This window comes from Brevibacterium daeguense, from assembly GCF_021729135.1.
GTDB classification, from domain to species: Bacteria; Actinomycetota; Actinomycetes; order Actinomycetales; family Brevibacteriaceae; genus Brevibacterium; species Brevibacterium daeguense.
Window position 1 is genome coordinate 114,082 of record NZ_JAJTWW010000007.1, and the last position, 56,994, is coordinate 171,075.

The window sequence follows — 56,994 nt, forward strand, 5'->3', positions numbered from 1 at the left end:
TCTCCGGCGAGACGATCGACTACGGACCGTGTGCCTTCATGGAGGCCTTCGACCCCGCGACCGTCTACAGCTCCATCGACCAGACCGGACGGTACTCCTACGGCAATCAGCCGCTGGTGGCCGAGTGGAACCTCGCCCGGTTCGCAGAGACCCTGCTGCCGCTGATCGACGACGATCAGCAGCGGGCGGTCGACGCCGCCGGTGAGGCGCTGCGCTCCTTCAGCCGGGAGTACAGCGCCGCCTGGTCAGCCGGCATGAGGCTCAAGCTCGGCCTGCGCAGCGGGCAACCCGAGGACTCGGCGCCGCTCGTCGCCGACCTGTTCCCGCTGCTGCAGGACAGCGCGGTCGACTACACCTCGTTCTTCCGCCGCCTCGGCGCGGCCGCGCGCGGCGACCTCGGCCCGGTCCGCAGCCTGTTCGCCGACGGTGCGAGCCTCGATCAGTGGCTGCGCCGGTGGCTGGACCGAGGGCCTGACCCGGAGGTGCTCGACGATGCGAATCCGGTCTACATCCCCCGCAACCACCTGGTCGAGGAAGCACTGGACGCCGCCGTCGGCGGAGATCTCGCCCCGCTGCATCGGCTGCTGGCGGCAGTGACGTCCCCCTATCGGGAACGCCCCGGCCTGGAACGCTGGGCGGATGCCGCCCCCGACGACTTCGGCCCCTACCGGACCTTCTGCGGCACCTGAACAGCAGCGGCAGGGGCCGCAGTGTTCATCGGCGACCGGCCTCGTACAGGAGGAGATTCCGCCACGGAGCCTGCCCCAGCACCCGCCAGCCGGACGGGCAGCTGCCGCGGAGCTCGCCCGGTGTGTAGCTGCGTCGGATGGAGATCAACCCGTCGGCGCGGATGAAGGAGCGGTGGAAGAACGGCAGGGTGCCGGCCGAGAACAGGAGATAGGCGATCGGGCTGCGGCGGATGTCGCTGTGCACGGCCCGGATCCGGGCGAGCTGCTCCGAATCGGACAGCAGCGCGCTCAGCCCGCTCGCGTCGAGGTGGTGGAGCAGGTGGTTGGAGATCACGAGGTCGAAGCCGCGTCCCTCGGCGACGAGCTCGGCGCTCAGCGCCTGCCGGTACTCGACGCCCGGAACCGGTGGCCGGCCGGTCGCCCATGCGTGGGCGCGCTCGTCCGGGTCGACCGCGGTGATGTGCACGCGGAACCCGTCCCGGCGAGCCCAGCCGGCGAGGGCCCGTGCGAGGTCTCCCCCTCCGGACCCGATATCGAGGACCGTGGTGAGCTCGCCTCGGCGGAGGGCCGGGCGCAGGTGCGAGCGGTAGGTCTGCCGCCAGCCCGCGACGAGTCGGTTGACGATGCGGAACTGGGAGTAGGTGCGGTCGAGGGTCGAGCGATCGCACTCGGGGCCGTCCATCCACTCGAGGACGGACGTGCTGCGCTCCCGCAGGTCGGGCAGGATCACTGATGTGAGCCGACGGTGGTGAACAGAGCGCTCTCCACCGTCAGCCCGGGCCCGAAGGCCATTCCGCAGACCCGCTCCCCGGCTTCGGACTCCGGCCGGTCGAAGATCTCCTTGAGCACGAACAGCACCGTCGCGCTGCTCATGTTCCCGTAGTCGCGCAGCACCCCGCGCGAGGGCTCCAGCTGTTCGGCATCGAGGTCCAGCCTGCGTTCGACCTTGTCGAGGATGCTGCGACCGCCGGGATGGATCGCCCAGTGATCGATGTCCCGGAATTGGCGGTCCTCCAGTGAGCGATCCTTGGCGAACAGCGGGGCCAGCGCCCCGGCGATGTGCTGATCGACGATCCTGGGCACGTAGGATCCGAGAATCATGTCGAAGCCGTGGTCGCCGACCGTCCACGCCATCGCCTCCTCGCCGACGGGAGTGAGCACGGTCTCGAAATGGTCGAGCTGGAGTCCGCGCCCGGGACCGAGATCACGTCCGGTGATGATCGCCGCCGCCGCCCCATCGGCGAACAGCGAGGCGCCGAGGATGGAGTCCGGGTTGTCGGCGACGCGCACATGGATGCTGCACAGCTCACCGCTGACGATCAGGACGACCGAATCCGGTTCGGCGTCGCAGATCGCTTTGGCCTGGCGCATCGCCGGGAAGGCGGCGTAGCAGCCCATGAAGCCGAGGTGGTAGCGCTGCACCGAGGGATTCAGCCCCACGTCGCGCACGACCCGATAGTCGGGGCCGGGAGCGCAGAAGCCGGTGCACGACACCGTGATCACATGGGTGACGTCCGAGCGATCGATCCCCTCGCACTCCTTGATCGCCGCCGCCGCCGCTTCGACGAACAGCTTGGGCGCCTCGCTCACGTAGACGTCGTTGCGGGTGCCGGTCGTGGGATTGAGGATCCGGCGGGAGTCCGGATCGAAGAAGTCGGGATCTTCGACGGCTGCGGTGAAGCTCATCTCCCGCACTGCGCTGAAGCGGCGTTCGATGCCGGATGAGTTGAACGCCGCTCCGATCAGGCGGATCGCCAGAGCGCTGAGCCCGGGTTGCGCGGCGAAGACGTCGCGGACCTCCCCCTGGATCAGGACGGTGTCGGGAACAGCGACCTGGAGGGACCTCAGCGTGACGGGCATGTCTCATTCTCTCGATCTCGCCGAGAAGGAGCAAGAGATCTTCGGAGTTCGGATCAAGTTCCCGGTTCGACCAATCCTGATTCGTAGCCGATGATCACCAGCTGCGACCTGTCGCGCGCGCCGAGCCTGCCGAGCAGCCTCGACACGTAGGTGCGCGCCGTCGCCGGTGAGATGAACAGGTGCTGGGCGATCTCGTCGTTCGACATCCCGAGCGCGACGTGCTGCAGCACCTCCCGCTCCCGGAGGTTGAGCCCCTCCAGGGGCGCCGTGTTCAGCTGTCGGTCGGGACGGGCGGCGATGGCGCTGAGCACCTTGCGGGTGACGGACGGCGACAGGAGGGAGTCGCCCGCGGCAACCGCTCGGATCGCCTGCCGCAGATCTGGTGCGGAGATGTCCTTGAGCAGGTAGCCCGCCGCGCCCGAGCGGATCGCCTCGATGATGTTCTCGTCCTCATCGAACGTTGTGAGCATGACGACTCGGGAGTCGCGCAGCCGAGGGTCCGCGACGATGGCGCGCGTCGCCTCGAGCCCGTCCATCTCCGGCATCCGGATGTCCATGAGGACGACATCGGGTCTGAGCTCCCGGACTCGGCTCAGGCCGGAGCGTCCGGTACCGGCCTCGCCCACGACAGCGATATCCCCGTCGTGCTCGGCGAGATCTCTGAGCCCGGTTCTCAGCAGCTCCTGATCGTCGACGACGACCACCGTGATGGGTGAGTCGTCGCTCACGCCGGTCTCGCTGCCCGAGGCGCCCTGCCCAGTCATGCCGGAAGACTCCGGGGCAGCGTCGCGGTCACGGCGAATCCGCCCTCGGGGACGGGTCCGGCCGCGAATTCGCCGCCGAGCAGGCGCACGCGTTCGGCCATCCCCTCGATGCCCCGGCCGCTGACCGTCCCGGCCCCCTGCCCGTCTCCATCCCGGGCGTCGGCGCCGGACCGGAGCGGCACCCGCGCCTTCGCCGGCCCTGCATCACGCACCTCCAGCCACAGCTGCTCGGGGTGCGAGTCCGCGCCGGTGCGGGGATGGGTTCGCACGTCGCGGGCGCAGCACTCGACAGTCACGGAGACGGTCGGCGCGGCCGAATGGCGGATCACGTTCGTCAGCGACTCCTGCACGATCCGGTACACGGCCGCTTCGATTGCGGAGTCGACGGCGCCGGGCTCGATCCCCACGGCCGCCTCGACATGCACGCCCGCACTCTCCGCCTGCTCGAACAGCCGGGCGAGACCTGCGATGCCGACCGTCGACCGCTCCGGCTGCTCGTCGGGCCCCGCTCGCAGCACCTTCACCGTCGTCCGGAGCTCGCGCATCGTCGCCGAGGCGGCCTGCCGGATCTGCTCCACCGCCGCGGCGGCTGCCGCATCGCTGCGGCCGATCGCCTCGGCGGCGACGTTGCTGTGCACGGCGATGACCGACATCGTGTGTCCGATGACGTCGTGGAGATCCCGGGCGATGCTGAACCGCTCGGTCTGCAGCAGGCGCTCGGCCTCACGCTGCTGATCCAGCACGGCGCGCTTGCGCTCCCGCTCCTCATGGGCTCGGATCTCCCGCCGCGACCGGACGCTCACCCCGAGCGCGATCGCCGCGGCGGCCAGGGCGATGTTGGTCAGCAGGTCGTAGCTGTACAGGTATTCCGGGGGAAGACCCTCGTGCAGCCGGGCGAAGGCCGCCACACCGACCAGCACGACGCCGGCGACGGTCGCCCAGCGAGTCCACCCCGCCTCCGCGGCGGAGAACAGCGCGGCGGCGGCCGGCAGCGCGATGCCGATGGGCGGCAGCTCGAAGATGTAGTAGACGAACACGAACAGCACCGTGACGAGGAGCACCCACCGAGGCGCCTGGCGGCGGACCAGCAGCATCGCACCGAACAGGACCGCATACAGGTACGCGAACGGACCGGCTCGACCGGTGTTCTCGAGGTCCGCGGTGATGACGACCGCCAGCACGAGCGTCAGCGCGAGCGCCAGCAGGGCGTCGACCAGTCGCGGATGCACATCAGCCGCGATCCGCTCCGGTCCGGTCCCAGCTCCCGTGGCAGCCATGGTTCCAGGGTACTGACAGCATGAGGGGACCGGAATCCGCAGAAGGCGACGCTCCGTGTCGCCTTTCAGCGTCAGCGACCGTTCCCAAGCGAACGCACCGCCTGCCGAATGAGTCGATTCCGGGCGAACCAGGTGTCGCCTTCAGCCCGATGTTCCGGAGGCGTGCCGGAAATAGCCTCGTTGCATGAATTCGACACGAAGTACTCAGACCACCCGCAGACCCCCGCTCAACTGGCTGCTGATCCTGGGACTCGGAGCGCTGCCGCTGGCAGTCGGGCTCGGACGCCACCTGGATCTGCCGGCCCTGGCGCTCGTCGGTCTCGTGACCCTCGCCTGGGTCCTGATTGCGGGCCTGGCTCGCATCGGCCGGCCAGTCATGACGCTGGCTCTGGCCGGCCTCACCGCCGGCGCCTACGCAATCGTGCTCAGCGCGCTCATCACGCCGATGACCAGCGGGCGATTGCAGGGTCCGGTCGCAGAGCCTTTCGCGATCATCCCGGTGCTGGTGGTGCCCACCATCTGGGGCCTCGGAGCCGGATTCATCGCGCTGGCGCTGCAGCGCCTGCTCACTCCCCCGTCCGATCACCATGCGAGGAGGCTCCCATGAGCACCGCAACCAGCCAGCAATCACCCGTCCGACGGTTGCTCGACCGCATCACCTTCCCCGTCGCTGTCGCCTACCTGTGGGTCATCATGATCCTCTTCGGCGCCATCATCCTGGAGACGGTGATGTTCTATCCCAATATCTTCGCCGATCCCCCGGCGTCGCTGGAACTGAGCATGGACTTCCTCACCGTGACCGGTCCGAACGACGTCTTCCCGCCGTTCGGAATGGCCTGCTGGGGGTTCGGAGCGGCTGCGCTGCTCCTCACGCTGCGCACCCGCAACGTGAGGTGGTGGATCGCGCTCAGCCTCGCAGCGCTGGTGGCCGAGGGCGTCGTCTCGATCCTGTTCTTCTGGCCCCGCAACGACATCATGTTCACCGAAGGACTCGCCGTCCACTCCGCCGAATACCTGCAGCAGGTGGCCCACGAATTCCAGACCTGGCACTGGCGCTCCCGCATGCTGTTCAACGGAATCGCGGCGGTGTCCGTCTTCATCGGCTTCCTCAACCTGCACCGGAACCGCGTGCTCGCGCTCTGCCGTGACCGGTGAATTCGGCCTGTTGCCGACGGCCGGCCCCGACGGCCCGCCCCGGCGCCGGTCGCGGCGGACCGGCCGAACGACCACTCACCACAACTCCCCGAAGGAGTGACCGACCATGACATCGACCGTGACGGCGACATGGGCAGCGCCGACCGCGCTCGTCGCAGCCCTCGCCCTGGTGCTCAGCGCCTGCACCGACGGCTCGCCGACCACTCTCCGGACCATCGCCCCGGTGTCCTTCGACACCCCGCTGGCCATCCCGCCGGAGGCGGAATCGCGTGTCGATGCCTCCGGAACCCGGGTCTTCGAGCTGACAGCACAGGAGGGAAGCACGGAGCTCCTGCCCGGTACGACGACCACCACCTGGGGATACAACGGCAGCCACCTCGGCCCCACCCTGCGGGCCGAGCGCGGCGAACGCGTCACCGCAGAAGTCACCAACCACCTCGGCGAGATGACGACCGTGCACTGGCACGGCATGCACCTGCCGGCCCGGATGGACGGTGGCCCCCACCAGCCGATCAGTCCCGGGGAGACGTGGCGGCCGACCTGGGAGGTCGACCAGCCGGCCGCAACCCTCTGGTACCACCCCCATCCGCACGGGGAGACCGAGCGGCACGTGTACCTGGGCCTGGCCGGGATGTTCCTCATCGACGACCCCGAGGCGGCTCCGGCCCTGCCCTCGGAGTACGGCGTCGACGATGTGCCCGTCATCGTCCAGGACAAGCAGTTCTCGCAGGACGGCCAGTTCAGCCGCGAGTCGGTCCAGGAGCCGGGCATCCTCGGAGACACCGTGCTGGCCAACGGAACCTTCGGCGCCTTCCATGAGGTGACGACGGAGCTCGTCCGGCTGCGTGTGCTCAACGGCTCGACCGCGCGCACCTACGCCTTCGGCTTCGACGACGACCGCGAGTTCCAGCTCGTCGGCTCCGACGGGGGTCTGCTCGCGGCGCCGCTGCCGCTCACCCGGATCCGCCTGTCCCCCGGCGAGCGCGCGGAGATCGTCGTCGCCCTCGACCCCGGCGAGGACACGGTGCTGAAGTCGTATCCGCCCGAGCTCGGAGACGTCGCGTCGGAACTGGCCTTCGGCGGCGAGGACACCATCGAGGTCCTGCAGCTGCGCGCCGCCGAGGAGCTGCAGGACTCCGAACCCGTGCCGGTGGAGCTCGCCGAGATCGAGCCGCTGGCCGAGGAGGAGGCGACGGTGACCCGAGAGTTCACCCTCGCCTCCCGGCTCATCAACGGCAGGTCGATGGACGTCGACCGGGTCGACGAGGTGGTGGAGGTCGGCTCCACCGAGATCTGGGAGGTCAGCACCGACGATCCCCTGATGCACAACTTCCACGTCCACGACGTCCAGTTCCAGGTCCTCGACATCGACGGCGAGGCGCCTCCGCCCGAGCTTCGGGGACTCAAGGACACCGTGTACCTGGAACCGGGACGCCGGTACCGGCTGATCATGCGGTTCGAGGACTATGCCGACCCCAGCGCGGCGTACATGTACCACTGCCATCTGCTCCGGCACGAGGACGAGGGCCTCATGGGCCAGTTCGTCGTGGTCGAGCCCGGACAGACCCCGCAGCTTGCTCAGGCGCCGCCGGATCAGCATCAGCACCAGCCGTGACGTCCTGCCGGTCATTCGCCGCGATAGGTGCCGAGCGACCAGAGGTTCCCGTCGCGGTCCCGGAAGCCGAACTGGTGGGACCCGTAGTCGGTGTCGCCCAGCGGCTCCAGCACCTCGAGGTCCGCTTCGGCCTGCACTCGCTCCCAGACCGCATCCACGGTCGCCGGTTCCGCCGCGACGATGTAGACGCCCTGCGCCTCCAGCCGGCCCCAGTCACCGGGCTTTCCGCGGGTGCCGAACATCACGCCGCCACCGTCGGGCCAGCGGGCCTCTGCGTGCTGAACGACTCCGTCGTCGTCACGATGGATCACCGTGACGACGAACCCGAGCACGTCGCTGAGCAGCCGGACTCCCTGCTCGGCATCGGTGAAGCTCAGGCTCGGCCACACGGAGGGGACGGCCGGCGGAAGATTCTGCTGACGATTCTGCTGAGTATCCATGCACCCAATGTGACCCTGCACACGTGCCTGAGTATTGAAGAAAAGGAAGATCCGATGGCGGGACCCGGACACGCCCTTCGACCCGGTCCTGCGATGACAGAATGCAGTCGTCGGCTCACCCAAGGAGATCATGTGCAGGAACCCGGAGTCCGTCCCACCATTCCTGATATCACCGAACGGCTGGCCGCTGCTTCGGATGACGAGGTGGTCGCGGACCTCATCCGCATGGCGCGCGCGGAACGAGCAGTGGCGTTCCGCCTGCTGCCCAAGGACCGCGCCGCCCGGATCTTCGATGCGCTGGGCTCGAGCATCGCCTCGGAGCTGGTCGTCGACCTCTCGGACCGACATGTGCGAGAGATCTTCGAGGAGCTCGCCCCGGACGATCAGACGATGATCATCGACGAGATGCCCGCCGGCGTCGCGAATCGGGTGCTTCGCGATCTTCCCGAGGACCGCAGGGCCGACACGATGAAGCTGCTCGGCTACTCCAAGGAGTCGGCCGGACGCCGTATGAGTCCGGTCTACTCCTCTCTCGGGCCCGATCTCACCGCCGCTCAGGCGCTGACCGAACTCCAGGGTCAGGCCTCCAGAGGCGTGCCCATCGCCGATGCACCTGTGGTCGACAGCACTCGCGGGCTGCTGGGAGTCGTGCGGCTGGCCACGCTCATCGCCGCCGACCCGAAGCAGCGCGTGGGCGAGCTTCCGCTGGGCGGGGCCCGGGTCACCACCGACGTGGATCAGGAGCTCGCAGCGCAGACCCTGCTCAGATCCGGTGTTGACGTCCTGCCGGTGGTCGACGCCGAGAATCGACTGGTCGGCGTGATCACCGAGGATGACGCCCTGCACATCGACGATCTCGAATCCGATGAGGACGCCGCGCTGGCGGGCGGTTCGACACCCCTGCGCAGGCCCTACCTGGCAAGCTCGGTGTTCTCGCTCGCGTCCAAGCGCGTCATCTGGCTGCTGGTGCTGCTGGTGGCCGCCTCGCTGACCGTCGGAGTACTCGATGCTTTCGAGTCCGCACTGGAGAGCATGGTCGTGCTGTCGCTGTTCATTCCGCTCCTCATCGGCACCGGCGGCAATACCGGCGCGCAGTCGGTCACCACGGTGGTGCGAGCGCTGTCGACCGGCGAGGTGAGATTCCGCGACTTCTTCCGAGTCGCGTTCACCGAGTTCCGCACCGGGGCGCTGCTGGGCGTGGTCCTGGGCGCGGCGGTCTTCGTGCCCGTCACGCTGTTCGCCGGGTGGCAGGTCGCTGCGGTGCTGTCGCTGTCACTGGTGGGGATCTGCATGCTCGCCACGACCGCAGGTGCGGTGATCCCGCTGCTGGCCAGCCGGGTGGGTGTGGACCCGGCGGTGGTCAGCTCACCGTTCATCTCCACCATCGTCGATGCCGTCGGCCTCATCCTGTACTTCCTCATCGCCAAGGCGATCCTGGGCATCTGAATCGACCGGGGCGAGCCATCCGCCGGCCCGGCGGATGGCTCAGCTCAGGCGGCCGAGGAGCGTGACGGCCGCATTGCGCACCGGCAGCAGGCGCGAGGCGGTGCTCGTGCGGTTGAGCAGGCGAGCGGCACGGACGATCCGGGTCGTTCGCGGCCTGCGGACCCGGTCATACCGTTCGAGTGCTTCGCTCACGCTCCGGGCGGAGCGCAGGGCTTCGACGAGGACTGCCGAGTCGACGAGCGCTTCACAGGCGCCGCGGCCCAGATTGGGCGCCATGGCATGAGCGGCGTCTCCGAGCAGCGCCGTCCTGCCGTGGACATAGGACGGAAGCGGGGGCAGATCCAGCAGGGTGCGTTGATCGATCGCCTCCCCGGTCAAGGAGTCGAGCACCCGGGCGACGGCCGGATGCCACGTGCGGTAGCGGTTTCGCAGGAGCTGCGCCGCATTTCCGCCATCGCCGGCCGCGGCCAGCGCCTGCACGCGGATGCTGGCGAACCAGTTGGTCCTCTGTGAGTCGTGCGGCGTGATCCCGAACAGCTGCGACCGCCCCCAGCTCTCTGACACCTCACTCACCGGTCCGGCCACCGTCCCCCGGAATGCCACCGTGCCCAGCGGGCGCGGTCCGAGGCCGAAGGCGGCTTCCCGGAGGGGACTGTGGATCCCATCGGCGGCGATCACCACCTCGGCGTCCGGCAGGTCCGAGACTGCGGACACCGGGTGCTGCCGGCTGATGTGCTCATCCGGAACGTTCGCCGCGAGGGCGGCGAGCAGCTGCGGGCGGGGCACCAGCATGGGCATCTGCCTGGCACTCAGGTCGACGAGCTGAGTGCCGTCGCTGCGCAGGATCCGTGCCCGTCTCGGTTCGATGGCGTCGGCCCGGACCTGTCCACCCGCCCCGAGGAAGTCGAGAGCGCGCATCGCCTCCGGCCACATTCCCAGCGCAGTCCCGCTGCGCGGCAGGCCTGCGGCCCGATCGAGCACATGCACCTGCCACCCGGCGCCGAGCAGTCCTCGAGCTGTGGCCAGCCCTGCGATTCCCGCTCCCACAACGACAGCTGTCCCCCGCATCAGCACTCCCGTCCGCAGGATTCCGGCACCGGCTGGCCGCCCCCGCTGTGAGCGGGGACTCAGCCGGAGTCCCCGGCGCTTCGCCCTGCTGTGACCATTGTGATCTCAGCACCCGCGACCGACAATGTGTGCATGCGACGTCTCATCTACTGGGTCGGCATGTCGATCGACGGGCGGATCGCTGGGCCGCGCGATGAGGTCGACTTCTTCCCGCAGTCCGAGGAGTACACGCGCTGGATGTGCGAGGAGTACCCGGAGACTCTGCCGACGCACGTCCGCCAGCACCTCGGCATCGACAGCTCCCCGAGTCGCCACTTCGACACGGTGGTGATGGGATGGCGGACCTACGAACCGGCCCTGAGGATAGGGATCACCAGCCCGTATTCCCATCTGCGCCAGTACGTGGTGTCCAGCAGGCAGCAGCAGCGCGACCCGGATGTCGCGGTCGTGTCCGGAGACCCGGCAGGTCTCATCCGAGAACTCAAATCGGAGGACTCCGAATCGGACATCTACCTCGCCGGCGGCGCTGCCTTGGCGGGCTCGCTGCTTCCCGAGATCGACGGGCTGATCATCAAGCTCTATCCGGTCGTCGCCGGCACTGGTCATCCGCTGTTCCGGGCCGCGTTCTCCCCCACGCTCTTCTCACTCGCCGATGTTCGGAAATTCGAAGGCGGCAACGCAGTGCTCACCTACCAGCGCCGGCAGGCCGACGCGATGCAGTCGACAATGCCGTCGGCACCACCGGCAGAGCGGGCACAGGCGTCAGCGAAGACAGAGAAGACCGAGAGAACAGGTGCGACACCGGAGAGGTCGGAGGACGTCACATGAACACCCACCGGCAGTCCGACGCGATCGAGGTGCGGCAACTGGAGCGCACCGAACTCCCCGCCGCGATCTCCGTGATCGCGCGCGGGATGAGGGACAACCCGTTGCATATCGCCGCCTACGGACCGTACCCCCAGCGCCGACTGAAGTGCCACTCCCGGCTCATCCGGGCCCGCTTCAATGCGACGCCGGACATGCCGATCTTCGGGGCATTCGACGGCGACCAACTCCTCGCCGTGGCGGCCGAGGCGCCCGTCGGCACCTGCCGGCTGTCGCCTCGGCAGTTCGCGCGGGAAGCGCCTCGACTGGTGGGACTCGGTCCGCGAACCGCACTCCGGGTCGGCCGATGGGTCAGCACCTGGGCCGACTTCGATCCCCCCGAGCCCCACGTCCACCTGGGCCCTGTCGCCGTCGACGCTCGGCTGCAGGGGCGAGGCCTGGGAACGACCATCGTGCAGCACCACTGCCGGCGCCTCGACGAGTCGGGCCGGATGGGCTACCTGGAGACGGACAAGGAAGTCAACGTGCGGTTCTACGAGCGTTTCGGCTATCAGGTCGTTCGGGAGGCCGCGGTGCTCGGGGTGCCCACCTGGTTCATGGAGCGCTCCCGCCGCTGAACCCCCTCGGAACATCCCTCGAACGCAGAACTGCCCCGCCGGCCGGCGAGGCAGCTGTGCTGCAGTGTGTGGAGGTAAGGGGATTCGAACCCCTGACCTTCTCCATGCCATGGAGACGCGCTACCAACTGCGCCATACCCCCAAATGTGCCTCCCGGTCTCCCGGGCGACTTGAACAATAGTACTCAGCTCGACTGCAAAATCAAAATCGAGCTCCCCGGCGGCGAAGCATGCCCGCAGGCGTACGATGGTCCGACCACCTGATCCGGTTCGGTCTCCCGATCCCGCCGGAACACAGCCGACACGATAGGGGACTTCCCGTGGCCGACTCCAGTTCACGCGACGCGGACCTGGACCGCGACGTGGCCGTCCAGCGGGACACCCGGTTCTTCGGGCACCCGCTGCCCCTCATGCACCTGTTCGGCCTGGAGATGTGGGAGCGCTTCTCCTACTACGGCATGACGGGCATCCTGGCGATCTACCTGTACTTCTCCGTGTCGGAGGGCGGCGTCGGACTCCCCCAGCCGACTGCTCTGGCGATCGTCGGCGCCTACGGCGGAGCGGTCTTCCTGGCCACGATCCTGGGCGGCTGGCTGGCCGACCGCCTCCTCGGCGCGGAGAAGGTCCTGTTCTGGTCCAGCATCGTCATCGTCTGCGGCCATGTCGCGCTCGCCCTGCTGCCGGGACTGTCCGGCGTTGCTGTCGGCCTCGTGCTGGTCGCACTCGGGTCCGGAGGCCTCAAGGCCAACGCCACAGCCGTGGTCGGCACCCTGTACGCCGAGCAGGACCCGCGCCGCGAAGCCGGCTTCTCGATCTTCTACATGGGGATCAACATCGGCGCCTTCTTCGGTCCGCTGCTGACCGGCATCCTGCAGAAGGAGATCGGCTTCCACATCGCCTTCGGAGCGGCGGCAGTCGGGATGGCGATCGGTCTGAGCATCTACGCGACCGCCCGCGGCAGGCTCCCGGATTCGGTCCACCACGTCGCCGATCCGATTCCGCGTTCCCGGCTCTGGCTGCCCGCCCTCGCGACGGTGGCGGTGATCGTCGCGATCGCCGTCCTCTGGACGACCGGCCTGATGAACGGCGGCAACCTCGCGACATGGATCGCCGGTGCCTCAGCACTGGCCGCCGCCCTCTACTTCACCGCGATCCTGAGCAGCCCCCACGTCACCGCGATCGAGCGCTCGCGCACGGTGTCCTTCATCCCGTTCTTCATCGCCTCCGTCGCGTTCTGGTCGCTGTACCAGCAGATCTTCAACGTGATGACTGCGTATTCGGACACCCAGCTCAACCGCACGATCTTCGGCTGGGAGATGCCGATCAACTGGATCCAGCTGATCCCGCCGGTCTTCGTCATCCTGCTGGCACCGGTGTTCTCGGCACTGTGGATGCGCCTCGGCGACCGTCAGCCGAGCACCCCCGTGAAGGCGGGGCTGGCACTGCTCATCATCGGCGGTGCATTCCTCCTCTTCCTGCCCTTCGCCGACGGCGCCGCCAACTCGACTCCCCTGCTGTGGGTCGTGCTCATCATGGCCCTGTTCGTGTGCGCGGAGCTGCTGATCTCCCCTATCGGCCTGGCGCTGACAACCCGGCTGGCTCCTCGCGCTTTCCGCTCCCAGATGGTCGCCCTGTTCTTCCTGTCCTCGGGAGTGGGCACGGCGCTGTCCGGCGTCTTCTCCAAGTACTACGACGCCGCGAACCAGGTGCCCTACTGGACCACCCTCGGCCTGTCCGCCGCAGTCCTCGGTCTCATCGTGCTCGCCACCGCACGTCCGGTCGTGACCCTGATGCGAGGGGTGCGGTAGCCGGAGCCGGTCCGCGGCGGCGGGCCGCTTTCCTGGAGCACCGCTAGGCTCACCTCATGAGCTGGATCGATTCGACCCGGACCGACCTCGAGGTGCCCTTCGGGACCGGCACGCACCGCACCGCCGTCTGGATCTACCCACCGCGCGCCGCCTCGACAGGGCGGCCGCTGCTGCTGGTCCATGGGTTCCGCGGCGACCATCACGGGATGGACCTCATCGGCCATCATTCGCGGCGCCATCCGGTGATCGTTCCCGATCTGCCCGGTTTCGGCGCCACGCCGCCGCTGCCCGGCGGCCTCGGCCTGAGCAGCTATGTCGAGTTCGTCGCCGGGCTTCTCGCGGTTCTCACCGAACAGTGGGAAGAGCAGCCTCTGCTGGTCGGCCACTCCTTCGGATCGATCCTGACCGCGCACCTCGCCGCGCAGTGCAGCGCGGATTCGGCCGACCTGGATATCGACGCGCTCGTCCTCATCAATCCGATCACCGCCCCGGCTCTGGAAGGACCGTCACGGCTTGCGACCGGGCTGGCCCGCCTGTACTACGCGATCTCCGCCCGGCTCCCCGAGCGCGCGGGCAATGCGGTGCTCGGCCATCCGCTGATCGTGCGCGTGATGAGCGAAGTCATGGCGACCACCCGGGATCCGGGATTGCGCCGCTACATCCACGATCAGCACGACCGCTACTTCTCCTCCTACTCCGACCGGGAGTCGCTGGCCGAGGCGTTCGACGTGTCGGTCGGACACACCGTGACAGAGGTGGCCGAGCAGCTCACCATGCCCGTGCTGGTGATCGCCGGCGACTCGGATGCGATCGCACCACGGGCTGCCACTCAGCGGTTCATCGATCTGCTTTCGTGCGCCCGTGCGGAATGGTTCTCCGGTGTCGGGCACCTGGTCCACTATGAGCGCCCGGAGGAGACCGCGCAGCTGATCGCCCAGTTCGCTCAGCAGCTCAGGCACCAGGAAGGCGAGCGAGCAGGCGTCCGCTGAGTCACCTGCGACGGAGGCGCGACAGTGAGCTAGTCCAGGTCGGTGATGTCGAAGTCGCCCCAGGTCTCCCGCTCGGTCAGGCCCGCGTCCTCGTCGTCTCGCGCCTCGGCAAGCCGGTTGGGCGAGGTGCGGCGCCAGACCGGGGCACCGGCCACGAACACCGACCGCGAGAGCACGTTCGACGCGACCGAGGACACGATGATCAGCGACAGGAACCCCACTAGCGCCATGAACAGGCGCATGAGGCCGAACCCGTCCTGCCACAGCGTGTAGACGTAGGCGGCGACCAGGATCAGCGGCATGCCCAGGCCGGTGGCCGGGGAGAACACGTTGATCCGCGACAGAGCGTCGTTGGAGCGGAACATCGCAATGGCCGACAGCACCATGAGCAGGCTGCCGGTGATCCCGAACAGCGCGACGAGCACGATGGCGATGATGTCTGCCATCAGCGGTGTCCTCTCGTCTGGATCCGAGCCAGCGCGACCGTGGCCAGCACGCCGAGCATCGACGCCAGGAAGATCACGTCGAGGACGATCGAGAGGTCGACGAGCATCGCGATGAAGGTCAGGATCCCCACCGCGGAGAAGTACACCAGGTCACCCACGATCGCGCGTGAGCCCATGTCCTTCGCAGTGAGCACACGCAGCAGGCCGATGAGGATCGCCACCGCCAGCAATCCGATGCAGATCGACAGCACGATGGTCACGATGCAGCTCCTTCCGCCGGTGAACCCGGTGCCGCGGGCCATCCGATCTCCGCGGGCGCCTCGCCTCGCGTCATGGTGAGCAGGCGGGACTCCATGTCGTAGAGACCTTCGAGCACGTCGTCCTCGGAGTCCCCGAACAGCGCGTGGACGAACAGGGTCGGTGGGGTGTCGTCATCACCAGCGGCGGTTGCGACGACCAGGGTGCCGGGAGTGATGGTGATGGACGAGGCCATGAGGGTGATCTCCACGTCCGTCCGGCACCGCAGCGGCAGCTGGACGATCATCGGGTTCCCGTACTCCCCCGGCTTGAAGATCCCGCTGACGACGTCGAGGGATCCGGAGACGATCTCCTTGCCGATCCACGCGCAGTAGCCGATCAGGCGCAGCGGATTGATCATCGGGTGAGCACCGCCTCGATGTAGGGAACCGTGTCGAGCAGGGAGTTCGCCGTCCGGTCGGTGATCTGCAGCAGCAGTTCGGGGGCGAAGAACAGGGCCACTGACGTCCCGATCATCACCGTCGCCGGCATCAGCAGCGCCGGCTTGATCCGGACCTCGTCGGTCAGCTGGGCCTGGGGCGCTCGACCGGTGCTCAGCGAATCGGGATGGTAGTGCGTCATCGGGGCTCCCCAGAAGGTGTTGGACCACATGCGCTGCAGCGCCAGCATGCTGATGAGCGAGCCGACGACGATCGTCACGATGAGGATCGTGCCGGTGGTGCTCTCGGCCGCGGCCGAGGCGCGCACGAGTGAGACCTTGCCCCAGACTCCCGACGTGGTCGGCAGGCCGACGAGGGAGAACAGGCCGAGCACCATGAGCGTCGCCGCCCATTTCTCGCGGCCGGCCAGTCCCGACAGCTTCTTGAAGGATCCCGTCCCGTAGGTCTGCTCGACCGCACCCATGATCAGCAGGAGGCCCGCCATCGTGATGATGTGGTGCACGAGGTAGAAGAGACCGGCGGACAGCGCGGCGGCGGTGAGCAGGGCGACGCCGATCACGATGTGCCCGACGCCCGAGGTCATCTGGAAGACGAGCACGTTGCGGATCCGGCCCTCGCCGAACGCGGAGATCACCGCCAGCAGAATCGTGATCACCGCGATCGCTGCGAGCACCCACGCCCAGGCCGGCGGCTGGCCGAACACCGCCGTGTAGACGCGGTAGACGCCGTAGAGGCCGACCTTCGTGTGCAGCGCGGAGAACAGCGCCATCATGCCGCCGGAGGTGAACGGGTAGCTGCGCACCAGCCAGCCGTGGACCGGGACCGCACCTGCCTTGACGAAGAAGGCCATGAGCACGATGCCGATCGCGAGCTGAGCCGGCGGGTTGATCTCGTCGAGCTGGGCGATGACCGCGATGTTGACGCTGCCCAGGGTGCCGTAGACGAAGCCGACGCCGACGAGCAGGATCGTCGAGGTCAGCAGATTGACCATGACGAACATCCGGCCCACGCCCAGCCGTCGCCACGTGCCGGTCACCGCGATCAGGGCGTACGACGGCAGCACCATGACCTCGACGAACACGAACAGGTTGAACATGTCACCGGTCAGCACCGCACCGTAGACGCCGGTGAGCATCATCAGGATGAGTGCGGGCACGAACCGGTACTGGTCCTCGCCGGTGAGGACGAGGAACCAGCAGCACACGAGCGCGGCGAAGGAGGTGACGGTGAGCAGGAGCGCTGCGAGCGTGTCCGACACGAACGGGATCGCCAGCCCGTCGACGTACCCGCCGACCGAGTGGGCGATCACCGGCACCTCGGTGTGGTAGCCGAGCAGGTAGATCCCGGTGCCCATCACCGTGGCCGGGATCGCGAGCAGGAGGATGCGGTCGAGGGTGCGCGACCGGAACAGGGTGCTCAGCGCGGCGCCGCCCAGGGGCAGCGCGACGATGACCAGCAGCAGAGCAGGATTCACTGGGAGCGCTCCTCACCGGTGTTGGGAACGGTGTGCTGGTCGTCGTCGTGGCCGAGCACCGCCATGGCCAGCATGAAGATCGTGATCGCCAGGGTGATCACGATCGCGGTGAGCACGAACGCCTGCGGCAGCGGATCAGCGGCGAAGGCCGGATCGGTGCGTCCCTCCAGCGGCTCGCCCCGCCAGGCGGAGACACCCGAGGCCAGCAGCGAGAAGTTCGCGGCGTGCGAGATCAGGGTGAGACCGAACACCGCGCGCACCATAGAACGCTGCAGCAGCAGGTAGACGCCGCCGGCGGTGAGGACTCCGATGGTGACTGCGAGGATCATTCGCCGCGCTCCTGATGCTGTTCTCCGGTCAGAATGTGGGTGCTGTTCAACGCCAGCTTTCTCCCGGGCACGGTGGCGGCCGGGCGGCCTCCGGTGGGGCCCTCGCCGCGGGTGCTGTTGAGCGGGCCGTCGAGCTCGCCGTAGGAGATCTCGTCGACCCTCTCGCGCGTGCTCTCGAACGGAGCCGAGTCGACGTCCCGGCGCATCCGGCCCTCGGTGAGGACATCGTCGCCCGCCGGCGTGAATGCGCTGTCGGAGGTGCCCAGCAGGTTGAAGGACGCGAGGATGAGCCCGAGCACCGCCAGGTACACTCCGACGTCGAACAGCATCGACGTGGTGAAGTGCTGGCCGAGGATGTAGCCGTGGATGGGCTCGAGGAACGAGCCTGCGACCACGAGGCCGAGCACTCCGGTCAGCACCGCGACCAGCACTCCCCCGCCGATCAGGTACAGCGGCGCGCGCGGCGGGCCGATCGCCCGGTCCTTGGACGTCGCCATGTACATCAGTCCGATGATCGCCGAGCCGACCAGGGCGGCGATGAATCCGCCGCCCGGTTCGTTGTGGCCGCGCCAGAAGATCAGGACCGAGGCGACTGCGAGGATCGGGCCGAGGACCCGCACCATCAGCTGCATCGGGATGACGTTGGGCCAGGCCTCCATGATCGCCCGGTGGGCGACCGAGCCGCGGGGGCGCAGACCCAGCCACGGGGTGCGCGGCACCTCGGGGATCTCCGAGGCGGGAGGATCGATGAACTTGTCGCGCACAGAGGACAGGACCGCGATGATCGCGATGCCGGCCATGCCGAGCACGGTGAGCTCGCCGAGCGTGTCCAGTGCGCGGAATTCGACGAGGATCGTGTTGACGATGTTGGCGCCGCCGCTGATCTCCGGGGCCTCGTTGAGGTAGTACAGCGCGATGTCCGACCGTTCCCGACGGCCGGTCATCACCCACACCGCCAGGCCGACGGCGATGCCGACGACCACGGCGAAGATGCCTCGCCGGATCTGCGTGCTCCGCTTGTAGCGCCAGAACGTGCGCGGCAGCTTCTGCAGCACGAGCATGATGACGATGATCGTCATGGCTTCGACGAGCAGCTGGGTCAGCGTGACGTCGGGTGCGCCGAGGGCCATGATCTGGACGACTGCCAGGATGCCGACGGCCGACAGCGCGACCGTGGCGCTGATGCGTGATCGGGAGAAGCACACCACCAGGACCGAGGCGGTGATGAGCAGCAGCAGCACCCCGTCGATCGGCCGCGAGAGGTTGGGCTGGACGGGCGGCAGTCCGGGACCGGCCCAGATCGCGATCGACCCGCCGAGGATCAGCAGGCTGAGCAGGGCGAGGATGGAGCGGGCGTGGGGTGCCGCCCGCACGGGCGCGACCGCTCCGCCGGCCCAGCTGCCGAGCTTCTCCAGCCCGCGGCAGAGCGCGTTGATGACGTCGGCACCGTCGAACGGCAGGGTCGCCCGCACGAAGAAGCGCCACACCTTCCGGCGCACGAGGATGATGAGGACGCCCGCCGCGATGATCAGGATCGAGGCGAGGAGCTCCGGGGTCGGACCGTGCCACAGGGCCAGGTGCGGATGCGGGTCGGAGCCCGGCAGCGCCGCGCCGGTGGCCGCCACGACCAGGATCTCCAGCTGCGGGAGCATGAACGCCAGCGGCACCGAGACGAGGATCGGCAGGGCGGCGAAGGCGACCATGACCGGGTTCTCGCGCCCGAGCTGGGCCCGGTCCGGCTCCGCGCCGTCGATGAACGCGCCGAACACCACCTTGGCGCAGTAGGCGAAGGTGAGCACCGATGCGGCCGCCGCCGCGATCAGCGCCGCCCAGCCGGCCCATTCCGCGCCGGGAGCCTCGCCGAGCGCCATGAAGATGGTCTCCTTGGAGGCGAAGCCGAGCAGCGGCGGGATGCCCGCCATCGACGCCGCGCCGATCACGGTGACGACGAACGACACCGGAGCGACCTGATACAGCCGCGGGATCTGTCCGAAGATGCGGGTGTGGGCGACGTGGTCGACGACTCCGACCATCATGAACAGCCCGGATTTGAAGAGCGCGTGCGCGATGATGTGGAGCACTGCGGCGGCCAGGGCGAGCTCGGTGCCGACGCCGATCGCGGCGACGATGAGCCCCAGCTGGCTGACAGTCGAATACGCCATGAGCTTCTTGAGGTCCGGCTGGTTGAGCGCGAACCAGCCGCCGAGCGCCGTCGTGAGCAGTCCGGCGACGATGAGCAGCGTGTTCCACACCGGTGTGGTGTGGAAGGCGGGGCTGAACCGGATGAGCAGGAAGATGCCCGCCTTGACCACGGCGGCCGCATGCAGATACGCGCTCACCGGAGTCGCGGCGGCCATCGCGTCCGGCAGCCACGAGTGGAACGGGAACTGGGCCGACTTGGTCATCGCCGCGATCGCGACGAGCACCGCCGCTGCCGCGGTGAAGCCCGGATCGGTGGTCCACACCTCGGCGGCGAGGGCCGTGGGGATATCGGTGGTCCCGGTGCGGGCGATGATGAACCCGACGGCGACCAGCAGGCTCAGACCACCGATGAAGGTGATGAACAGGGTGCGCAGGGACGGGGCGTGGGCCGCCTCACCCGAGCGGGCGATGAGCATGAAGGAGGCCAGCGACGTCAGCTCCCAGCACACGAACAGCACCAGGAGATCGCTGGTGAGCACGAGCGCGACCATGGAGAAGGTGAACGTCGCCATCAGCCAGTAGAAGCTCAGATTGCGGCCGGGCGACAGGTAGCCGGTGGAGTAGAAGAGGACCGCCGCGCCGATCAGCAGTGCGATGAGAGTGAAGACGACCCCGATGCCGTCGACCTGGAATGCCAGCTCGACGTCCAGGCTCGGGATCCACGGGACCGACCATTTCGGCGCACCGCCGGCGAGCACCTCGGCGGTGGGCGACAGGAATGCCGCGGTCGCGGCCAGGTAGCCGGCGCCCAGCGGCCAGCCGGACTGTCGGCCGAACGCGGAAGTGATGGCAGGGGTCAGGACGACCAGCGCGGCCAGGATCCCGAGGGTCAGAACGATCATCATGATGAGGTGCCGGTCCTCTCCCGGCGTGAGAGCGCCCACAGTTTCAGGGAGATGGCGGCCGGTGATGTCATGGGAATTGATCCTAACCAACTGTGTGATCCACGCCAAAACGATGAGGCTAGGCTGGACGACCATGAGGTTCTTCTTCGACGCGCGCTTCACCCGCACCGAGCGGCATGACGGAATCTCCCGCTACGGATCGGAGCTGCTGGCAGCGCTCCTGCGGCTCACCCGCGGAACCGATGTCGAAGTCGTCGCCATCATCCACGACGAGGCCCAGCTCGCACTGCTGCCCGACACGGAGTATGTGGTGCTGGGCGACCCGGTGTCACCCGCGGAGTTCGGAATCGCCCGGAGGCTCAATGCGCTGGGCGCCGATGTGGTGTTCTCAACGATGCAGGTGATGGGCTCCTGCGGGCGCGACTATGCGCTGATCCTCACCCTGCATGACCTCATCTACTACTCGCATCCACAGCCGCCCCGCGACCTTCCGGCCCTCGTACGCGGGGCATGGCGGCTGTACCACAGGGCATACTGGCCGCAGCGTGTGCTGCTCGACCGGGCCGATGCGGTCGCCGTCGTCAGCCGCACCACCGCAGAACTCGTCGACCGGCACCGGCTCACCGACCGTCCGGTCCATGTGGTGTCCAACGCCGGCTCCCCGCCGGATCCGATGCCGCAGCGCGGCAGCGGCCATGACGCGCGGTCCCTGGTCTACATGGGAGCGTTCCTGCCGTACAAGAACGTCGAGGCGCTCGTTCGGGCTCTGGCCCACCTGCCGGGATGGACGCTCCACCTGACCAGCGCCATCGAGCCGGCCCGCGAGCGTGCGCTCCGGGCGCTCGTCCCCGACCGTGCCCGCGTGGTGTTCCACCACGGAGTCAGCGATGCGGAATACCACGAGCTGCTGGACTCGGCCACCGCGCTCGTCACGGCCTCGCTCGACGAGGGATTCGGGCTTCCGGTCATCGAGGCGATGAGCCGTGGCGTCCCGGTCGCCGTCAGCGACCTGCCGATCTTCCGCGAGCTCGCCGAAGGAGTCGCCGAGTTCTTCGATCCCCGCAATCCGGCGGACATCGCTCGGGCCGTGTCCAAGCTGGCGGATCCCGAGGCGTGGGCTGCGCGGGCCGCCGCGGCCCCCGTCCGTGCCGGAGAGTTCTCCTGGGACCGCTCGGCGCAGGAGCTGTTGGAGCTGGCTAGGCGATTGTGGCGGGATCGTAGCTGATCCCCCACGCGCGCAGCACCCACGAGCTGCGGCGGGGAGTGAGAACTCCGTAGCCGCAGTTGGCCATCACGCCCAGATAGCCGGCGTCGTCGCCATCGAGCCCGAGCAGCACCTCGGCGGAGCCGCGCAGCACGGCTCCGTGGGCGACGATCGCCAGGGTCTCGTCCTCGCCTGCTGATGCCACGATCTCGCGAATGGCCGCAGTCACCCGAGCCGCGGACTCGCTGCGGCTCTCGCCGCCGGGCGGCCGCATGTCGACTCCTGCGAACCAGGCCGCGAGCTGGTCGGGCCAGAGCGCGGCGATCTCCTCGCGGGTCCGCCCCTGCCATTCGCCCACGGAGATCTCGCGCAGCAGGGAGTTCTTCTCGACGGGAACCCCGATGCGCTCGGACAGGATCTCCGCCGTCTCATGGGCCCGAGCCAGGTCCGAGGAGATGATGTGGTCGATGCCGAAGCCGGCCAGCACGGAGGCTGCCGCATGGGCCTGCGCTCGTCCGGTGTCGTTGAGCGGGATGTCGGCATGCCCCTGGAAGCGCCCTTCGGCGTTGTAATCGGTCTGGCCGTGGCGCCACAGCACGATCTTCGCCACCATGGGTCCCCGCTCAGCCTTCGGCGGCGGGGAGCTCGAGATCGACGACCGGGCAGTCGCTCCACAGTCGCTCGAGTGCGTAGAACTCGCGATCGTCCTGATGGAAGACGTGGACGACGATGTCGCTGAAGTCCAGCAGCACCCACCGGCCCTCCCGGTGGCCCTCTCGCCGGATCGTCTTCGCGCCGTGCTCCAGGAGCAGAGTCTCCTCCACTGCGTCGACGATCGCCCCGACCTGGCGTTCGCTGGCTGCCGAGGCGATCACGAAGATGTCGGTCAGGGCGAGCTGGTGGCTCACATCCAGGCCGATGATGTCGGTGCCCAGTTTGTCGGCCGCCGCACGGGCGGCGGAGCGGGCGAGTGCGGTGGCGTCTGGAGTGGCCGGCACGGAGGTCCTTTCGGTCAGGATGACTTCAGAAGAGCATGACGAGGCCGATGATGACAAGGGCCAGTGCGAGGGCGCCGGCGACGCCGAGGAGGATGTAGGGCAGCGCGGAGGGCCGATCGCCGACCAGGATCTCTCCGTCCTGCTCGGTGACGTCGCGGGCGCTGAGCGGCGGCGCGGGCGGCTCGGCCGAATCCTCGCCGGAGCCGGGCAGCTCCCAGACCTCTTCGGTGAGCGCGGCGTCGTCATCGGAATCGGCGTCGAGCGAGACGGAGTCGATCGGCTGAGTGGGCGGATGTGCCGCGCTCATGCGCAGGCGCTGGTCGTCATCGCCGGCGAACTCGCCTGCAGGCTGCGAATCGGCTCTCGCAGCCGCCGCCCCGCCGGAGGTGCCGGTCTCACGCTGTTCGGCTGCCGCTGCGCCCGTGCCTGCGTGGCCCCTCTGTCCCGACTGCTCGGCCTCGTCCGCCAGCCGGGCGGCGTCCATCGCGGCCTGCGTGCGTGCCAGCGAGGACGCTCCCGTGACCACGCGGATGCCTGCGGTGTTGGGCGGCGGCACCACCGGGGCGCGCCGGCCGCGGCCGGCGGTGCGATCGGTGCGTGCCGCTGTGCTTGCCTCCAGTCCGGCAGGGTCGGCATCTGCCGCTCCTGCGGAGGCGGAGACCCGTGTCGAAGTCCCTGCCGGGTTCGCGGAGCCTGCGGACTGCCGTCGGGCGGTGAGATCGGCAGGATGCACGACCGCCGGAGAGGATTTCGGCTCGCTCGCGCTGGGCGCCGGCGCGGTGCCGGCTGCTGGCCCTCTGCTCCCAGCGGACTTCGGGCGCTGCTTATCCGCCGGAGACGGCTGTGCGGGCGCGACCGCAGCGGGCCGCTGGGCGGGCTTCTCGGCGGAGGTTCGTCCCGCCGCCTTCCCAGTGGTTCCCCGGCCGGGCGCGGCGGCAGGCGATGCAGGGCCGTCGGAGGCGGGGCCGTCCGAAGCAGGGCCGTCCGAGGCAGGACCGTTGGAGGCAGGGCCGTCCGAGGCTGGCCCGTTGGAGGCAGGGCCGTCCGAGGCTGGCCCGTTGGAGGCAGGGCCGTCCGAGGCTGGCCCGTTGGAGGCAGGGCCGTCCGAGGCTGGCCCGTTGGAGGCAGGGCCGTCCGAGGCAGGACCGTTGGAGGCAGGGCCGTCCGAGGCGGTGTCGTCGGCGGCAGTCTCCGGTCCCTCATCGGCGTCGGAGGGCGCGGGCAGCAGGCCGTGCTCGCGCAGGTAGCGCTTGCGCTCGGCGCGGCTCGAGAAGTGCGGCAGTCCGTCCTTTCCGGGCCGCAGACTGACGGCGTCCGCGGCGTCGATGGGGTCCGCCTCCCGCTGCGGGTGGTCGGAGGCCAGTGGACCGCGCTCATGCCGGACGGGTTCGACGGGGGCCGCATTCACCGTCGGCGCTGCGCTCGAGCCGGCTCCGCGCGCAGCGGCGTTCGCGTTCGGAGTGCTCGCCTGCTGGACCGAATTCGCTTGACCCGCGGGGCGCTTCTGCTCGGGCTGAGAAGGAGCACCCTGCTTCGGCCGACCCGCTCCCGGCGTCGGAGCCGTCGGCTTCTGCCCTGACCCGACCGCAGCCGGCGGGATCGCGACCGGCGGCACCACAGACGACGCATCCGGAGCAGTCTGTGCCGAAGCCGACTGTGCTGGTGCCGACTGTGCTGGTGCCGACTGTGCTGGTGCCGACTGTGCTGGTGCCGACTGTGCTGGTGCCGACTGTGCTGGTGCCGACTGTGCCGGTGCCGACTGTGCTGGTGCCGACTGTGCTGGTGCCGACTGTGCTGGTGCCGACTGTGCTGGTGCCGACTGTGCTGGTGCCGACTGTGCTGGTGCCGACTGTGCCGGTGCCGACTGTGCTGGTGCCGACTGTGCTGGTGCCGACTGTGCTGGTGCCGACTGTGCTGGTGCCGACTGTGCTGGTGCCGACTGTGCTGGTGCCGACTGTGCCGGTGCCGACTGTGCTGGTGCCGACTGTGCTGGTGCCGACTGTGCTGGTGCCGACTGTGCTGGTGCCGACTGTGCTGGTGCCGACTGTGCTGGTGCCGACTGTGCCGGTGCCGACTGTGCTGGTGCCGACTGTGCTGGTGCCGACTGTGCTGGTGCCGACTGTGCTGGTGCCGACTGTGCTGGTGCCGACTGTGCTGGTGCCGACTGTGCCGGTGCCGACTGTGCTGGTGCCGACTGTGCTGGTGCCGACTGTGCTGGTGCCGACTGTGCTGGTGCCGACTGTGCTGGTGCCGACTGTGCTGGTGCCGACTGTGCCGGTGCCGACTGTGCTGGTGCCGACTGTGCTGGTGCCGACTGTGCTGGTGCCGACTGTGCTGGTGCCGACTGTGCTGGTGCCGACTGTGCTGGTGCCGACTGTGCCGGTGCCGACTGTGCTGGTGCCGACTGTGCTGGTGCCGACTGTGCTGGTGCCGACTGTGCTGGTGCCGACTGTGCCGGAGCAGCACCGGGACGGGGCTGCTCCGACTGCGGCGCCTCGGCGGAGACCACGTCCTGCTGGCCGGCAGCCGCGGCGGCCGCTGCTGCGCGCTGCTCCGCCTCTCGGCGCTCTCTGCGCGTCATGAACTGCTCAGCCATGTTCACTCCTGTACAACTCGTGTTTTGCGATGTACTGCACCACACCGTCGGGCACCAGGTACCACACGGGCAGATCGTCTTCCACGCGCTCCCGGCAGTCCGTCGAGGAGATCGCCAGCGCGGGGATCTGCAGCAGGCTCAGACCGGCTGTCGGAATGCCGGCGCCCGACAGCTCGTGGCCGGGCCGGGTGACGCCGACGAAGTGCGCCAGCGAGAACAGCTCATCCACGTCCTTCCACGTGATGATCTGGGCCAGCGCATCGGCTCCGGTGATGAAGAACAGCTCGGTTCCCTCACCGTACACCTCGCGCAGATCACGCAGCGTGTCGATGGTGTATGTCTCCCCCGGCCGGTCGATGTCGACGCGAGACACCGTGAAGCGGGGATTCGAGGCGGTGGCGATCACCGTCATCAGGTAGCGATGCTCCGGATGGGTGACCTCACGCGCGTGCTTCTGCCATGGGCGCCCAGTGGGGACGAACACGACCTCGTCAAGCGCGAACTTGGCCGCAACCTCGCTGGCTGCGACCAGGTGGCCGTGATGGATGGGGTCGAAGGTGCCGCCCATGACACCGACCCGTCGGGAGGCGAAGCTCATATCAGTGGCGGTGCGAGATGCCCTTCCACGACATCGTCACGAACATCAGGAACAGGAAGACCGCGAGCGTGATCACGCCGTACCAGATCGGATCCATCGGGATCTCCACGACGGTGTGATGGGCTTCTTCGGCCTGTGCCAGCAAGATCGAGGTCTTCACTCAGTGCTCCTTGTCTGACGACCCGCATGGGTCGATCCGCTATTTCCTGAACAGTTTCTCATGAACTCCACGGCGCGCCTGCTTCGGACATGCCGAGGCGCCCCGTGCGGGGTGGATCTACGCTCGCGTCTGCCCGCTGCCGCGCATGATCCATTTCGTGGTGGTGAGCTGCGACAGGCCCATCGGGCCGCGCGCGTGCAGCTTCTGGGTCGAGATCCCGACCTCGGCGCCGAGCCCGAACTCACCGCCGTCGGTGAACCGCGTCGACACGTTCACGCCCACGGCGGCCGCGTCGATCGCGGAGACGAACTTCTCCGCCTTGTCGAGCTCGTTGGTGACGATGACCTCGGTATGGCCTGAGGAGTAGGCGCGGATGTGCTCGATCGCCTCGTCGATCCCGGGCACGATCTTCACCGCGAGCTCCAGCCCGAGGTACTCCCTCGCCCAGTCCCGGCGGGTCACCCGCCGGATCTTCACGTCGTCCGGCGCCAGCGCGGCGACGTCGGAATCGGCGTGGATGATCACGCCGGCCTCGTCCAGCCGGCCGAGGATCTTCGGCAGCACCCGCTTGGCGGCCTTCTCGTGGACGAGCAGGGTCTCCAGCGCATTGCACACGCTGGGCCGGTGAGTCTTCGAATTGAGCACGAGCTCGCTGGCCATGCCCAGCGGTGCGGAGGCGTCGAGGAACATGTGGACGATTCCGACCCCCGTCTCGATCACCGGCACGATGGACTCGTGGACCACGGTCGAGATCAGCTCGGCCCCTCCGCGCGGGATCAGCAGGTCGACGTAGTCCCGCGCCTGCATGAGCACCTTGGCGCCGTCCCGGCCGAACTCGTCGATGCCCGCGACCGAGTCGGCGGGAAGCCCCGCCGACGCGACAGCCTGGCGCAGCAGCGCGATCAGCACGGTGTTCGAGGACCGCGCCGCGGAGCCGCCGCGCAGCACCACGGCATTGCCGCTCTTGAGCGCCAGCGACGCGATGTCGACGGTGACATTGGGCCGTGCCTCGTAGATGGCGCCGACCACGCCCATCGGCACCCGCTCCTGGCGGAGCACGATCCCATTGGGCAGCGTGCGGCCGAGCAGCACTTCACCGACCGGGTCGGCCAGGCCGACGACCTCGCGGACCGACGAGGCGATCGCGCCGATCCGGTCCTCCGTCAGCGTCAGCCGGTCGACCATCGCCTCCGGGGTGCCCTTGATGCGGGCGGTCTCGATGTCCTCGGCGTTCGCCGCCATGATGTCGGCGGTGTTCTCCTCCAGGGCCCGGGCGATCGCCTCGAGCGCTGCGTTCTTGATCGCGGTGGAGGCGGTGGCCAGTTCTGCTGATGCCGCCTTCGAGGCGCGCACGATGCGGGTCACGCCGCGCACTGTCTTCTGGTCGATCTCGGCGATCAGGGTGGAGCTGTCCGTCATATCGTGCTTTCTCAGAACACCGCGCCCGTCAGGACGAGGTCATTTCGATGGATGACTTCTTTACGGTAGTCGCTGCCGTAGCTGTCTCCAAGTTCGTCGGTCGACTTGCCGAACATCTTGGGCAGCTCGGAGGCGGCGAAGTTCGCCATCCCCCGGGCGATCAGATTCCCGCTCGGGCCCACCACGTCGACCGGATCCCCGGATTCGAACTCACCGCTGACGGCGTACACGCCTGCGGCCAGCAGCGAGGTGCCCTTCCGCACCAGCGCGCGCTCGGCCCCGGCATCGACGTGGACGGTGCCCTGGGTCTGCGCAAGGTGCGCCAGCCACAGCAGCCGCGTCTGGCGGCGCCGGTGGGTGACCGCGAAATACGTTCCCAGCGGCGCGCCGCGCAGCGCACCGGCGACGAGCGGAGTGGAGGTCAGAACTGTGGGAATGCCGGAATCGGCGGCCATGGTCGCCGCCTGCACCTTCGTGAGCATTCCGCCGGTGCCGACACCCGCGGCCCCGACGCCGCCGATGCCCACCTCGGCCAGCTCCTCCGGACCGGAGACGAAGGACACCTTGCGGGCCCCGGGATTGCCGGGCGGTGCGGTGTAGAGCGCCTCGACATCCGACAGCAGCACCAGCGCGTCGGCGTGGGCCAGGTGGGCGACGAGCGCGGCCAGACGATCATTGTCGCCGAACCGGATTTCGTGGGTGGCGACGGTGTCGTTCTCGTTGACGATGGGCATGATCCCGAGCGCAAGCAGCCGGTCGATCGCCCGCTGCGCATTCCGGTAGTGGCTGCGCCGGATCAGGTCGTCGGCGCTGAGCAGCACCTGGGCGGGCACCACGCCGTGAGCCGCCAGCACCTGCGTGTACGCGGCCATCAGCAGGCTCTGCCCGACTCCGGCGGCGGCCTGCTGGGTGGGCAGATCCCTGGGTCGCCTGGGCAGACCCATCGGCTCCAGTCCGGCCGAGATCGCACCCGAGGACACGAGGATGACTTCGTGTCCGGCCCCGCGGTGAGCGGCGAGGACGTCCGTCAGCGCGCGCAGGTTGTCCTCGTGGAGTCCGCCCGCGACCGAGGTCAGCGAGGAGGAGCCCACCTTGACGACGACGCGCTTCGCCCCTGCCACAGCAGCCCGTGTCGCCTCGAGCCCGGCCCGATCCGTGCCGACGTCGGCGCTCATCGACCGGTCTCCCGGGCCCGCCGCTCGGCGAGCCGTTCGGCCTCGAGCTCAGCGCGCGCCTCGGCCTTGGCATCCATCCGATCATGGAAAGCGGCCTTGCGCTCCTTGCGGGTCTCGCGGCCGGACTCGTCCAGGCGCAGGTCGCTGCCGCGGGAGCCCAGCAGCTCGGCACCGCCGACCATGGTCGGATCCCAATCGAACACCACGCCGTCGTCGGGGCCGATCACGACGGTGGCGCCGGGGACGGCGCCCGCCTTGAACAGCTCTTTCTCGACGCCGAGGCGCTCCAGGCGATCACCGAGGTAGCCCACCGCCTCGTCGTTGGAGAAGTCGGTCTGCCGCACCCAGCGCTCAGGCTTGTCGCCGAGCACTCGGAAGATCGGGCCTTCTGGAGTGTTCTCCTCGACGATGCGGAAGCCGGCGTCGTCGACGGCGCGCGGGCGGATCACGATCCGCTCGCGCTCGACCGGCCGGGTGTCCCTGCGGTGACGCTCGGCCGACACGATCTCGGCCATCGCGAAGGACAGCTCGCGCAGGCCCTCCCGGCTGACTGCGGAGACCTCGAACACGCGATACCCGGCCTCCTCGAGATCCTGGCGGACGATGTCGGCCAGGTCCTTCCCGTCCGGGATGTCGATCTTGTTGAGCGCCACCAGCGTCGGGCGCTCCGTCAGCGGCAGCAGGTCGCCGCCGTGGGCCACATCGACCTCATAGCTCGCGAGCTCCTGCTCGATGGTTCTGAGGTCGGAGACCGGGTCGCGGCCGGGATCCCAGGTGGCCATGTCGACGACGTGGACCAGCGCGGCGCAGCGCTCGACGTGGCGCAGGAACTCCAGGCCCAGGCCGCGGCCTTCGGAGGCGCCGGGGATCAGGCCGGGGACGTCGGCGACGGTGAAGCGGACGTCACCGGCCTCCACAACGCCCAGGTTGGGCACCAGGGTCGTGAACGGGTAGTCGGCGATCTTGGGCCGGGCGGCCGACAGCGCAGCGATCAGGCTGGACTTCCCTGCGGAGGGGAAGCCGATGAGCGCGACATCGGCCACCGTCTTGAGCTCGAGGATGAGATCGCGGGTCTCTCCGGGCTCGCCGAGCAGCGCGAAACCCGGCGCCTTCCGCTTGGCGGAGGCCAGCGCCGCATTGCCGAGGCCGCCGCGCCCGCCGGCGGCGGCGACGAACCGAGTTCCGGGCTCCACGAGGTCCGCGAGGATCTGCCCGTCGCGGGACTTGACGACTGTGCCGACCGGCACCGGCAGGATGAGGTCCTCGCCCTCGGCGCCGTGGCGCAGATCGCCCCTGCCGATCCCTCCGTTCGGAGCCGAGCGATGCGGGCTGCGGTGATAGGGCAGCAGCGTGGTCGTCTGGTCGTCGACGAGCAGGATGACATCACCGCCGTCGCCGCCGTCCGCGCCGTCGGGACCACCCAGCGGCTTGAACTTCTCACGGCGGATGGAGACGCATCCATTGCCTCCGTTACCCGCTGAGACATGCAGGGTGACGCGATCGATGAACTCTGTGGCCATGGCCGTCCTCAGTGTGGAAGGGAACTGGTGGAATGCCCCACCGGAGCCGGGGGTGGAGACGGGAATGGGGCGAGCCCGGAAGGCCCACCCCATTCTCGTGGTATCACCTCGCTGCGAGGTGAGGAAGCTGAGTCAGCCGGCGACGATGTTGACGACCTTGCGGCCTCGCTTCGCGCCGAACTCGACAGTGCCCGCAGCCAGTGCGAACAGGGTGTCGTCGTTGCCGCGGCCCACGTTGGCGCCCGGGTGGAACTTGGTGCCGCGCTGGCGGACCAGGATCTCACCGGCATTCACGACCTGCCCGCCGAATCGCTTCACGCCGAGGCGCTTGGGGTTGGAATCACGACCGTTGCGAGTGGAGCTCGCGCCCTTTTTGGTTGCCATAGTTCAATCTCCTGCGAAAGTCCGGGGTGCTTACTTGATCTCGGTGATCTTGAGGCGGGTGAGATCCTGACGGTGACCCATCCGCTTCTTGTAACCGGTCTTGTTCTTGTACTTCTGGATCACGATCTTCGGCCCGCGAAGCTCGTCGACGACCTCAGCAGAGACCTTCACCTTGGCAAGCTTGTCGGCTTCGTGGGTGACGGTGTCGCCGTCCACGTGCAGCACAGCGGCGAGTTCGACGGTGTCGCCGGCCTCGGCCTTCATTCGGTTGACGGTGATGATGTCGCCGACGCTGACCTTTTCCTGATGGCCGCCGGCACGGACGATGGCATACGCCATGTGCGAACCCCTTTTCCTGTTCTGCGCGTGCAGCTGAGGCGCTGCTCCGACTCGGAACGGCGACTCAACCTTGGCCTGCAGCGACGAGAGGAGACCCCCGGTCGCGGCGAACCCATTGCGAGGATGAATCTGCCGTGGCGCTTATGCACCGACCTGCTATCTTACCCTGGGCAGGAGCACGCCGCAAAATCAGCGCCGAGCGCGTTTGACCTGCGCCCGCCGGGAATCGGCGGGGCGGCAGGCGGTACGCGGCGGCCGCGCGGTCCACGCCCTCAGTGCTGGTCCCGGTGCTCCTCCGCGATCCGCTCGTGATGGCGGATCACCTCGGCGACGATGAACGCGAGGAACTTCTCGGCGAACTCCGGATCCAGGTTGCTCTCCGCGGCAAGAGAGCGCAGCCGGTCGACCTGACGGGATTCGCGGGCGGGGTCAGCGGCGGGGAGATCGCAGCGGGCCTTGAGCTCGCCGACGCGCTCGGTGAGCTTGAAGCGCTCGGCGAGGATGTGGACGAGCGCGGCGTCGATGTTGTCGATGCTGCCGCGCAGCCGGGCGAGTTCTTCAGGGATCTCAGCGCTCATGGGCGTCCTCGTCGAGTTCGTCAGCGGTCCGGTCCGGCATCCTGCCGGCGGGCCGGGCACCACGCCCGGAACCGCCGCCCATCCTATCCGCGGGCTCAGCGTCGCCGAACACGGGATCGGCCGCGTCAGCACCGGGCCTCGCACCGGTGACCTCCCCGTCCGCGTCGAAGATCGGCTCCGCGGCCCCGTCGCCGTTCATGATCTGAGCGATCGCCGTGAGCCGCTCGTCGCCGTCGAGGTCCTCGAGCACCACGGGGCGTCCTGCCAGATCGGCCAGCGGCACGGTCCAGTTCGGGTACTCGTCCGAGGTGCCGGGCTTGTTCTGGGTCCGCGTCTCCCCCACCACGTCGGTCAGTGCCACACCCACCAGCTGCGCCGAGGTGCCCGCCAAGTAGCCGTGCAGGCCCAGGACCACCGGCCACAGCTCCTCCAGGGTGCCGACCATGGTGTCGGTCGGGTGGAGATGGCCGGCTTCGGCGATGGTCTTGAGGATGTTCTGGCGGTTGGTCCGCTCAGCCGCGTAGACGTCGTGAGGATCGTCGTCGAGCAGTCCGAGCTCCTCGGACAGCTCGATGTCCTCGAGGTTGAGGTAGCCGGCCGTCGGATGCATGTCGTGCGTGTTGAGAGTCGCGAAGCTCAGCTCGCGATAGTCGCGCGGATCGGTCAGCCCGTCCTCCGTCTGCTCGAACCACATCACCGAGGTGCCCAGCACCCCGAGCTCGGCCAAGCGCTCCCGAACGCCCGGGGCGACTGTTCCCAGATCCTCCCCGATGACGATCACCCCTGCGCGGTGAGCCTCGAGCGCGAGCACTGCCAGAATCGCCTCGGAATCGTAGCCCACGTAGGCGCCGTCGCGCGGCAGGTTGCCCTGGGGCACCCACCACAGCCGGAACAGGCCCATGATGTGGTCGATCCGGATGCCCCCGGCGCCGGTGAACGCGGTGCGGAACAGATCGCGCAGCGGCCGGTAGCCGGCTTCGGCCAGCCGGACAGGGTGCCACGGCGGCTGCGACCAGTCCTGGCCCTGCTGGTTGTAGTAGTCGGCCGGGGCGCCGACCGTGACATCCTTCGCCAGGTAGTCGGCCAGTGCCCAGGAGTCGGCCCCGCCGCCGGCGACCCCGACTGCCAGATCCGTGACGAGGCCGATGCGCATGCCCAGCTCCCGCGCGGTGCGCTGGGCAGCGTTGAGCTGCTCGGCCGCGATGAACTGGGTCCACATCCAGAAGTCGATCTCGGCGGAGTGCTCTGCAGCGAACTCCCGCACCGCCTCCGCCGCGGGACCGGTCATCTCCGGCGGCCATGCAGCACCCGACGGCAGGATGCGCACCGCCTCCCCTTCCGCGCGCTGCAGTGACTTGGCAGCCCGGCGTGCTTTCGCGCCGCCCTTGGCGGCCTCTCGGCAGATCGCGTTGAAGATCGCCCAGCTGCGCATCCCCTCGCCGGCGGCGGCGCTGAAGGCCGCCAGCTGCTTGCGGCGAGCCGGGCCCAGCGGCACCTCGTGCATCACCTCGAGCGCGGCCAGCTTGTCCTCGAGCACGCCGTCGCGGTCGATCTGATCGGTAGACACGTTCGGCTTGCCCCACCTCCGGGCCAGCGCTTGGATCGCCAGGCGCTGGTCGCCGTCGAGCTGTCCGGCCTCCGGGATGTCCTCGACCCGGATGTAGATCGGATCGATCGCCTGCCGGCTCGAGGGGAGGTAGGGAGAGTTCTCGACCGGCGGCACCGGGGCCTGGGCATGGATCGGGTTGATCAGGACGAAGTCCGCGCCCTGCTCTGCTCCGATCGCCATCAGATCCCGCAGATCGCCGAAGTCCCCGATGCCCCAGGAGCTGCGGGAGCGCACCGAGTACAGCTGAACGGTCAGGCCCCAGGGGCGCCGCGGCGCCAGTCCGGGAGCCGTGCCGGCAGCGGTCACCTCATCGACGGTCGGCACCTGCCGCGGAGCGACGATGAACGGCATGGTGTCGACGGTGTGTCCGCTGGTCAGCGTCAGCAGATGCTCGCCGAGCGGCAGGTCCGCGGGCATCCTGACTCTGCGCACCTGACGCAGCTGGGGACGGGAGTCGGCCATCACCGTCCGGGTCGCAGTCACACCGCTGACATCCTGCAGCTGAACCCGGAGTCCGTTCTCCGTCGTCAGGGTCAATCCGAAGCGCTCACCCTCCGGCAGCGTGAAGTCCACGGCCGCGGAGTCGCCGGAGAACTGGTGGCCGAAGGGCGGCAGCGCGCGGTCGAAGCGCTGATCGGCGAGCGCGCGCAGACTGTCCTCGACCTCCGAGCGGGTGGTGCACCTCATGCCCAGGGCAGCGAGCACCTTCGACAGGGTGTCGTCGGAGATCTGGACGGCTTCCCCCTCGGCAGAGGTGTACTCGGCCTGCACGCCGCAGGCCTTCGCAAGACGTCGGAGCGGACCGGTCATATCGGTGATGACGGCGGGTGATTGGGAGGCTGTGGACTTCGGCACCATGAGCATCACAATAGTCGTGCCGGAGCCCGGAATCGGGCAGTCACGACCGGATCGCGCCTCAGCGGCGATCTGAGGTGTTCGACCGGCGCATGAGACAGCGGCAGAGGCCGGAACCCCGGGTCCCGGCCTCTGCCGCTGCTCTTCGCGCGGAACTGCTGCGCGTTCATGCGGTCACAGGTTGCCCTGCTCCGTGCGGATGCGGTGCAGGTCGGCTTCGTCATCGGCGCCGAGCTCGTGGAGCGTGCCCGCCTTGCGGTCCGCCAGGTACTTCTTCATCTCCTTCTTGACCACCGGCATCAGGATGTAGAGGCCGAGGATGTTGATGAAGGCGCACATGAACAGCGCTGCGTCGGCGAAGTTGATGACCTGGCCGAAGGTCGCCACACAGCCGACGATGATGAACATCATCAGGATGAGTCGGAAGACGATGTCCGTGCTGCTGCGCCGACCGAACAGGTAATGCCAGGCCTTCTCCCCGTAGTACGCCCAGGTGATGAGGGTGGAGAAGGCGAACAGGGCCACCGCGACCGCCAGCAGGATCGGCCACCAGCCGGTGATTGTGGAGAAGGCGTCGGAGACCAGCGTCACCCCGTCGGGCGACAGCCCCGTCTCCACGTACTCCGCCTGCGCCTCGCCGAAGGAGGGCTGGTTGGCGATGATGATCGTGAGTGCGGTCATGGTGCAGATCACCACGGTGTCGATGAAGGGCTCCAGCAGCGCGACGAAGCCCTCCGACACCGGCCGCCGGGTCTTCACCGCGGCGTGGGCGATCGGAGCCGAGCCGATGCCCGCCTCATTCGAGAACGCCGCCCGCTGGAAGCCGACGATCATCACGCCGAGGATGCCGCCGAGGATGCCCTGCGGGTTGAAGGCACCCTGGATGATCGCGCCGAACGCGGGGATGATGTTCCCGGCGTTGGCGATGAGCACGATCAGGCAGGACAGAACGTAGAAGATCGCCATGCCGGGGACCAGCTTGTCGGTCACGGAAGCGATCGACTTGATGCCGCCGATGATCACGAGGCCGACGAGGAGTGCGATGATGACGCCGACGATCAGCCCTGCCCACGGTCCGCCGAGCAGCCCGTCCGCACCGCCGGTGACATTCTTGGCCTGTGCGAAGGTCTGATTGGCCTGGAACATGCCGCCGCCGGCCACGCCGAAGAGGAGGATGGCGATCGCGAACAGCCCGGTGAGGACTGTCGCGACGGGCTTGGAGAAGCGGCGGAAGGCCACGGGCAGGTACTTGAAGGGGCCACCGTGGACGATGCCGTCCTCGTCGATCGCGCGGTACTTCACCCCGAGGGTGCATTCGGTGAACTTCGTCGCCATGCCGAGCAGTCCGGCGACGATCATCCAGAAGGTGGCGCCGGGCCCGCCCATTGCCATTGCGGCACCGACGCCGGCGATGTTGCCCAGCCCCACGGTGCCCGACAGCGCGGACGCCAGAGCCTGGAAGTGGGTCACCTCACCGGGGTCGTCCTTCGAGGAGTACTTTCCGCGCACCACCTCAAGCGCAACCTTGAAGCCCCGGAACTGGACGAAGCCGAAATAGAAGGTGAAGACGAGCGCGCCGATGATCAGCCACGCGACCACGATCGGGAAGCTGAAGTCTCCGACTGCGACAGGGAAGAAGATGATGTTGGAGAACGCGGTGACGAAAGGGGCCAGAAAGCTGTCGACGGCTTCCTCGACGCCTGACAGCCCGGAAGCAACGAGGTCGACCTGTTCGGTTTGTGAGTTCATGGTCACTTAAACTTCCGCAGAATGTGAGCTGGATCAAGCTCCAGCGCTGCCCTGGGGAGAACAGTGACGCAAATGTTACCCGCATCACATATGAATGCGTAACCGCCACGACGAGTATCAATCGCGTGCAGCAGGTCTGTGCGGTGTTCCGCAGGCCGCTGACCGGGGCAGACGGTCGGTCTGCCCCGGTCAGCGGATGGACTGTGCCCGACCGGCGAGTGGCTTGTGCCCCCGCCGGCGGGTGGACTGCGAGGCGCTGCGGAGTGGTCAGGCGCTCCGCAGCCCGGCCGGACTCAGGTCAGCTGTCCATGCCGAGCATCAGGATCGGCGGAGCCGGTTCGCGCGGCTTCTCCTCGGTCACCGGTCGGGTGTCATCCGAAGCCGCGTCGTCCGACGCCGGCTCCTCGGATCCGGTCGACCGGTCCGCAGCCGAGGCGGGTTCCGAGTCCGCGTGATCCGGCTCGGCCACGGCCGGCTCCTCCGTCGGGGCCACGACCTGGACCTTGGTCTCGGAATCGGCGCCGATGATCAGCGGCGCAGGACCACTGGGCTCGGGTGGAGCGGACGGAGCAGGACGCGCGGTCGCAGGCTCAGCGATCTCCGCCTTCGAATCGCTCCGATCGACCTCGGCACGCTCAGCCGCCTCGGGCGCGGTGATCGCCGCCTTCGATTCGCGCTCAGGAGCGTCGGTGGAATCAGTCGCGTCGGTCGGACCGGCAGTCGCGGCTGCCTGGGCCCGCTCGGAGCGGCGGCCCCGCGAGCCGCGCCGGGACCTGCCGGTCCGGCCCTGACCGTCGCGCTTCTGCTGCTCTGCGGAATCCGCCGCATCGTCCGACGGCTGCTGATCCGTGGACTGAGCCGACTCCGGAGCAGTGCCCTGCTCCGCAGCGGAGTCCTCCGGCGGCGCGGGCGTCTGCGGCTCGTCCTTCTTCAGCGTCGCCTTGGCGATCGCCGCGACAGCGGAGCGCGAGACGTCCTGCTTGTCATCGTCGACGGCGGGCCTCCTGCGATTGTCCTGCTGGCGCCTGCGCCCGCGACCGGAGCGCGAGCCGCCCTGGCCGCTCTGATCGGGCTCCGTGCCCGGCAGCAGGAGTCCGCGCCCGGACAGGTCCTCCCCTGCCTGCACGAGCGATTCGGCCAGCCCGGTGCCGATCCGCTTGCGGGTCATCTGGACGAGCCCCAGTGAGGTGACCTCCGCGACCTGGTGCTTGGTGCGATCGCGTCCGAGGCACTCGATCAGGCGGCGCAGCACCAGATCGCGATTCGATTCGAGCACCATGTCGATGAAGTCGACGACGATGATGCCGCCGATGTCGCGCAGCCGCAGCTGGCGGATGACCTCCTCTGCCGCCTCAAGGTTGTTCTTGGTGACGGTCTCCTCGAGGTTGCCGCCGGAGCCGGTGAACTTGCCGGTATTGACGTCGATGACGGTCATCGCCTCGGTCCGGTCGATGACGAGCGAACCGCCGGAGGGCAGCGCGACCTGGCGGTCGAGTGCCTTCTCGATCTGCTCGCTCACTCGGTACTCGTCGAACAGGTCCGCGTCGGAGTCGTGCCTGCGGACCCTGTCAAGCAGGTCCGGCGCCACCGCCTCGACGTACTCGTGGATGGTGTCCCAGGCCGAATCACCGTCGACGACGAGCGCGCTGAAGTCCTCGTTGAAGACATCGCGGATGATCCGCACCGTCATGTCCGGCTCGCTGTAGAGGAGCTGCGGGGCCTGCACCTTGGTCGAGGTCGACTTCTTCTCGATCGACTCCCAGCGCTTCGAGAGCCGTTCCACGTCGCGCTCGAGCTCGGTCTCCGAGGCGCCCTCGGCCGCTGTGCGCACGATCACGCCCGCCGAATCCGGCACCAGGGTGCGCAGCACCTTCTTGAGCCGTTGGCGCTCGTTCTCGGGCAGCTTGCGGGAGATGCCGGTCATCGACGCGCCGGGAACGTAGACGAGGAAGCGGCCCGGCAGGGAGACCTGCGCGGTCAGCCGTGCGCCCTTGTGTCCGACCGGATCCTTCGTGACCTGGACGAGCACGGGATCACCGGCGTTGAGCGCAAGCTCGATCCGGCGCGGCTTGCCCTCCATGCCCAGCGCGTCCCAGTTGACCTCGCCGGCGTAGAGGACCGCATTGCGCCCCTTGCCGATGTCGACGAACGCGGCCTCCATGCTCGGCAGCACGTTCTGCACCCTGCCGAGGTAGACGTTGCCGATCAGCGAGGCGTGCGCCTTCGCCTCGCTCAGGTAGTGCTCGACGGCGATGCCGTCCTCGAGGACCACCAGCTGGGTGCGACCGTCCTGTTCGCGGACCAGCATGGTCCGCTCCACAGATTCGCGACGGGCCAGGAACTCGGCCTCGGTGATGATCGGGCGGCGTCGTCCGGCCTCTCGGCCCTCCCGGCGGCGCTGGCGCTTGGCTTCGAGCCGGGTCGACCCCTTGACTCCGGTGACCTGATTGTCGTCGGACCCGGCGCTCTGCTGCGCACCCGCTGCAGACTGCGCGCCCGCTGAGGACTGCGAGCCATTCGACCCGCGGCTGCGGCGCCGACGCCGGCGCCTGCTGGAACCGGAGTCGTCGGAGTCGGAGGAGTCCTCCGCTGAACCCTGAGCGGAATCGCTGTCGTCCGACTCACGCGCCCCGTGCTGGTCGCTGCTCTTCGGACCTCCGCTGCGGCGGTCGTCGTTCGAGGCCTCGGCGCCAGTCTCCCGGTGTGCTTCCCGACCGGACCCCGTGTCACCCTGCTCGTCGTCTCCGGAGGAGCTGTCCCGCTGATCGCGGCTGCGCGAGCGCCGTCCCCGACCCCCACGGCGCCGCCTGCGCGGCTGCGCCTCTGCGTCGCCGTCCTGCGCGGAATCCTCGGAGCCGAGTCCGCTCTCGGATCCTGTTCCCTCCGCGGCATCGGACTCGTCTGACTGCGAGTCGGACTCGCCGTAGCCGGAGTCATCGCCATCCGCGGAGAAGTAGTCCTCTTCGTCGTCGTAATCGTCCTCCGCGCTCCAGTCCGGGTCGACCTGCTCGGCGAGCTCGGCCTGGGGCGGCTGGAACAGCAGGCCGCCGCCCGCGGGGATCGCGGCCGGGGCGAAGGCCACCGGCTCCTCCTCCGCGGACCGGAAGCGATTGAAGGCGAAGGGGTTACGCGGGTCGACCTGAGGCGACGGCGCCTCGTGTCGGGCAGCCATCGGCTGGGAGTCGTCCCGCGAGTCCTCAGCGGCTCCCGCTTCCCTGTCGCGAGTCGAGCGGGAGATCGCGGATTCGAAGATCAGGCCGCGGTTGGCCACTGCTGAGCGAGCCGCCCGCGGCTCGGGCGCGTCCACTTCCTGCCCCGCTTCCGCGGATCGGCTCTCAGGGCTTTCCTGCTGGGACTCGGCGGGTTCGCGCAGGGACTCTGCCGCCTGCGCGATGGAGTCGAGCTGCGCCCTGACGTCCTCGTCGACTGCGCGTTCGGCCTGCTGGCGCTCGCGGGAGGCGCGCAGACTCTCGAGATCGGCCAGGATCGCCGCTGTGGGATCCTGAGGATCGTCCGGTGTATTCGTCATCTTCTGAGTGCTCCTAGTCCCGCGCGACGGGTGGCACACCTACTCATCCGCGCAACGGGTCCGACGGTGTCCGAGTTCCCACTCGGAGCGAAAAGCCTGTAATCGCATGCTGCGGCTCGCGCGATGAGCACCGGCGCGGTGGCCTGCTGCATGCCGCTTCGTCTTGCTACCTGCCAGAGGTCGCACTCGGCTCGGTGGAAGCGGGAGACCTGTCGGGTGTGTACGACTGGTCGCCATGGCCATTATGTCACAGGCTGGCTGTCAGACCGCTGATCCGACGATGGGAAGCCGCTCGGAGACAGTGCTCGGAGGACCTGCCCACTGTTTGTGCCCGCGGCGGAATCGGTGCATGCTGATTCGGTGAGCACCCGCGAATCGCTGCCCCTGACCGAAGACCGCGCCGAGGGCACGGAGGAGGCGACGATCGCGCCCCGACCCTGGTTCATGGGCGAGGTGAGCCTCGGCGTGTTCCTCGTCGTCGCCTCGGTCATCGGCTTTCTGGCGTCATTCGAGCTCTCGATCGACAAGGTCAGGAAGCTCGAGGATCCCTCCGCGCAGCTGTCCTGCGATTTCAACCCGTTCTTCTCCTGCGGTTCGGTGATGGCGTACCCGCAGTCGCAGCTGTTCGGCTTTCCCAATCAGTTCCTGGGAATCGCCGCATTCATCTTCCCGCTTCTGCTGGGCGTGCTGCTCATCTCCCGCACGCGGATCCCCGGCTGGGTGATGCTCGGCCTGAATTCGGGCCTCCTGCTGGGCACCGTCCTGGTGATGTACCTCTTCTACACGTCGATCTACCGGATCGGGATCGGCTGCCCGTGGTGCATGGTGGTGTGGGCCGTGACGATTCCGATGTTCTGCGTGGTCACCGGCTACAACGCCCTGGCGGGGAATTTCGGCGCCCGCGTGCGCGACAACGCCTTCATCCGCGTGTTCGCGGCGAACTCGCTGCTGATCTCCCTGCTGTGGCTGTTTGTGATCTTCGCCTGCGTGGTGATCCAGTTCTGGACGTTCTTCGGATCCCTGCTTCGTTGAGACCGAGTCGCGGCTCCCCTGACCGTCCCCCCGGTACTCTGACCGTCCCCCGGTCCCCTGACCGTCCCGCGGTCTCCAGAGCGTCCCGCGGTCCCTGACCGACCCGCGATCCCTTGACCGGCCGGCGGGTCTGCCCCGCGATCTCCGGGGACGAGCGCGGCCCCCGTCGGGAGACTCCGCGCGCTGGGCGGCACGAAGTCCCGGCGGGGGCCGGAGCTGCAGGCGGCAGATCAGGACTCGGGGAACCAGATCGCGATCTCGCGGGCGGCCGACTCCGGGGAATCGGAGCCGTGGACGAGGTTCTTCTGCACCTTGGTGCCCCAGTCGCGGGCCAGATCGCCGCGGATGGTGCCGGGTGCCGCCGCTGTCGGATCGGTGGCTCCGGCCAGAGAGCGGAACCCGGCGATGACGCCCTCGCCGGAGGCGATGATCGCAACCAGCGGACCCGAGCACATGAAGTCGATGAGCGGAGGGTAGAACGGCTTGCCCTCGTGCTCGGCGTAGTGCGCCGCGAGCTGATCGTTGCGCGCCTTCAGCAGCTCCAGCCGCTCGATCGCGTAGCCCTTGGCCTCGATCCGGGACACGATCTCACCGATCAGGCCGCGCTCGACGCCGTCGGGCTTGACAAGCACAAGAGTGCGTTCGCTCACTGGTTCTCCTCGATGTGTAGGCGATGCGATCTGGCGCCGGAGCCGGTTGGGGAGGGTTCTGGCGGCCAGTCCGCGGTGCAGTCCGGAGCCGACGCGAATTCCGGTCGGCCGTGGAGTCCGGGGGACAGTCTAAGGCATGCGCTCAGCCGCCCCACTCGGTCAGCTCGCGGTCCATCCGTCGTCCCAGGTAGACGGCCACGCCCCACAGCACCGCGAACACCGCGCCGACGAAGAACATCGACGGCATGATGAATCCGCCGGCGGTGATGAGCACCTGGGCGATCCAGCCGAGCAGGATTCCCGGCCGGTTCTGCCCGCGTCGCCGCGGCAGCAGGGCAGCCGCGACGAGGCACAGCAGAGCCAGCACCGAGGCGCCCGCCAGCAGCCAGCCCAGCGAAACCGGGCGCAGGCCATAACCGGTCAGCGCAGCGAAGTAGATCACGAGGACCTCGGAGATCAGCACTGTTCCGCACAGGAGCGGGATCTTCGACTTGCCGGCGTCGGCGGGAGCGCTCATTGCTCGTCCTTCCTGCCCAGCAGAGTGCGGGCCTCGGCCACCGTCAGCAGGGATCCGGTCACGACGATCCCCACCCCCGGCTCCCCGTCCTCGAGCGCCAGGTCGACGGCGCGCATGAGTGCGGAGTTCATGTCGGCCTCGACCAGCACGTCGTCGGGGTCGAACCACTCCGCCGCCGCCGCTGCCAGCTCCTGCCGGTCCAGGGCGCGCTCGGACAGCGTCTCCGTGACCACTACGCGGTCGGCGAAGCGGCTGACATGCTCGAGCACCCCATGCGGGTCCTTGTCGGCGAACATCGCCAGCACAGCGACGACCTCGCGGAAGTCGAAGGCCTCCGCGACCGTCTCCGCGAGCACTGCCGCACTCGCCGGGTTGTGGGCGCCGTCGACGAGCACCGTCGGCTCCGAGCGCAGGATCTCCGCTCGGCCCGGGGAGTCCATCTGGGAGAAGCCCTCCGCCACGGTTCCGGCGTCGAGCGCCTGCTCGCCGTCGGAGAGGAACAGCTCGCAGATCGCCAGCGCCTGCGCGGAGTTGCGCGCCTGGTGGGCCCCGTGGAGGGGCAGGAACAGGTCGGAGTAGAGGCCGCGGACGCCCCGGATGGTCAGCAGCTGACCGTCGACGGCCTTCGTCCGCTCGACGACGGCGTAGTCCTCCCCCGCCCATGCGGACGTGAGGTTGCGGACGGCGATCTGCGAACGCAGCTCGGCCGCCGCCTCCGGCTCCTGCTCGGCGATCACCGCGACCGGGTGCGGGGCCGGACTGGGCTGGACATTCCGATCGAGGATGCCCGCCTTCGTGGCCGCGATCGTGCTGAGATCCGGTCCCAGGTGGACCATGTGGTCGAGCCCGATCGGGGTGAAGGCGCAGATCTGGGCGTCGGCGACGTTCGTGGAGTCCCATTCGCCGCCCATCCCGACCTCGAGCACCATGACGTCGACCGGCGCATCGGCGAACACCGCGAAGGCCAGCACCGTGAGTGCCTCGAAGAACGTGAGCCTTGCCCGGCCGGCGGCTTCGAGCTCGCCGTCGACCATGGCCAGGACCGGGGCGATCTCGTCGTGGATCCGCACGAAGACGGCTTCGTCGATCTCCGCGCCGTCCACGGAGATCCGCTCCGTCACCCGATGGAGGTGCGGGCTGGTGAACCGGCCCACCCGCAGGCCGTGAGCGGTCAGGAGCGCGTCCACCATGCGGGCGGTCGAAGTCTTGCCGTTGGTGCCGGTGATCGTCACCGCCGGCGCCGAGGCGTGGATGTCTCCCAGCAGCTCGCAGGCCCTTCGGGTCGCGTCGAGTCGGGGCTCGATCTTCGTCTCGCCCTGGCGGGCGAGCAGCGCGGCATAGACCCGGGCGAGCTCCGGCGTGCCGCGGGGGGCCGCCGGAAGCGGCTCCGGCTCCTCGGAGCCGGCGTCCGCGATCTCGGCGGCATCGGGGTCGTCGGGCAGGAGCGGGGCGAGCGGGCTGGGCTCGGCAGGGGCGCCGGCCGCGCGGTCCGTGCCGCTGTAGTCGGGGTCCACAGCGCCGTCGCCGGTCGGGCGGGTGTCCTCGCTCATGCCCGGGCCACCTGCAGGACGGCGTCCTCGTGCACCTCGGTCGCGGGGAAGACTGATTCGCTGCCGGCGACCGGTTCGGAGGTGAGGACGAGGTCGACCGTCAGCGTCTCCCCCTTGACCAGGTCCGTGTGCGCCTGCAGCGCCTCGAGCGCCGCGGCCGGGGCGGAGATCGTCACCGCGATCCGGTCCGACACATTGAGGTCGAGCTGCTTGCGGGCGTTCTGGATGGCGCGCACGGTGTCGCGGGCGACGCCCTCGGATTCGAGTTCCGGCGTCACCGTCGTGTCCAGGGCGACGAACCCGGAGTCCATCACGGCCAGCGCGGCGTTGGTGTCGCCTGCGTCTGCGATCTCCTCCAGGGTGTACTCCCCCTCCTGCAGCTCGATGCCGCCGGCGGTCACGACGCCGTCGGTCGCCGACCAGTCGCCGGTCTTCGAGCCCTTGATCGCCTGCTGCACGTCCCTGCCCAGGCGGGGGCCTGCGGCACGGGCGTTGACGGTGAGCTTCTGCTCAAGAGTGAAGCCGGCGGCCTTGGCCTGGTCGAGCGGCAGGACGGTCACCGACCGGACGTTGAGCTCATCGGCGATGATCGACGTGAACTCCTCGCCGAGCGCCGTGTCGGTGGCCACCGTCAGTCCGGACAGCGGCAGGCGGACCCGGAGGTGGTTGGCCTTGCGCAGGCTGGAGCCCGTCGAGCACACGTCCCGGGTGCGGTCCATCGCCGCAACCAGCTCCGGAGCGGCGGTGAACAGGGAGGCGTCCGGGTAGTCCTGCAGATGCACCGAGCGCTCACCGGTCAGTCCGCGGTAGATCTCCTCGATGGTGAACGGGATCAGCGGGGCCGCCGCCCGGAGGAACGCCTCGAAGCAGGTGAAGTAGACGTCGAAGGATTCGCGGGTCGCCGCGGAGCCGTCCCAGAACCGGCGCCGCGAGCGGCGGACGTACCAGTTTGTGAACATGTCGAGGTGTTCGCGGGCGAGCTCACAGGCGCCCCAGATGTCGTAGCCGTCCATGCGGCGGGCGAACTCCACGATGAAGTCGTGGGTCTTGGCCAGCAGGTACCGGTCGAGGACCTGGCCGGACTCGTAGCGCGGCTGCGCGGAGTAGCCGGTCGTGTCGCCCGTGTCGGAATCGGCGCTGTTGGAGTAGGTGGCGAAGAAGTGCCAGGCGTTCCACAGCGGCAGGATGACCTGGCGGACGCCGTCCCGGATGCCCTGCTCGGTGACGACGAGGTTGCCGCCGCGCAGGATCGGGCTCGACATGAGGAACCAGCGCATCGCATCGGAGCCGTCGCGGTCGAGCACCTCGTTGACGTCCGGGTAGTTGCGGAGGCTCTTGGACATCTTCTGACCGTCGGAGCCGAGCACGATGCCGTGGGACAGGCTGGTGAGGAAGCTCGGCCTGTCGAACACCGCGGTGGCCAGCACATGGAGCGTGTAGAACCAGCCGCGGGTCTGGCCGATGTACTCGACGATGAAGTCGCCCGGGTAGTGGTTGTCGAACCACTCGCGGTTCTCGAACGGGTAGTGGACCTGGGCGTAGGGCATCGAGCCGGAGTCGAACCACACGTCCAGGACATCGGGCACGCGGCGCATGGTCGAGTTCCCCGTCGGATCGTCCGGGTTGGGGCGGGTCAGCTCATCGATGAAGGGCCGGTGGAGGTCCGGCTCGCCCTTCTCGTTGAGCGGCAGCCTGCCGAAGTCGGCCTCGAGCTCGGCCAGCGAGCCGTAGACATCGACGCGGGGGTGGTCCGGATCATCGGAGACCCACACGGGAATCGGGGAGCCCCAGAACCGGTTGCGCGAGATCGACCAGTCGCGGGCGTTCTCCAGCCACTTGCCGAACTGTCCGTGCTTGACGTTCTCCGGGACCCAGGTGATCTGCTCATTGAGCTCGACCATGCGGTCCTTGAACTGGGTGACCTTGACGAACCAGCTCGACACGGCCCGGTAGATCAGCGGTGTCCGGCAGCGCCAGCAGTGCGGATAGGAGTGCTCGTAGGTCTCGTGCCGCAGCAGCAGGGCGCTGCGCCCGGCCAGCGGCCCGGTGTGGTGCTTGAAGTCGGCGATGATCTGCTTGTTGGCCTCGAACACCTGCACGCCGGCGTAGTCGTCGACCGGCTGCTCGAAGCGGCCGCTGTCGTCGACCGGACGGACCGCCCTGATGTCGTACGTGTCGGTGAGCGCCTTGTCCTCCTCACCGAAGGCCGGCGACTGGTGGACGATTCCGGTGCCGTCGTCCGTGGTGACGAAGTCGGCGGCGAGGATCGTGTGCATGTTCTGCCCGAGTTCGTCCTGCTTCCCCTCGAAGTACGGGAACGGGGGCTCGTAGGCCGCGCCGAGCAGCTCGGTGCCCTTGAACTCGCGCAGCACCTGCGGGTGCTCGCCCAGCTCACGGCTGTAGGCCGACAGGCGGGCCTTGGCGAGGATGAAGGTCTTGCCGGCGAACGCCTCGGCGGCGGTCTCCTGCTCGGGAACGACGGCGACGTAGTCGACGTCCGGATTCACGGCCACGGCCTGGTTCGAGGGCACGGTCCACGGCGTGGTGGTCCAGATCAGCACCCACTCGTCGGCGTCGCGCAGCTTGTAGCCCAGGGTCACGGCGGGGTCCTGGCGCATCTTGTAGACGTCATCGTCCATCCGCAGCTCGTGGTTGGACAGCGGCGTCTGGTCGCGCCAGCAGTACGGCAGCACGCGGTAGCCGTCGTAGACCAGGCCTTTGTCCCACAGCTGCTTGAACGCCCAGATGACGCTCTCCATGTACTCGACGTTGAGCGTCTTGTAGTCGTTCTCGAAGTCGACCCAGCGGCCCTGGCGGGTGACGTACTCCTGCCACTCATCCGTGTATTTCAGGACCGAGGCGCGGCAGGCGGCGTTGAACTCCGCGATGCCCATGTCGGTGATCTGGGACTTGTCGGTGATGCCGAGCTGGCGCTCGGCCTCCAGCTCTGCGGGCAGGCCGTGCGTGTCCCAGCCGAACCTGCGCTCGACCCGCATGCCCTGCATGGTCTTGTAGCGCGGCACGACGTCCTTGACGTAGCCGGTCAGGAGGTGGCCGTAGTGCGGCAGTCCGTTGGCGAAGGGCGGGCCGTCGTAGAAGACGAACTCGTTCTCGCCGTTCGTCCCGGCCTCACGGTTGTCGATCGAAGCCTGGAAGGTCCCGTCCTGCTGCCAGAAGTCCAGCACGTCGACTTCGATGGCAGGGAAGTCGGGCGAGGAGGTGAGGCCGAAGGCGGAGGTGCTCCGCTTGGGGTAGATCTGATCCGTCATGAGCGTCCCTTGCGTGGTGATCGGGTTGGAGTCCGTGCGAGGACGACAGGACTGCCGCGGTACCACCCCGCTTATCCGCGGGCTGCCGGGACTTCCCGACGCCGCGGATCGCTCATTCGACGGGCTGTGACGGACCCACCCGTCCGGTTCTACTGGGCACCTGCTGCTGGACGGAATGGCGCCCGCAGCAGCTGCTGTTCTTCCGGATGCTCCCCGGTGATGGCCGGATCGTCGCAATCACCCAGTCTAGCGCATCCGCGAAAGCTGCTCGGACAGGGCGGAGGCCATGAGCACCAGCCCGCAGGCGCCGAGCACCACGGGCACCGCCGTCATCCAGATGACGGCGACCGGATCAGCCTGCAGGCCTCCGTGCTCCAGCTCTCGCGAGTGCTGCGCGTAGCGGCGCCGCTGCGGCAGGTAGATCGCGAGCGCCGCGACGGCCGCGAGCATCGTCGGCACCAGACTGAGCAGTCCGTAGTGCGGCAGCCAGCGCAGGAAGATGGCGCTGGTGACCAGAAACGCGACCGTCGTCCTGGCCCACGACAGCGCGGTGCGCTCCGGCTGCAGCCCGGGATCGCTGTGGAGGCGGGTCATCTGCCCGCTCACTCGACGAGGAAGAGGACGATGGTGATGAACGATGCGACGGTCGCTCCCGCTCCGAGCAGCGGCACGATCGCCGGCAGCGGCAGGGGGCCGCCGATCCTCATCGCCCGCTCGATCCGCAGCCAGTGGAACGCCGCCCCGGCGGCGATGAGCAGCCCGATGCAGACGACCGCGATGGCGAGCCAGGTGCGGATCGGGGATGGAAAGACGTCCACTGCGAACGCCTCCAGGGCGATTCCGCCGGCCAGGAAGGCCAGCGCTGTTCGGATCCATGCGAGGAAGGTGCGCTCGTTGGCCAGCGTCATGCGGGGGTCGGGATCCTCCCCGTCCGGCAGCAGCCGTCTGCTCAGCCAGCCTCGGTCCGGGTCCTCGGCCGCGCCGCCACGGTTCGCTCCCTGGGCTCCGGCGTTCTCGGGCGGATCGTCCGGTGATCCGACGCTGCGCGCCTCGGTCTCGTGTGTCATCGCCTGGCATCCCCCACTGTCCGTTCCGGATCGGATCCCACGAGGGCCGATTGTCTCTCACGAGGATCGACATCCGACATGCTACCGCGACCGGCAGGGACCGTTCCCGTACCGCAGCACGGCCGAGGACGGCTGGACCGGAACATCTCCGGTCGGCAGCTTTCCCGCGAACGGCTGCCATCTGGTCGACCTGATCGGCAACGTCTGGGAGTGGACCGCCGACCGGTGGGCTGCCCAGCACCCCGCGGCGGCGGCATCGCCCTGCTGCGTGCCCGTCGACCCGCGTTCGCCGAACCGCGGCGTGGAACGGGCGCAGGACGCCCTCGTCGTCAAGGGCGGCTCGCACCTGTGCGCGCCCGAATACTGCCTGCGCTACCGGCCGGCCGCCCGACAGCCCCAGGACCGCGACACCGCTGCGACCCATATCGGTTTCCGGTGCGCCGCGGACGTCGGCTGACCTGCGCCCACAGCGTCGGCGCCGGCTGAGCGGAGTCCAGTCAGAGACCCGAGTTGCGGGCGACCTTGTGCTGAGCGGCCTGCGCGATGGGGCGGATCACCATGAGATCGACGTTGAAGTGGTGGGGGCGGGTCAGCGTGTAGACGACGGCGTCGGCCACGTCGTCGGCGGTCAGCGGGTTCTTCACGCCTTCGTAGACCTTGTCGGCCTTCTCCTTCGAGCCCAGGCGCTTGAGCGAGAACTCGTCGGTGGCGACCATGCCCGGGGCGATCTCGATGACACGGACGGGCCGGCCGGCCAGCTCCAGGCGCAGGGTGGCCGCGATGCTGTGGGAGCCGTGCTTGGCGGCGACGTATCCCCCGCCGCCCTCATAGGCCTGATGCCCGGCGGTCGAGGACATCACGACGATGTCGCCGCGGCCGGATTCGATCAGCGCGGGCAGGAGCGCCTGGACCGAGCGCACCACGCCGAGCACGTTGACGTCGAACATCTGCTGCCAGTCGCCGATATCGGATTCGGCGACGGTGTCGGTGCCCAGCGCGAAGCCAGCATTCGCCACGAGCGAATGCACCGGTCCGCCCGCCAGCACCTGCTCGGCCATGGCCGCGACGTCCTCGTCCTTGGTCACGTCGGCGACGACCACCTCGGCACCGGTCTCCTCCGCAAGTGCGCGGAGGTTCTCCTCCCGCCGAGCCACCGCGACGACGTCCCAGCCCTCAGCGCGCAGGCGCCGCACTGTCGCGGCGCCGATTCCCGAACTGGCTCCTGTTACGACTGCTCGCAGAGTCGTCATGTTCCCTCCATCGGTCGGATCGGCCATCGTCACTGGCATAGCTCGCGGCTGTCACCGGCACTGCTCGCGGCCGGCCCTGGCGCTGCTGACGTCGCTGGTGCGTGATCACCGGCCTGCGACTCCGGCCGCCGGCTTCCGCGATCGCTCGGCTTCCGCGATCGCCTCCCACCTTAGTGGTGTCGATCATCCCGGACCAGCACCGATGCTCATCGCTCGCCGTCGGGCCGGTCCGCCGCCGACCGGCCGTCGCGCTGTCCTCCCCGTCGCCCGAGCCCGCGCGACGGTGCACCTGCGCCGAACGCCGCGCGCACGACCGGGATCTTCAGGGCCGCTGCCGTGATCGCGGCGCATACGAGTGTGTACACCAGGGGCATCACCAGGCCCTGCAGGGCGACGTCGCCCAGGCTCGACGGACCGCCGATCACCTCGCGCATCGGGAAGAGCAGCAGCGGGTGGAGCAGGAATACGCCGAAGGAGTAGGGATACAGTCGGTGCAGCCATGTGAACCCGGAGCGCATGTGGTGGTGCAGCAGCAGGTATGCGGCCAGCGACATCGGCACCACCGACGGCGACAGGTACGCGTAGGAGAACTTCCACGGCTTCTCCCCCAGGCCGAACCCGGCCCACAGGAATGTCGCCAGCAGCCCGGCCGCGAAGACGACCCAGGTGAGCACCGCCTCGCGCCTCGTCAGGAGCCAGTCGCGCATCACCCAGCCCAGGACGTAGTAGCCCATCATCGGCAGGAAGCGGGTGGCCGCGTTGAGCTCCCCGATGCCGAAGACGGCGGTGAAGACCTCGTCGGCCATGCCGATGCCGAGCAGGATCAGTGCGGTCGCCCACTGCAGGCGGCGCGACCCGTGGGTGGACAGCAGCCGCATGAACGGGGTCAGCAGCGTCAGTCCGGCCAGCACGTAGAGGAAGTACAGCTGGACGAACGGGGACCCCGACACGATCGCCGCGATCGGGTCCCAGTCGGTGTTCCGTCCGCCCATGTAGTACAGACGGAACAGGACGTAGACGACGGTCCACACCACCAGCGGGACGCCGATGCGGTAGGCCCGCTTGACGAAGAACGTCCGGGGCCGGACCCCGCGAGCGGGATCCAGCGCGAGGGCGCCGGCGATCATCAGGAACACCGGCACCGACCAGCGCGCTGCGGAGTCGATGGCGTTGGCCAGCCACCACACGCTCGTCCCGAAGTCGGTGTAGCGCGTCTCCACGGTGTCGCCGATCGCGTGGATCGCGACCACCGCGATGATGGCGAGCGAGCGTGCGGGGTTCATCCACCCCGTGGCCGTGGGAGGAGGGTTGTGGTCCCCGACCTGCCCGAACAGTCGCGCAAGGAGTCGCATGCCCCAATCTTGGCACGGCCCTCTCACCGGTGGTCGCTCGTTCCGCGTCCGAGGCGGGTGAGGCCGGGCATGACGGGCCGACGACAGCGGGCGACAGGTTTGGTTTGTACGCACCCGGGTGCGAAAATCGACTACTATGACTCAACCTGCCTCACGCACACACGACACGGTGCACCTTCCCGACAGACCCGCCCTCGAAGGGCTTCAGGAGAAATGGGACCGGAAGTGGGGTGAGAGCGACGTCTACGCCTTCGATCGGAGCACCGACCGCGGCGCGGTCTACTCGATCGACACTCCCCCGCCGACCGCTTCGGGTTCGCTGCACGTGGGGCACGTCTTCTCCTACACCCAGACCGACATCATCGCCCGCTACCAGCGGATGACCGGCATGAACGTGTTCTACCCGCTGGGCTGGGACGACAACGGCCTGCCCACCGAACGGCGCGTCCAGAACTACTACGGAGTGCGCTGCGAACCCTCGCTGGCCTACGAACCGGACTTCCGGCCGCCGGCCAAGGCACCGCGCAACGCGCGCGACTTCGTGCCGGTCTCTCGCCAGAACTTCATCGAGCTGTGCGAGCAGCTCTCCGCCGAGGACGAGAAGGTCTTCGAGGACCTGTTCCGCAACGTGGGACTGTCGGTGGACTGGAAGTACACCTACCGGACCATCGACGACACCTCGCGGGCGGTCTCCCAGCGCGCCTTCCTCGCCGATCTGGCCGGCGGCCACGCCTATTCGGCGGATGCGCCGACCATGTGGGATGTCACCTTCGGCACCGCGGTCGCCCAGGCCGAGCTCGAGGACCGGGAGCGCGAGGGCGCCTACCACAAGGTGACGTTCTTCCCCGCCGCTGCCGACGGCACCGCCGACACCTCCGTCGAGCCGATCGTCATCGTGACCTCCCGACCGGAGCTCATCCCGGCGGTCGTCGCCCTGGTGGCTCATCCGGATGACGAGCGCTACCAGCCCTACTTCGGCACGCGCGTGGTCTCGCCGCTGTTCGGCGTCTCGATCGAGGTCAGAGCGCACGAACTGGCGAAGTCGGACAAGGGCACCGGCATCGCGATGGTGTGCACCTTCGGCGACCTCACCGACGTCACGTGGTGGCGCGAGCTCGAGCTGCCCACCCGCGCCGTCGTCACCCGGGACGGCCGCCTGAGCCGGGAGACCCCGGAGTGGGTCGCGAACTCCCCCAAACCCGACGCCGCCGAGCTCTACCAGCAGCTGGCGGGCAAGACGACCTTCACCGCGCGCAAGGACATCGCCGAGCTGCTGAGCGAATCCGGTGATCTGCTCGGAGAGCCGGAGCCCATCACGCACCCGGTCCCGTTCTACGAGAAGGGCGACAAGCCACTCGAGGTCGTGACCTCCCGCCAGTGGTACATCCGCAACGGCGGCCGCTCCCGCGAGCTCCGCGACCAGCTCATCGCGCGCGGCCGGGAGCTGACCTGGTACCCGGCGTTCATGCGCTCCCGCTACGAGAACTGGGTCGAGGGGCTCAACGGGGACTGGCTGGTCTCCCGGCAGCGCTACTTCGGCGTGCCGATCCCGCTGTGGTACCGCCTCGATGCGGATGGCAATCCGGACTACGAGGACCCCCTCGTGCCGGATGACTCCCTGCTGCCGATCGATCCGCAGGCGCAGACTCCCGCCGGATTCTCGCCCGAGCAGCGTGACCGGCCGGACGGCTTCACGGGAGACCCCGACGTGTTCGACACCTGGGCGACCTCCTCGCTGACACCGCAGATCGTGGGCGGCTGGTCGCGCGACGAGGACCTCTTCGCGCGGGTGTTCCCGTTCGACCTCCGTCCGCAGGGACACGACATCATCCGCACCTGGCTGTTCTCCACGGTGGTGCGCGCGAACTCCCTGAACGACTCGGTGCCGTGGACGGCCGCGGCGCTGTCGGGCTGGATCCTCGACCCGGACCGGAAGAAGATGTCGAAGTCGAAGGGCAATGTCGTCGTGCCCAGCGATATCCTCGCCGAGTCCAAGCCGGGGTTCGGGCCGGACGCAGTCCGCTACTGGGCCGCAAGCGCCAAATTCGGCGCCGACACCGCCTACGACGTCTCCCAGATGCAGATCGGGCGGCGGCTGGCGATGAAGCTGCTGAACGCCTCGAAGTTCGCGCTCGCGCAGGGCGTGCACGCCGAGCTCGCGGGCAGGCTCGACCAGGTGAGCGCTCCGCTCGACCGGGCGCTGCTGGCTTCGCTGCAGTCGACCGTGTCCGCGTGCGAGCAGTACATGGCCGACTACGACTACGCCCACACGCTGCGCACGGCCGAGACCTTCTTCTGGGAGTTCACCGACGACTACGTCGAGCTCGTCAAGGACCGGTCCTACGGCGCGCAGGGCCAGGAGGCTCAGCTGTCGGCCCACGTGACCCTGGCGACCGCCCTCGAGGTGCTGCTGCGCCTCTTCGCCCCCATCATGCCCTTCGTCACCGAAGAGGTGTGGTCCTGGTGGCAGTCCGGGTCAGTGCACCGGGCCGCCTGGCCCACAGCAGAGGCCACTCCCGCTCCCGAGGCGCCCGCCGACATGCTCGCCGACGTCGCCTCGGTGCTGGGAGAGGTGCGCCGGTCGAAGACGGAGGCGAAGATCTCGCAGAAGACGGAGATCGCCTCGGCGGTGCTGACGGCTCCCGGGCGCGTCATCGCAGCTGTTCGGGAGGCCGAGGGTGACCTGCGCGCTGCCGGCCGTGTACGGGATTGGGAGCTGCGCACCGGCGGGGACGAGGACGGGATCGTCCTGTCGGCGGTGGAGTTCGCGACGGCCGAGCAGAATCAGTAATGGCCTGAGCAGGACCGACGCCGCGGCTGACATCGGGCGCGCCGTGGCGCGCCGGTGATCTAATGTGGGGAGTGTGAGCAGGCCTCACACTCCCCTCCGTCGTTTCTACCCCGAGGAGTCCCATGCGGAGCGAACTGTTTGCCAAGCGCAATGCCGAGCAGGAGATCAACCAGCGATGGACGATGCAGTCGTCCAAGATGCTGCGCACACTCATCACCCCCGACGCACCCATGGTGGCCACCAAGGGAGCCATGGTCGCCTACCAGGGCAACGTCGAGTTCAGTCATCAGGGCTCGACCTCCGTGGGGCAATTCCTCAAGAAGGCTGTCACCAGCGAGGACACCCCGATGATGAAGGTCGAGGGCCACGGCGAGGTCTTCTTCGCACGCCAAGCCTCGAACATCTTCCTCATGCAGCTCGAGGGACCGCACGACGCGCTGACCGTGAATTCCTCGAGCCTCCTCGCCTTCGACGCGAACCTCGACTGGGACATCAAGAGGGTCCGCGGAATGGGCGCGATGGCCTCCGGTGCAGGCCTGTTCAACCTGGAGCTGTCCGGGCAGGGCACAGCTGCGATCTGCTGCCAGGGCGATCCGATGATCCTCGACTGCTCCCGGACCCCGACCTTCGTCGACCCGCAGGCCGCCGTGTGCTGGTCGGCGAACCTCGCGCCCGGCGTCAAGGCGGCTGTCGGGCTCGGGGCGTTCATCGGCCGCGGATCCGGCGAGAGCTTCCAACTCGCCTTCCACGGCCCGGGCTTCGTCGTGGTGCAGCCGGCCGAAACGGTCTGAGGAACACGGTTCGACGTCAGACGGCCCCCGGGAGCCTATGCTCCCGGGGGCCGTTTCGCTGGCAGGCCGCTGCTCCTCCGAGTGGTGGTCAGCCGACTTTGGACTGTCGTCAGGCCGACATGCTCCGCCGTCAGGCCGACGTTCGCGGCAGTCAGGCCGACTTGGGCCGGCGCTGCGGCTCGTTGGAGCGCTTGGGGACGATGGTCGGGGCGGCGTTGCTCTCAACGACCTCCTTGGTCACGACCACGGAGTCGATGTCATCGCGGCTCGGGATGTCGAACATCACCGGCTGCAGCACTTCCTCCATGATGGACCGCAGGCCGCGAGCTCCGGTCCCCCGCAGCAGTGCCAGATCCGCGATCGCCTCCAGCGCGTCCTGTTCGAACTCCAGCTTCACGTTGTCGAACTCGAACATCCGCTGGTACTGCTTGACGAGCGCATTCTTGGGAGTGGTCAGGATCGCCATCAGGGCATCCCGGTCCAGGTTCGACACCGTCGCGAGCACGGGCAGGCGGCCGATGAACTCCGGGATCAGCCCGAACTTCAGGAGGTCCTCCGGCATCAGATCCGAGAAGAGGTCCTCCTCGTCCTGCTTGGACTGCAGCAGGGCCCCGAAGCCGATGCCGTGCTTGCCCTTGCGCGAGGCGATGATCTCCTCCAGCCCGGCGAAGGCTCCGGCCACGATGAAGAGCACGTTCGTGGTGTCGATCTGGATGAAGTCCTGGTGGGGGTGCTTCCGACCGCCCTGCGGCGGCACCGAGGCCTGAGTGCCTTCGAGGATCTTGAGCAGCGCCTGCTGCACGCCCTCGCCGGACACGTCGCGGGTGATCGAGGGATTCTCCGACTTGCGGGCGATCTTGTCGATCTCATCGATGTAGATGATGCCCTTCTGAGCCCGCTCGATGTCGAAGTCTGCCGCCTGGATGAGCTTGAGAAGGATGTTCTCCACGTCTTCGCCCACATAGCCGGCTTCGGTCAGCGCGGTCGCGTCCGCGACCGCGAAGGGCACATTGAGCTTCTTGGCCAGCGTCTGCGCCAGGTAGGTCTTGCCTGAACCGGTGGGTCCGACGAGCAGGATGTTCGACTTGGCGATCTCGATGTCCCCGCCGTCGCCGTCTGCGGATTCGCCGAGCGCCCGGATCCGCTTGTAGTGGTTGTAGACGGCCACTGCCAAGGCGGTCTTCGCCGACTCCTGGCCGACGACGTACTCCTGAAGGAAGTCGAAGATCTCCCGGGGCTTGGGCAGCTCGCTGGGCTCGATCTCCGAGGTGGACTGGTTGAGCTCTTCCTCGATGATCTCGTTGCACAGCCCGATGCACTCATCGCAGATGTAGACGCCGGGTCCTGCGATGAGCTTCCGGACTTGCTTCTGGGACTTGCCGCAGAAGTTGCACTTGAGCAGATCTGCGCCCTCGGTTCCGCGAGCCACTGTCACAACCTTTCGGAGGGGCACTTGACCCCAAGAGTATCCCCAGTCAATTGCTTACCTCAACAGCATTCCACATCCCACTGACACGGGTGCGCAGGGGGCGGATGGTGTGTCGAGCTGAGACGACCGGGTGCGGGGACTTCAGCGAGCCCCCGCACCCGGTCATGCGCTGCACGCTCAGGCGGGGATCGCCTTGCGCGAGGTGAGCACCTGGTCGACCAGGCCGTAGTCCTTCGCCTGCTCGGCCGTCAGGAAGAGATCCCGCTCGATGTCGTTCGACACCTGCTCGGGCGTCTTGTTCGAGTGCGCCGACAGCGTCTGCTCGAGCCAGGTGCGCATCCGGAGCACCTCGGCCGCCTGGATCTCGATGTCCGACGCCTGCCCTTGGCCCTGCCCCTGCATGGCCGGCTGGTGGATGAGCACACGGGCGTTGGGCAGCGCGAGGCGCTTGCCGGGCGCGCCGGCGGCCAGCAGCACCGCGGCCGCGGATGCGGCCTGACCCAGGCACACCGTCTGGATCTGCGGCTTGACGTACTGCATGGTGTCGTAGATCGCGGTCAGGGCGGTGAAGGAACCACCCGGCGAGTTGATGTAGAGGGTGATGTCCCGGTCGGGGTCCTGCGATTCGAGGACGAGCAGCTGGGCCATCACGTCATCGGCGGAGGTGTCGTCGACCTGCACTCCGAGGAAGATGACACGGTCCTCGAACAGCTTTGTGTAGGGATCCTGGCGCTTGAACCCGTACGGTGTGCGCTCTTCGAACTGGGGCATCACGTAGCGGGAGGTCGGCATCGAGCCGGCCGCGCCCCAGGGTGAAAGATTCGTCATTCGTCTGACTCCTTGTGTCTCAGTTGAGCGGGCTGTCGCCGGACATGTCCTCGGAACCGCTGATGACCTTGTCGATGAAGCCGTAGTCGAGGGCCTCGTCAGCGGTGAACCAGTGGTCCCGGTCGTTGTCCTTGAGGATCTGCTCCAGCGACTTGCCGGTCTGCTCGGCGGTGAGCTCTGCCATCTGAGTCTTCATGTGCAGAATGAGCTCGGCCTGGATCTTGATGTCCGTGGCGGTGCCGCCGATGCCGCCGAGCGGCTGGTGCATGAGGATCCGCGCATGAGGGGTCGCGTAGCGCTTGCCCTTGGTGCCGGAGGACAGCAGGAACTGCCCCATCGACGCGGCCATGCCCATCGCGACAGTCGCGACGTCGGGCTTGACGTGCTGCATGGTGTCGTAGATCGCCATGCCGGCAGTCACCGAGCCGCCGGGCGAGTTGATGTAGAGCCAGATGTCCTTGTCTGGATCCTCGGCCGCCAGCAGCATCATCTGCGCGCAGATCATGTTGGCGTTCTCGTCCCGAACCTCCGACCCCAGCCAGATGATCCGCTCGCGGAGCAGGCGGTTGTAGATGTGGTCATCGAGGCCCAGCCCACCGGTTCCATTAGCGGAGACCGGGGAGGCGAACTCGTGTGTGCTCACGTTTCACTCCTTGTATGGATCGGTGTTGTATTGGACTCTAACCGGTGCGCCTCGGGATTTAGTCCCCGACCGGGCCGGTGTTCGCCCTCAGCGTGATCCGTCCGCGGAGCGGTCCGGAAAGCACGACGGGCACGGTGTGAACCGCGCCCGTCTGCGAACCAGGGGTCAGGACTTCGCGGAGTCCTTGTCCTTCTTCGACTTCTCCGCGGACTTCGGGTCCGACTGGGAGTCCTCGGAACCGTGCTCGTCGGCTTCGTCCGCTCCCGCCTCGGGGTCCTCGGACGCGGTTTCCGCGACCTGCGGATCCTCAGAGGATGCGCCTTCGCCGCCCGCGTCAGCGGATGCGCCTTCGCCGGCGGACTCCTCTGCGTCGGTGCCGTCGGCGGAATCCGCCGCGTCGTCCTCGGCCTCGTCGTCCTCACCGGGAGGAGTGGTGAACGCGGTCATATCGACGGCGTTGCCCTCGGAATCGACGACCTTGGCCTCGGCGAGCACCTCGGCCAGTGCCTTGCGGCGCGCCACCTCGGACACGATCGCAGACACCTGGTTGTTCGAGTCGAGGGCCT

52 protein-coding genes, 1 tRNA gene and 1 pseudogene (2 of these 54 cut by a window edge) are annotated in these 56,994 nt (G+C 68.5%); 15 read left to right on the top strand and 39 right to left on the bottom strand.

The genetic code is table 11. The annotated features are described in order from the left end of the window. Positions 1-689: the 3' portion of a protein adenylyltransferase SelO gene (locus LXN01_RS07545; RefSeq protein WP_236864005.1), read on the top strand. It extends 835 nt beyond the left edge of the window; the window shows 689 of its 1,524 coding nt (coding positions 836-1,524); its start codon lies beyond the left edge, outside the window; the stop codon is at positions 687-689. Between the two features lie 25 nt (positions 690-714). Here LXN01_RS07545 and LXN01_RS07550 read toward each other — a convergent pair whose 3' ends face one another. The 4 genes from LXN01_RS07550 to LXN01_RS07565 are packed head-to-tail and all read right to left on the bottom strand — an operon-like array spanning position 715 to position 4,590. Beyond that, the gene (locus LXN01_RS07550) at positions 715-1,419 is read right to left on the bottom strand and encodes a class I SAM-dependent methyltransferase (protein WP_336885246.1); all 705 of its coding nucleotides are present in this window, start codon (positions 1,417-1,419) and stop codon (positions 715-717) included. Then, positions 1,416-2,549 (bottom strand): type III polyketide synthase, encoded by a 1,134-nt coding sequence (locus LXN01_RS07555; RefSeq protein ID WP_236864006.1) that lies wholly within the window; start codon positions 2,547-2,549, stop codon positions 1,416-1,418. Before LXN01_RS07555 ends, LXN01_RS07550 begins: the two co-directional genes overlap by 4 nt. A 53-nt stretch (positions 2,550-2,602) precedes the next feature. Continuing rightward, complete coding sequence (locus LXN01_RS07560; RefSeq protein ID WP_236864007.1) at positions 2,603-3,313, bottom strand: response regulator; 711 nt, start codon at positions 3,311-3,313, stop codon at positions 2,603-2,605. Beyond that, positions 3,310-4,590, bottom strand: coding sequence for a sensor histidine kinase (locus LXN01_RS07565; protein WP_236864008.1), 1,281 nt, complete (start codon positions 4,588-4,590; stop codon positions 3,310-3,312). Before LXN01_RS07565 ends, LXN01_RS07560 begins: the two co-directional genes overlap by 4 nt. 184 nt (positions 4,591-4,774) lie before the next feature. On the opposite strand from LXN01_RS07565, the gene LXN01_RS07570 reads away from it, so the two are divergent. The 3 genes from LXN01_RS07570 (at position 4,775) to LXN01_RS07580 (ending at position 7,360) form a co-directional block, all read left to right on the top strand. Next, on the top strand, positions 4,775-5,197 hold the full coding sequence (locus tag LXN01_RS07570) for a hypothetical protein (RefSeq protein WP_236864009.1): 423 nt from the start codon (positions 4,775-4,777) through the stop codon (positions 5,195-5,197). Then, complete coding sequence (locus LXN01_RS07575) at positions 5,194-5,745, top strand: hypothetical protein (protein WP_236864010.1); 552 nt, start codon at positions 5,194-5,196, stop codon at positions 5,743-5,745. The genes LXN01_RS07570 and LXN01_RS07575 overlap by 4 nt, the downstream gene beginning before the upstream one ends. A gap of 106 nt (positions 5,746-5,851) precedes the next feature. Next, positions 5,852-7,360 carry a multicopper oxidase family protein gene (locus LXN01_RS07580; RefSeq protein ID WP_236864011.1) on the top strand — a complete coding sequence of 503 codons (1,509 nt, stop codon included), beginning with the start codon at positions 5,852-5,854 and terminating at the stop codon, positions 7,358-7,360. Between the two features lie 11 nt (positions 7,361-7,371). Here LXN01_RS07580 and LXN01_RS07585 read toward each other — a convergent pair whose 3' ends face one another. Beyond that, the gene (locus tag LXN01_RS07585; protein ID WP_236864012.1) at positions 7,372-7,800 is read right to left on the bottom strand and encodes a VOC family protein; all 429 of its coding nucleotides are present in this window, start codon (positions 7,798-7,800) and stop codon (positions 7,372-7,374) included. Between the two features lie 132 nt (positions 7,801-7,932). On the opposite strand from LXN01_RS07585, the gene mgtE reads away from it, so the two are divergent. Next, positions 7,933-9,246 (top strand): magnesium transporter, encoded by a 1,314-nt coding sequence (gene mgtE / locus LXN01_RS07590; RefSeq protein ID WP_236864013.1) that lies wholly within the window; start codon positions 7,933-7,935, stop codon positions 9,244-9,246. A gap of 39 nt (positions 9,247-9,285) precedes the next feature. Here the strand turns inward: mgtE and LXN01_RS07595 are convergent, their stop codons facing one another. Next, a complete protein-coding gene (locus LXN01_RS07595) occupies positions 9,286-10,314 on the bottom strand; it encodes an FAD-dependent monooxygenase (RefSeq protein WP_236864014.1) in 1,029 nt (342 codons plus the stop codon). Between the two features lie 132 nt (positions 10,315-10,446). On the opposite strand from LXN01_RS07595, the gene LXN01_RS07600 reads away from it, so the two are divergent. Together LXN01_RS07600 and LXN01_RS07605 are read left to right on the top strand one after the other, a co-directional pair. Continuing rightward, positions 10,447-11,142, top strand: a complete 696-nt coding sequence (locus LXN01_RS07600) for a dihydrofolate reductase family protein (protein ID WP_236864015.1) — start codon at positions 10,447-10,449, stop codon at positions 11,140-11,142. After that, entirely contained in the window at positions 11,139-11,756 is a 618-nt protein-coding gene (locus LXN01_RS07605) for a GNAT family N-acetyltransferase (RefSeq protein ID WP_236864016.1), read from the top strand. The genes LXN01_RS07600 and LXN01_RS07605 overlap by 4 nt, the downstream gene beginning before the upstream one ends. Before the next feature lie 69 nt (positions 11,757-11,825). On the opposite strand, the gene LXN01_RS07610 is transcribed toward LXN01_RS07605, so the two are convergent. After that, a tRNA-Ala gene (locus LXN01_RS07610) sits at positions 11,826-11,898 on the bottom strand. A 177-nt stretch (positions 11,899-12,075) separates the two neighbouring features. On the opposite strand from LXN01_RS07610, the gene LXN01_RS07615 reads away from it, so the two are divergent. Both LXN01_RS07615 and LXN01_RS07620 read left to right on the top strand, forming a co-directional pair. Next, entirely contained in the window at positions 12,076-13,563 is a 1,488-nt protein-coding gene (locus LXN01_RS07615) for a peptide MFS transporter (protein WP_336885247.1), read from the top strand. 56 nt (positions 13,564-13,619) lie between these two features. After that, positions 13,620-14,552 carry an alpha/beta fold hydrolase gene (locus LXN01_RS07620; protein WP_236864017.1) on the top strand — a complete coding sequence of 311 codons (933 nt, stop codon included), beginning with the start codon at positions 13,620-13,622 and terminating at the stop codon, positions 14,550-14,552. 29 nt (positions 14,553-14,581) lie between these two features. On the opposite strand, the gene LXN01_RS07625 is transcribed toward LXN01_RS07620, so the two are convergent. The 6 genes from LXN01_RS07625 to LXN01_RS07650 are packed head-to-tail and all read right to left on the bottom strand — an operon-like array spanning position 14,582 to position 20,546. Continuing rightward, complete coding sequence (locus LXN01_RS07625) at positions 14,582-14,998, bottom strand: cation:proton antiporter (protein WP_236864018.1); 417 nt, start codon at positions 14,996-14,998, stop codon at positions 14,582-14,584. After that, positions 14,998-15,258, bottom strand: a complete 261-nt coding sequence (locus tag LXN01_RS07630; protein WP_236864019.1) for a transporter — start codon at positions 15,256-15,258, stop codon at positions 14,998-15,000. The genes LXN01_RS07625 and LXN01_RS07630 overlap by 1 nt, the downstream gene beginning before the upstream one ends. Then, entirely contained in the window at positions 15,255-15,656 is a 402-nt protein-coding gene (locus LXN01_RS07635) for a Na+/H+ antiporter subunit E (protein WP_236864020.1), read from the bottom strand. The genes LXN01_RS07630 and LXN01_RS07635 overlap by 4 nt, the downstream gene beginning before the upstream one ends. Then, on the bottom strand, positions 15,653-17,170 hold the full coding sequence (locus LXN01_RS07640; RefSeq protein ID WP_236864021.1) for a proton-conducting transporter transmembrane domain-containing protein: 1,518 nt from the start codon (positions 17,168-17,170) through the stop codon (positions 15,653-15,655). The genes LXN01_RS07635 and LXN01_RS07640 overlap by 4 nt, the downstream gene beginning before the upstream one ends. Further along, positions 17,167-17,499 carry a sodium:proton antiporter gene (locus LXN01_RS07645; RefSeq protein WP_236864022.1) on the bottom strand — a complete coding sequence of 111 codons (333 nt, stop codon included), beginning with the start codon at positions 17,497-17,499 and terminating at the stop codon, positions 17,167-17,169. The genes LXN01_RS07640 and LXN01_RS07645 overlap by 4 nt, the downstream gene beginning before the upstream one ends. Further along, the gene (locus LXN01_RS07650) at positions 17,496-20,546 is read right to left on the bottom strand and encodes a DUF4040 family protein (RefSeq protein WP_236864023.1); all 3,051 of its coding nucleotides are present in this window, start codon (positions 20,544-20,546) and stop codon (positions 17,496-17,498) included. Before LXN01_RS07650 ends, LXN01_RS07645 begins: the two co-directional genes overlap by 4 nt. A 133-nt stretch (positions 20,547-20,679) precedes the next feature. Between LXN01_RS07650 and LXN01_RS07655 the strand changes: the two genes are divergently transcribed. After that, on the top strand, positions 20,680-21,771 hold the full coding sequence (locus LXN01_RS07655) for a glycosyltransferase family 4 protein (protein WP_236864024.1): 1,092 nt from the start codon (positions 20,680-20,682) through the stop codon (positions 21,769-21,771). Here the strand turns inward: LXN01_RS07655 and LXN01_RS07660 are convergent. The 3 genes from LXN01_RS07660 to LXN01_RS07670 are packed head-to-tail and all read right to left on the bottom strand — an operon-like array spanning position 21,743 to position 24,156. Then, a complete protein-coding gene (locus LXN01_RS07660; protein ID WP_236864025.1) occupies positions 21,743-22,363 on the bottom strand; it encodes a histidine phosphatase family protein in 621 nt (206 codons plus the stop codon). The two genes, LXN01_RS07655 and LXN01_RS07660, sit on opposite strands and share 29 nt — an antisense overlap. Before the next feature lie 10 nt (positions 22,364-22,373). Then, a complete protein-coding gene (gene rsfS, locus LXN01_RS07665; protein WP_236864026.1) occupies positions 22,374-22,748 on the bottom strand; it encodes a ribosome silencing factor in 375 nt (124 codons plus the stop codon). Positions 22,749-22,773: 25 nt separating this feature from the next. Next, complete coding sequence (locus tag LXN01_RS07670) at positions 22,774-24,156, bottom strand: hypothetical protein (RefSeq protein ID WP_236864027.1); 1,383 nt, start codon at positions 24,154-24,156, stop codon at positions 22,774-22,776. Between the two features lie 233 nt (positions 24,157-24,389). On the opposite strand from LXN01_RS07670, the gene LXN01_RS07675 reads away from it, so the two are divergent. Then, positions 24,390-25,331, top strand: coding sequence for a hypothetical protein (locus LXN01_RS07675; protein WP_236864028.1), 942 nt, complete (start codon positions 24,390-24,392; stop codon positions 25,329-25,331). A gap of 5 nt (positions 25,332-25,336) precedes the next feature. On the opposite strand, the gene nadD is transcribed toward LXN01_RS07675, so the two are convergent. The 11 genes from nadD to LXN01_RS07730 form a co-directional block, all read right to left on the bottom strand. Continuing rightward, complete coding sequence (nadD, locus tag LXN01_RS07680; protein WP_236864029.1) at positions 25,337-25,942, bottom strand: nicotinate-nucleotide adenylyltransferase; 606 nt, start codon at positions 25,940-25,942, stop codon at positions 25,337-25,339. 1 nt (position 25,943) lies between these two features. Beyond that, complete coding sequence (locus LXN01_RS07685; RefSeq protein WP_236864030.1) at positions 25,944-26,102, bottom strand: hypothetical protein; 159 nt, start codon at positions 26,100-26,102, stop codon at positions 25,944-25,946. Between the two features lie 117 nt (positions 26,103-26,219). After that, entirely contained in the window at positions 26,220-27,521 is a 1,302-nt protein-coding gene (locus LXN01_RS07690; RefSeq protein ID WP_236864031.1) for a glutamate-5-semialdehyde dehydrogenase, read from the bottom strand. A gap of 11 nt (positions 27,522-27,532) precedes the next feature. Then, positions 27,533-28,696 carry a glutamate 5-kinase gene (gene proB / locus LXN01_RS07695; RefSeq protein WP_236864032.1) on the bottom strand — a complete coding sequence of 388 codons (1,164 nt, stop codon included), beginning with the start codon at positions 28,694-28,696 and terminating at the stop codon, positions 27,533-27,535. Next, entirely contained in the window at positions 28,693-30,216 is a 1,524-nt protein-coding gene (obgE, locus tag LXN01_RS07700) for a GTPase ObgE (protein WP_236864033.1), read from the bottom strand. Before obgE ends, proB begins: the two co-directional genes overlap by 4 nt. A 132-nt stretch (positions 30,217-30,348) precedes the next feature. Further along, positions 30,349-30,600 (bottom strand): 50S ribosomal protein L27, encoded by a 252-nt coding sequence (gene rpmA, locus LXN01_RS07705; RefSeq protein WP_236864034.1) that lies wholly within the window; start codon positions 30,598-30,600, stop codon positions 30,349-30,351. Positions 30,601-30,630: 30 nt separating this feature from the next. Then, positions 30,631-30,939 carry a 50S ribosomal protein L21 gene (gene rplU, locus LXN01_RS07710; protein WP_236864035.1) on the bottom strand — a complete coding sequence of 103 codons (309 nt, stop codon included), beginning with the start codon at positions 30,937-30,939 and terminating at the stop codon, positions 30,631-30,633. 272 nt (positions 30,940-31,211) lie between these two features. After that, entirely contained in the window at positions 31,212-31,517 is a 306-nt protein-coding gene (locus tag LXN01_RS07715; protein WP_236864036.1) for a chorismate mutase, read from the bottom strand. Next, positions 31,507-33,984, bottom strand: coding sequence for a 4-alpha-glucanotransferase (gene malQ, locus LXN01_RS07720; protein ID WP_236864037.1), 2,478 nt, complete (start codon positions 33,982-33,984; stop codon positions 31,507-31,509). Before malQ ends, LXN01_RS07715 begins: the two co-directional genes overlap by 11 nt. A 171-nt stretch (positions 33,985-34,155) precedes the next feature. Continuing rightward, positions 34,156-35,730: an alanine/glycine:cation symporter family protein gene (locus LXN01_RS07725; RefSeq protein WP_236864038.1), complete on the bottom strand. Its 1,575-nt coding sequence runs from the start codon at positions 35,728-35,730 to the stop codon at positions 34,156-34,158. Between the two features lie 298 nt (positions 35,731-36,028). After that, positions 36,029-39,259 (bottom strand): Rne/Rng family ribonuclease, encoded by a 3,231-nt coding sequence (locus LXN01_RS07730; RefSeq protein ID WP_236864039.1) that lies wholly within the window; start codon positions 39,257-39,259, stop codon positions 36,029-36,031. A 360-nt stretch (positions 39,260-39,619) separates the two neighbouring features. On the opposite strand from LXN01_RS07730, the gene LXN01_RS07735 reads away from it, so the two are divergent. Beyond that, complete coding sequence (locus LXN01_RS07735; RefSeq protein ID WP_236864040.1) at positions 39,620-40,291, top strand: vitamin K epoxide reductase family protein; 672 nt, start codon at positions 39,620-39,622, stop codon at positions 40,289-40,291. Positions 40,292-40,521: 230 nt separating this feature from the next. On the opposite strand, the gene ndk is transcribed toward LXN01_RS07735, so the two are convergent. The 6 genes from ndk to LXN01_RS07765 all read right to left on the bottom strand — a co-directional run bounded on the left by ndk (position 40,522) and on the right by LXN01_RS07765 (position 47,344). Then, complete coding sequence (ndk, locus tag LXN01_RS07740) at positions 40,522-40,941, bottom strand: nucleoside-diphosphate kinase (protein ID WP_236864041.1); 420 nt, start codon at positions 40,939-40,941, stop codon at positions 40,522-40,524. A gap of 142 nt (positions 40,942-41,083) precedes the next feature. After that, positions 41,084-41,458, bottom strand: a complete 375-nt coding sequence (locus tag LXN01_RS07745; protein WP_236864042.1) for a DUF4233 domain-containing protein — start codon at positions 41,456-41,458, stop codon at positions 41,084-41,086. Further along, a complete protein-coding gene (locus tag LXN01_RS07750) occupies positions 41,455-43,008 on the bottom strand; it encodes a bifunctional folylpolyglutamate synthase/dihydrofolate synthase (RefSeq protein WP_236864043.1) in 1,554 nt (517 codons plus the stop codon). Before LXN01_RS07750 ends, LXN01_RS07745 begins: the two co-directional genes overlap by 4 nt. Then, entirely contained in the window at positions 43,005-46,277 is a 3,273-nt protein-coding gene (gene ileS / locus LXN01_RS07755; RefSeq protein ID WP_236864044.1) for an isoleucine--tRNA ligase, read from the bottom strand. Before ileS ends, LXN01_RS07750 begins: the two co-directional genes overlap by 4 nt. A gap of 246 nt (positions 46,278-46,523) precedes the next feature. Next, complete coding sequence (locus tag LXN01_RS07760; RefSeq protein WP_236864045.1) at positions 46,524-46,871, bottom strand: DUF202 domain-containing protein; 348 nt, start codon at positions 46,869-46,871, stop codon at positions 46,524-46,526. A gap of 8 nt (positions 46,872-46,879) precedes the next feature. Continuing rightward, on the bottom strand, positions 46,880-47,344 hold the full coding sequence (locus tag LXN01_RS07765; protein ID WP_425547661.1) for a YidH family protein: 465 nt from the start codon (positions 47,342-47,344) through the stop codon (positions 46,880-46,882). Positions 47,345-47,486: 142 nt separating this feature from the next. Between LXN01_RS07765 and LXN01_RS16495 the strand changes: the two are divergent. Beyond that, positions 47,487-47,801 (top strand): annotated as a pseudogene (locus LXN01_RS16495) (formylglycine-generating enzyme family protein); the annotation flags it as partial. A gap of 40 nt (positions 47,802-47,841) precedes the next feature. Here the strand turns inward: LXN01_RS16495 and LXN01_RS07775 are convergent. Beyond that, positions 47,842-48,594 (bottom strand): SDR family oxidoreductase, encoded by a 753-nt coding sequence (locus tag LXN01_RS07775; protein WP_236864047.1) that lies wholly within the window; start codon positions 48,592-48,594, stop codon positions 47,842-47,844. A 206-nt stretch (positions 48,595-48,800) separates the two neighbouring features. Next, positions 48,801-49,946, bottom strand: coding sequence for an acyltransferase (locus LXN01_RS07780; protein ID WP_236864048.1), 1,146 nt, complete (start codon positions 49,944-49,946; stop codon positions 48,801-48,803). A 136-nt stretch (positions 49,947-50,082) separates the two neighbouring features. Between LXN01_RS07780 and valS the strand changes: the two genes are divergently transcribed. Together valS and LXN01_RS07790 are read left to right on the top strand one after the other, a co-directional pair. Beyond that, entirely contained in the window at positions 50,083-52,737 is a 2,655-nt protein-coding gene (gene valS, locus LXN01_RS07785; protein WP_236864049.1) for a valine--tRNA ligase, read from the top strand. A gap of 122 nt (positions 52,738-52,859) precedes the next feature. Beyond that, on the top strand, positions 52,860-53,528 hold the full coding sequence (locus LXN01_RS07790; RefSeq protein ID WP_236864050.1) for an AIM24 family protein: 669 nt from the start codon (positions 52,860-52,862) through the stop codon (positions 53,526-53,528). Positions 53,529-53,679: 151 nt separating this feature from the next. On the opposite strand, the gene clpX is transcribed toward LXN01_RS07790, so the two are convergent. The 4 genes from clpX to tig form a co-directional block, all read right to left on the bottom strand. Continuing rightward, on the bottom strand, positions 53,680-54,957 hold the full coding sequence (gene clpX, locus LXN01_RS07795; RefSeq protein WP_236864052.1) for an ATP-dependent Clp protease ATP-binding subunit ClpX: 1,278 nt from the start codon (positions 54,955-54,957) through the stop codon (positions 53,680-53,682). Between the two features lie 177 nt (positions 54,958-55,134). Beyond that, on the bottom strand, positions 55,135-55,785 hold the full coding sequence (locus LXN01_RS07800; RefSeq protein ID WP_236864053.1) for an ATP-dependent Clp protease proteolytic subunit: 651 nt from the start codon (positions 55,783-55,785) through the stop codon (positions 55,135-55,137). A 19-nt stretch (positions 55,786-55,804) separates the two neighbouring features. After that, positions 55,805-56,428, bottom strand: a complete 624-nt coding sequence (locus tag LXN01_RS07805; RefSeq protein WP_336885248.1) for an ATP-dependent Clp protease proteolytic subunit — start codon at positions 56,426-56,428, stop codon at positions 55,805-55,807. Between the two features lie 165 nt (positions 56,429-56,593). Next, a protein-coding gene (gene tig, locus LXN01_RS07810) for a trigger factor (protein WP_236864057.1) crosses the window boundary here: on the bottom strand, positions 56,594-56,994 show its 3' portion. The gene runs 1,135 nt beyond the window's last position; 401 of the gene's 1,536 nt are visible here — the last part of the coding sequence; its start codon lies off the right edge, out of view — the gene reads right to left on this strand; the stop codon is at positions 56,594-56,596.

Coding starts and splice junctions, on each gene's coding strand:
- LXN01_RS07555 (WP_236864006.1), bottom strand. CDS start 2,549: ATGCCCGTCACGCTGAGGTCCCTCCAGGTCGCTGTTCCCGACACCGTC.
- LXN01_RS07560 (WP_236864007.1), bottom strand. CDS start 3,313: ATGACTGGGCAGGGCGCCTCGGGCAGCGAGACCGGCGTGAGCGACGAC.
- LXN01_RS07565 (WP_236864008.1), bottom strand. CDS start 4,590: ATGGCTGCCACGGGAGCTGGGACCGGACCGGAGCGGATCGCGGCTGAT.
- LXN01_RS07570 (WP_236864009.1), top strand. CDS start 4,775: ATGAATTCGACACGAAGTACTCAGACCACCCGCAGACCCCCGCTCAAC.
- LXN01_RS07575 (WP_236864010.1), top strand. CDS start 5,194: ATGAGCACCGCAACCAGCCAGCAATCACCCGTCCGACGGTTGCTCGAC.
- LXN01_RS07580 (WP_236864011.1), top strand. CDS start 5,852: ATGACATCGACCGTGACGGCGACATGGGCAGCGCCGACCGCGCTCGTC.
- LXN01_RS07585 (WP_236864012.1), bottom strand. CDS start 7,800: ATGGATACTCAGCAGAATCGTCAGCAGAATCTTCCGCCGGCCGTCCCC.
- LXN01_RS07595 (WP_236864014.1), bottom strand. CDS start 10,314: ATGCGGGGGACAGCTGTCGTTGTGGGAGCGGGAATCGCAGGGCTGGCC.
- LXN01_RS07600 (WP_236864015.1), top strand. CDS start 10,447: ATGCGACGTCTCATCTACTGGGTCGGCATGTCGATCGACGGGCGGATC.
- LXN01_RS07605 (WP_236864016.1), top strand. CDS start 11,139: ATGAACACCCACCGGCAGTCCGACGCGATCGAGGTGCGGCAACTGGAG.
- LXN01_RS07620 (WP_236864017.1), top strand. CDS start 13,620: ATGAGCTGGATCGATTCGACCCGGACCGACCTCGAGGTGCCCTTCGGG.
- LXN01_RS07625 (WP_236864018.1), bottom strand. CDS start 14,998: ATGGCAGACATCATCGCCATCGTGCTCGTCGCGCTGTTCGGGATCACC.
- LXN01_RS07635 (WP_236864020.1), bottom strand. CDS start 15,656: ATGATCAATCCGCTGCGCCTGATCGGCTACTGCGCGTGGATCGGCAAG.
- LXN01_RS07645 (WP_236864022.1), bottom strand. CDS start 17,499: ATGATCCTCGCAGTCACCATCGGAGTCCTCACCGCCGGCGGCGTCTAC.
- LXN01_RS07650 (WP_236864023.1), bottom strand. CDS start 20,546: ATGATGATCGTTCTGACCCTCGGGATCCTGGCCGCGCTGGTCGTCCTG.
- LXN01_RS07655 (WP_236864024.1), top strand. CDS start 20,680: ATGAGGTTCTTCTTCGACGCGCGCTTCACCCGCACCGAGCGGCATGAC.
- LXN01_RS07660 (WP_236864025.1), bottom strand. CDS start 22,363: ATGGTGGCGAAGATCGTGCTGTGGCGCCACGGCCAGACCGATTACAAC.
- nadD (WP_236864029.1), bottom strand. CDS start 25,942: ATGAGCTTCGCCTCCCGACGGGTCGGTGTCATGGGCGGCACCTTCGAC.
- LXN01_RS07690 (WP_236864031.1), bottom strand. CDS start 27,521: ATGACGGACAGCTCCACCCTGATCGCCGAGATCGACCAGAAGACAGTG.
- proB (WP_236864032.1), bottom strand. CDS start 28,696: ATGAGCGCCGACGTCGGCACGGATCGGGCCGGGCTCGAGGCGACACGG.
- obgE (WP_236864033.1), bottom strand. CDS start 30,216: ATGGCCACAGAGTTCATCGATCGCGTCACCCTGCATGTCTCAGCGGGT.
- rpmA (WP_236864034.1), bottom strand. CDS start 30,600: ATGGCAACCAAAAAGGGCGCGAGCTCCACTCGCAACGGTCGTGATTCC.
- rplU (WP_236864035.1), bottom strand. CDS start 30,939: ATGGCGTATGCCATCGTCCGTGCCGGCGGCCATCAGGAAAAGGTCAGC.
- LXN01_RS07715 (WP_236864036.1), bottom strand. CDS start 31,517: ATGAGCGCTGAGATCCCTGAAGAACTCGCCCGGCTGCGCGGCAGCATC.
- malQ (WP_236864037.1), bottom strand. CDS start 33,984: ATGGTGCCGAAGTCCACAGCCTCCCAATCACCCGCCGTCATCACCGAT.
- LXN01_RS07725 (WP_236864038.1), bottom strand. CDS start 35,730: ATGAACTCACAAACCGAACAGGTCGACCTCGTTGCTTCCGGGCTGTCA.
- LXN01_RS07730 (WP_236864039.1), bottom strand. CDS start 39,259: ATGACGAATACACCGGACGATCCTCAGGATCCCACAGCGGCGATCCTG.
- LXN01_RS07745 (WP_236864042.1), bottom strand. CDS start 41,458: ATGAGCGCTCCCGCCGACGCCGGCAAGTCGAAGATCCCGCTCCTGTGC.
- LXN01_RS07750 (WP_236864043.1), bottom strand. CDS start 43,008: ATGAGCGAGGACACCCGCCCGACCGGCGACGGCGCTGTGGACCCCGAC.
- ileS (WP_236864044.1), bottom strand. CDS start 46,277: ATGACGGATCAGATCTACCCCAAGCGGAGCACCTCCGCCTTCGGCCTC.
- LXN01_RS07760 (WP_236864045.1), bottom strand. CDS start 46,871: ATGACCCGCCTCCACAGCGATCCCGGGCTGCAGCCGGAGCGCACCGCG.
- LXN01_RS07765 (WP_425547661.1), bottom strand. CDS start 47,344: ATGACACACGAGACCGAGGCGCGCAGCGTCGGATCACCGGACGATCCG.
- LXN01_RS07775 (WP_236864047.1), bottom strand. CDS start 48,594: ATGACGACTCTGCGAGCAGTCGTAACAGGAGCCAGTTCGGGAATCGGC.
- LXN01_RS07780 (WP_236864048.1), bottom strand. CDS start 49,946: ATGCGACTCCTTGCGCGACTGTTCGGGCAGGTCGGGGACCACAACCCT.
- valS (WP_236864049.1), top strand. CDS start 50,083: ATGACTCAACCTGCCTCACGCACACACGACACGGTGCACCTTCCCGAC.
- LXN01_RS07790 (WP_236864050.1), top strand. CDS start 52,860: ATGCGGAGCGAACTGTTTGCCAAGCGCAATGCCGAGCAGGAGATCAAC.
- LXN01_RS07800 (WP_236864053.1), bottom strand. CDS start 55,785: ATGACGAATCTTTCACCCTGGGGCGCGGCCGGCTCGATGCCGACCTCC.